Genomic DNA, 57,671 nt, shown 5'->3' with positions numbered 1-57,671 from the left:
AAAATCGAGTGTTCTGTCAGCTAAACTCTGTTGCTATCATTTTCTGGTCTATGGTATTCTTTTAGGTAAGAAATGAGGGAATCCAATATGAACGAACGACAAGGGCTAATCGTTTACGTCCATCAATTAAAACATGCGAAGTCTCTTCGGAAATATGGTCATGTTCTTTATATTTCTAGAAGACAAAAATACGTAGTGCTATATTGTAATCGTGAGGATATTGAAATGTTGACAACAAAACTACAACGCCTTCCTTTTGTGAAAGACGTTGTGGAATCTTATCGTCCATTTGTCAAAACTGAATATGAAAATGCAAAGCCGGATAAAGCAAAGGAATATGACTATAAAGTAGGTCTATAATCTTATGATAATGCAGGTATATAGTTATTTAGTCTTAATATGCCGATTAAGTATTGATAAAATAGTTTTGATTCCGAAAATATAGATGAGTGCTTTATTTCTACAACAACTGCTTTTCGGTCTAGTTGTTCTATTTGTGCTTCAAACATTTTTTGTCGCTTAGTTGGTTCCTCATCATGATAAGGGATGCCTTCGCGACAAATATATATGGGCATGAATTTACTTTCGCCAACTGGTTTGAAGGCAACGGCTAAGGAGATTACCTTTTTATCTCCTTTTGTAGATGTTAGTAAAAAGGCCTGATGAAAGCGTTCCTGATTGGTTTTAATAATTTCAAGTAGCTCGTATACATCACCATAGCCTTCTCCTAATTCTATAAATTGTTGTGGCATAATAACTGCACATCCTTTCCAATACTCATAGTATCATGCTGCGGGAGGTCAAGCACATGAAATTTGCATTAAGCTTTTTTTCTATTTTAGTACTTATTATTTCAGGGACGTTATTTTTCCAGTATCATGCATACTCATCTGATTTAGAAACCGGCATAGGGGATTTTCATTACTCGCAGGAAATAGAGATTGTTTATCGTGAAAATAGCTTAGATATTCGTCAGCATTTTAAAAATTTACCCAATCAAAAGGTAAAAATTAAATGGCCAGAAAAGGCAACAAACCCTAGTTGCTTTATTGAGAATGAAAAAAGCTGTGATCGATTATCAGATGAGGTCTCTTATTTTGCAAAAGGGGAAACAAAATCACAATCTGTGTCATACATAATTCCGATTGAGGGTGGCTTGAAAAATAAGATGCTCCTTCAAGATGTTTTTGCTACACTAATAAATGGTGAAGCGTCCTATTCAATTGTTCATATTTCTACAGATAGTAAAATTAATGGACAATGGATTACAGGTTTGCCATTAGTAGGTCAACAACAGCTATCACTTGTTAACTATACGATGTTTAGAGGCAACGGGACTGTTCATGACCTTTATTGGCAAGCAGGAAAACTCAAAGTGCAAGAACAAACGCCTGTATTATCGATTTATGCTCAACAGGCTATTCCGAATGATTTCCTAAAATCATTAGAGAATTTACAGTTTTTAAATGATGAACATATTGCGATTATTCAAGAGAAAAGTCCTGTCCCAGTTCATGATGAAAGATTGTTATTTTTACCAACACTTACAGCACAAGCTGTTGAACAGGAAGTCATTTTGTCCCAAATAAAATCGCAGTATACATTTGTAGACTCACCAGAATGGTTGCTTGAGGTTATGGCATCCTATTTAGTAAACGATCCAATTGGTGGAGACAAAGCAAAGAAAATTGTGAAGACATTAAATGATTACATGACAGATAGTCAACAGCAGGCTTGGCAGGATAAGTTGAAAAAACTTGGAGATGAACCTCTATCACCAAAAACAATGGATGAGTATTTATCACAAGTGTTAGATGCTCAAACATCTTACTTTACGTTAAATGCGGCCCAGAAAGACGGAACGTACCCATTATTGTTTGAAGATTCTCGTGATGTGTATGTAAATGATGTATTGAAGGAAGACGTTCATGTTATTCTATATGAAGGGCAAGCGTTATATACGGCAGATACATTATTACCTTATCTTGGGTATACAGTTGGAGAAGGGAAGAACGGCTATTATGTAAATAGCGAGCATCGCACATTCCGATTCCCTAAAGAGCCTGGTTTCTATGTATTTAATCAGCGAAGATATCCAACTATTTCAGAGCCAATTATTAAAATTGCTAATCAATATTATGTGGAAGAGGCTTGGTTACAACGTTTATTCTTAGTTGAATTACAAAAGAAAGAGGAACGTATTCAAGTATTAACACAAGAGCAACAATAACTTTTGCAGCGGAGGGCTTTCCTTTCGCTGCAAAAATACTTTATATGGATGAAAGTACGGTGATAGCTTATATGAGAGTTGTAGCAGGAGAGCGTAAAGGAATGCCGCTAAAGGCGATAGCTGGGAATACGACGAGGCCTACAACTGATAAGGTGAAGGAATCGATTTTTAATATTATTGGTCCTTTTTTTGATGGAGGTACTGCACTTGATTTGTTTGCAGGAAGCGGTGGTTTAGGTATTGAATCACTAAGTCGTGGGGCAGAGCGTGCTATTTTTATTGAAAAAGATGCAAAAGCCTTTCAGGTGCTGCAAGAAAATATAAAAAAATGCCGTTACGAAGAACATACTGAGCTGTTTCGCATTGATGCAAAGCGTGCTGTGAAAGCGCTATTAAAGCGTGATATTACGTTTTCATTAGTTTTTTTAGATCCGCCTTATCATCAAAAGGAATATTATGACTTAGTGCAATTACTCGTGGATAATGAAAAAATTCAACAAAATGGTATTATTTTATGTGAACATGCTAAAGAAATAACATTACCTCAAAGTTTTGGTGAGTTTGTTTTAAAAAGACAAGAAACATATGGCGGAACAATTATTTCTGTTTATCGCTGTACAGAGGAAGAGGGAGAATAAGTTGTCAGAGAAAATTGCTGTAGTTCCTGGAAGTTTTGACCCTGTGACATTTGGCCATTTAGATATTATTAAACGTGCAGCCGATGTGTTCGATATCGTCTATGTAGCCGTATTAAACAATTCAGCAAAAAATCCGCTGTTTTCTGTAGAGGAGCGTATGGCTTTAATGGCTGAAGTAACAAAAGCGATACCTAATGTTCGCATAGAAAGTTCTTCAGGTCTTCTTATAGACTATGCTAAAGAAAAAAAAGCTAAGGCCATTGTACGTGGCTTACGAGCAGTTTCAGATTTTGAATATGAAATGCAAATTACTTCTATGAACCGTTTCCTAGATGAAACAATCGAAACATTCTTCATTATGACGAAGAATCAATACTCATTCCTAAGTTCCAGTATTGTAAAAGAGGTTGCGAAATATGGAAGTGATGTCAATGAGTTAGTTCCAGATTGTGTTGTACAAGCTTTAAAGGAAAAATATGGTTTTACCCAATAGTGGTTGAAGAGGATGTCGGTACTATACGCGGAACATCCTCTTTTTTTATCGGTGAAAACTAATTATTTCAGAAAAAATAGAGCATAAATAGTTGGTACAATGATTATGCTAAGGAGGCGAAATTTTAGATAAGGTCTCACAGAAAGTTTGGCGGATTTAGCAATCACAAAAATTTGTAAATGAATACTTATACTTTGCATCGTTAACAAAATGACGACTAGTAAAGAGGTATACGGGAAATCAGGGAAGGCCGTGACAGTCATTTTAAGACCATTTGTCACTTCTAGGATTGCGGCTAAGGACAGTTCAATCGTATAAGGTAGCTTCGGTATTAATTGATCTAAGCCCTGTTGCACGATAGTCTGAATGGTTGTGAAAAAGATAATGGTTGTACCCACTAATAAAATGGTTGGGGCAGTTTCTTTAATACTTTCTGAAAAGGGAGCTGTGTACAGTGTAGTATTGTGTACAGTAATGGTTGGTGAATCCGTTTTGCGGTATAAAAAGTAACCAGTTACTAAGCAACAAATATTAAACATATGTAGTAAACATAAAAACAACCATCCAAACGTATTACTGTGTAGTAAATCAAGGCTTACAAACCCTAACACGAATAATGGACTTGGTGCATGACAAACGGCAAGTAGAAAATTTGCTTCCTTAGGATGTAATTGTCCACTGTTTTTTAAATAAACAATAGTGGTCGCTCCAGTAGGATAGCCTCCAAGTGCGCTAATAATGTAGGCTTGTACGTATAAAGAAGCTCTTTTTGTTTTGGTACGCATAGGGGCTGTTAAACGCAGGAGCCATTGTGTTAACACCAAATACGGCAGTAAATACGGAAATAGCGCCTCCATGAAAAGAGATAAGCCTAAATCAGTACCACTATGAGCGGTTTGTGGGAATAACAAGAGTAAGAGAATTAGAATTACGCAGAGCGCTATTTGAATTGTAGCAAACATATGATCATCTCGTTTCAACTTTTTGTCATTCACATAGGCAAATGCTAAAATTAATATATGTGTGAAAGGCAAAAACATGAACGTATGGTTTTTGCAAGCGTCCTAGGAGGTGTATTCAAGTGAAGAGAAAAATTGGCATTTATGCGGTGTTAATAGTCGTGATTTGTTCTATGATGTTATACCGACTAGACGCGTATATTATGAAACCTGGTAGTGCCTATGATGTCAGTAAATTTGTTACGGTCGATAGCAAAGAGGCAGATAGTTTAGGGTCTATGAGTTTGATGACGGTCGCCATGCAGCAAGCCACACCGTTTTCATATTTATGGGCTAAAACTCAAAAGTATCAAAAGCTCATGGATATTGAACAAGTCCGAAATCCATTAGAGGATGATGAGGAATATAATGTTCGACAGTTAAAATTAATGTCAGATTCTCAATTTAATGCTAAATATGTAGCTTTCCAAAGTGCGGGATTAGAGACAAAAGTTCATTTTAATGGTGTCTTTATCTTAAATGTATTGGATGGTGGTGCTTCAGATGGCATCTTAAAAGCCGGGGATGAAATAATTGAAGTAGATGGGCAAAAAATAACTAATCAGCAAATGCTTGTTGAGCTTTTACAGCCTAAACAGCTCGGGGATCAAGTATCGATTCAATTTTTACGTAATGAAGAACAGCAGAAGGCAACCATTACATTGAAAGAAATACCAAATGCACAGGAGCATAGAGCCGGTTTAGGGATTTCTTATACAGAAAGCAAATCGATAGAAACCAATCCACAGGTGACAATGAAGACAGAGGATATTGGTGGTCCTTCTGCAGGATTAATGTTTACACTTGAAATATTAGATCAACTTCTGGATGAGGATTTAACGAAAGGGTATGCCATCGCAGGTACAGGAGAAATGCTAGTTGATGGATCTGTTGGCCGAATTGGCGGAATTGACTATAAGATTATAGCGGCTGATCGTGATGACATGGAAATCTTTTTTGCCCCTGATGATGAAATTTCTCCAGAAATGAAGGCGAAGTATCCAGAGTTAGAATCCAATTATACGACTGCTGTAAAAACAGCGAAGGAGATTGGGACAAAGATGAAAATTGTACCAGTGAAAAACGTGGACGATGCCATCAATTATTTAAAGCAGCTACAACCAAAATAAAAGACGATAAAGGGATGCTAGAACCCATCTAGCATCCCTTTATGACCTTAATAACGGATTGGTGGTGTTTGATAATCTTTTGGAAGACTTGGCGCTGTAACGCCTTGCTCTATACTTAAATTGTATAGCTCTGCAGCATGAATATCGATGGCTAGCATAGCATCTTTTGCAGCAGCCACACGGCTTATTAAAGGTAATTCGATACCTTTTTTACGCTTTCCTAAATAAGCTTGGCCAGTTTCGCTCATGCCTAGTAAACGGATAAATGATGGGGCTTCAAAGCTGTGTAGCTGTTCTTTTGTAAATCCTGTATAAATATGTGTAATCATACGTTGAAGACGGGTCCAGGTATAACGTTTCGATTTTATTTTTTCCATAAAGCTATTAAAGGATGAGCTGCTTTTGGCTGCTTTCATAATCGCATTCTCAATCCCCTCAGTTACTTCTGCATAACGAGTGAGCTCAGAAGGCGTGTGTCTCATAATCGTGAACTGTAATAGTGGCCAAAATGATTCCCAGCTAGCAAATTTTTTATAATGTCTATGCCAGTCTGCTAAATAATCAAAAGATGCCTCCGGAACAACCTTTTGAACACTCTGTAAAGAACTTGTAGTTGCTAGTGCCTTACGTATTCCTGTAGCGCTTGCGATGGAGGCATCCTCTTTAAGTGCATCATGATAGCCTGCTGCAATACGAGGGATGGTAAGTGGCTGGATGTTACTGTTCAGCGTTCTCGCCGCCTCTAGATAATGAAAGCCAAGAATATTATTGGGCTGTGCAAGATCGATGTATGGAGCAGGGAACTTCTGAGTAAGCTGTTCATAGGCGTAATATAGGCTTTTAGGATAGCTAGCGCCTGTTTTAAGGCTGTCTTTAATAAGTGCGTCATACTCTGTACGATTATTGTCAATCAACTCAAACGTGTTCAAGAACGGTTGGATAGAGCCATCCTCACTACCAAAAGCAAAGGAGTCACAGCCAACAGCAGTTAATAATGAAATCGCACCCTTGGCGAAATCAGTAGCAGGAGCTGTACTATAGACATAAGGTAGCTCAATGACAATGTCTACACCACCTGCGAGTGCCATTTTTGTACGTGTCCATTTATCTACCATAGCTGGTTCACCGCGTTGTAAAAATGTTCCACTCATAACAGCGATGACAATATCTGCTTTCGCTACTTTTTTAGCCTGTGTTAAATGATAGGCATGTCCGTTGTGAAAAGGATTATATTCAACAACAATTCCAACTGCTTTCATGCTTTCCCTCCTGATTATTTATGTTTTATGGTAAGCTGTTTAGAGCAAATATACTTCTTATAGTATATAATTATAGGTAGGTTTTAAAGAGGTGACAAGAAATTATCTTGACATCTATTTTTACACATTATATAATCAACATTGTTGTCTCGAGGTGATTAAACGAATGAAATGGTCAATTCATCAATTATCTAAATACCGCCAAAACGGGATGCCAATCGATGCCTTTGTCCAACTGGACGAAGTGATGGAGCGAAACCAGGATATTCGAGCAATTTCGCCCGTTCATGTAAAAGGGCTATGTACTTTTGGTGCATCGCAAATGACATGTCAGTTAACTGTGACAGCGACGTTAACGCTACCATGTGCTCGCACGTGGGAGGATGTTGAGTTTCCTATCGATGTTGAGACAGTTGAAATTTTCAGCTGGATTGACGAAGATCAACGAGGAGACGATGACGGAGACATTCACTATATTAACGGTGAAGTCATCGACATGAAACCAGTTCTTGAGGAGCTAGTGCTGCTCGAGGTACCTATGCAATTATTCAAGGAAAATACCGAAGGACAAGTGCAAGGCGGTAAAAGCTGGTCTTATGCAACAGATGAAGACGTAGAGCTACACAAAAAAGCTGACGAACAAAAAGTGGATCCAAGACTAGCTGCTTTAGCTAAGTATTTTGATCAAACAGACGAATAGACGATCTGTAAGGAGGTGCCATCAATGGCTGTACCATTTAGAAGAACTTCTAAAACTGCAAAAAGAAAGCGTCGTACGCATTTCAAATTATCTGTACCTGGTATGGTAACTTGCCCTAACTGTGGTGAGGCTAAATTATCACACCGTGTTTGCAAAGCTTGCGGACAATACAAAGGTAAAGAAGTAGTAAGCAAATAATACAGTGTTTGCTCACTTAAAAGGCTAGTAGAGAGACCATGGCTCTTTACTAGCCTTTTTTGATGGCTTAAAAACAGAATATTGCGTTGATTGTGAAGTTTAATATAATAGTGAAATAATTGTATGATACAATTTGTTCATGGAAACAAAGGGGGAAATAGTATGAGTTATACGATCGACAATCATGATGGTGTTATGACTTTTACGATTAATCGAGAGGAGAAGCGTAATGCTGTCAATGATGAGGTTATGAATGGCCTTCAGGAAGTCATTACGTATATTCGAAAGCATGAGGATGTGCGTTTTTTAGTAGTGACAGGTGCTGGAGATAAATCATTTTGCTCTGGAGGGGATTTATCTGAGTTTCATTCGCTGGAGACGGAGGATGAGGCATTTGGTATGTTAAGTAAGATGGGGAAAATATTATATGACCTTGCGACACTCCCGGTGCCCACTATAGCGCTTATAAATGGTACCGCAGTTGGTGGTGGTTGTGAGATTGCCACTGCTTGTGATTTTCGTTTAGTGGCAAGCCATGCGAAATGTGGTTTTATTCAAGGAACCTTAGCCATTACGAGTGGTTGGGGTGGTGGTACATATCTTTTTGAAAGAGGTTTACGTCATGACCGTGCATTAAAAATGCTTGTGGATGCGAAGCCATATCCTGCGCAGCTGCTCTATGAAATTGGATGGGCAATGCGAGTTTTTGAAGGCTCAAAAGAAGAGGCGTTAAATGATTTTATTGAACATATGCGAAAAATTCATCCTTCTGTTCATAAAGCTTATAAGGAAATCGAGCTTCGTAAATGGCGAGAACGAAATATGTATGAGAGGGTGATGGAGGAGGTTCGTACGTGTGCAAAATTGTGGGAAAGCGAAGCACATCATCTGGCTGTTAATAATTTCTTAACAAAGAAGAATAATAAGTGATGTATAAAGACAGTGGTGAAAGAAAAACATAATCACTGTCTTTTTTCATGCAATGATTCTATTTTGCTTGCTACCGCATATAGTAGTAAAAAATGCGAGGGTGATAGATTATGGAATTGAAAAAAAGAAAAGATCAATGGACAAAGGAAGACGATGAAAGACTAGCAGAAATTGTCTTGCATAATGTGCAAAATGGCAAAACGCAGTTGGAGGCTTTTGAAATGGCGGCTGTGGAACTGGGTCGCACAAAGCAGGCGTGTGGCTTCCGTTGGAATAAAACTTTACGTGGACAATATAGTCAGTCATTATTAGCTGTACGAAATCAACCCCAACAATCTATGCGAAGTCACTTGAAATTGGCATTGACAAGTTTTGACGAATTAACAGATGCTTATCAAACCCTTGAAATGAGACATCGTGAGTTGCAAAATGAACATGAGAAATTAGTGAAGTGGCTGCAGCAAGGTTATTCGTTAATGAAAGATTAAACTTCAGTAACTATGAAGAGCATACAATATTTATCTTTCCTAGAGATAAAACCCTTTCTGAATATCGTCAATAAACAGCCAATCTTGTATAATAGAAGAACCTGCTTAGGGGTGCCTTAGAATTTATTCTGAGGCACCTTATTCTTATAGCTTCATAATGTGGAGAGGAAAGGATGTAAAATGAAATGATCAAGGTAGCAGTTATTGGTGCTGGAGCGGTTGGACAATTAACAGCAAGCTTTTTAGCGGAGTCGGGAATGTCAGTATCGTTAGTGACAAGAAAACAGGAGCAGGTAGAAGAGCTAACTACCAATGAATTAACACGAATGAATGTTGATGGAACTAAAACTGTACAAAAAATTGCTTCTACAACAAATTTAACTGCATTACCACCTCAAGATTTAATTGTGATTGCTGTTAAATATGTTCATTTACAAAATCTCTATGACCAATTAGCATCACTATCAACTGAAATACCTTTGCTCTTTATGCAAAATGGCTTAGCTCATTTTGAGGAGGCACGAAGTTTACCTCAAAAAAATATCGCGTTTTGCTCCGTTTCTTTTGGTGCGCAATTGCGGAATCAAACAACGGTTCAGCATAGAGGGATTGGTCCTTGTAAAATAGCTATCGAACGAGGGGAACAGCCTGTTTTTCTAAAGTTATTACAATTACAAAATCCATTGTTTCCTGTTGAAATGGTCGATAATGCGGAGAAGATGCTGTTTGAAAAAGCAATATTCAATAGCTTAATCAATCCATTAACTTATGTATTACAAATGAAGAACGGAGAACTTGTGACTAATACAGGAGCGTATGCCCTTTTGAAGAATATTTATCAGGAGTTAACGATTGCGTTCGAAGATATTGAGCGCACTATAACTTTTGGAGATGTGGTAGACTTATGTAGGCAAACAGCCGAAAATACATCTTCCATGCTTGCGGATCGTATGCAGGGAAGAAAAAGTGAGATTGAAACAATTGTTGGTGCCATTTTGGATAAAGCTTTAACAAATGGTCATCATTTGCCTACTTTGCGTACTTTATATCTCCAAGTACTTGCGATAGAGGAGAGCGGTGAACAAAGTTGAAAGACCTTTTACATATTATTGTTAGTATCGTTATTTTTTGCCCAATTGTTCTTTTTATTATCGTCTATTTAATTAGCCGGAAAGTTAAAATACGTGGCACGCATGCATTTGGTGCGGCCTCTGATGTGACAACCTTCTGTTTGTTCTTTTCAGTCCCCTTAGGTATTGGGGTACTGTGGCAAGTAAATGTAGGGGGACTTTTAGTCATCCTTGCAATAATGATGGCTATGATTTTTACATATATTGAATGGCGGACAAAAAAAGAAATAGAAGTGAAGCCTTTATTAAAGAAAATTTGGCGTTTTTTATTTTTATTACTGAGCATCGGTTATGTTGTGATCTGCATAATCGGTGTCATTCAGTCCCTTGTAGACTATTTACAGGTTGCCTAAGCATTTTCTTTTCATGTTGGAGCTATAAGGGTTAAAATAATAGCATTATAAAGTAGATATAAAAAATCATTCTTTATGGATGGGAAACTGATTAAACGTCATAAAGCCTAGTGCTAGAAGAATAGTTCAATAATATTGCACAGTGCTATGTACATGGTGGGGGAAATGCAATATGGGCTAAAAACATTTACAGCATCATGTGCATAATATGTGGGGGAATCAATTTCTCGTTATAAGTAAAATAATGATTGAGTGAGTAGAGGAGCTTATGTTAAATGAAACTGGAGTCTATCCAAGTACCTATAAAAAATAATGTGCTAGCCGATTACTGGTCGCCAAATACTGCCATTCATCAGTTTTTTGAATACGATTTTAATGATCAGGCTTTTGAGGAAAGAGCGAAGCATTTAGCACAACATGCCAGAGATCAAAAAGAGCTGACAGCCATCATCCGTCAATTTATGGAGCCACTAGGGCTATCACAAAAAGCGAATGAACATTTACAACAACTAGAACAAGGAGCTATGGTCATAATCGGTGGCCAACAAGCAGGTATCTTAACTGGCCCTCTTTACTCCGTTCATAAAGCGATTTCAGTCATTGTGTTAGCAAAAGAGCAAAGTGCGAAGCTTCAAAAATCTGTCGTACCTGTTTTTTGGATAGCTGGAGAAGATCATGATTTGGAAGAAATTAATCATACTTATACGGTGCATGGTGAGTTATTAAAAAAACGTGCATACAGTGAGCGCTCTAGACGTAAAACAATGGCCTCGGCAACAATGCTCAATAAAGAGTCGATGACACAATTTATTAATACCATTGTTAGAGACATAGGGGAAACCGAGTATACAGAGGCGCTTATTAAACAATTAGTAGATGTGCTAAACGAAAGTGAGACATTTACTGATTTCTTTGCGCGCTTAATGAACCAATTATTTAAAGATGAAGGGTTACTGTTCATTGATGCAGCGGATTATAATTTCCGTCAATATGAAAGTAACAATTTTGCACACATCATTCAGCATAGTGAAGAAATTGCTAGAGTTGTAACAGAAAAGGAAGAGCTGCTAGAGCAAACGGGCTACGGTAAACCTATTTTAGCGACAAGAGAGGCAGCTAATCTATTCTATGTAGAGGATGGAGAACGTCATCTTTTGGAAAGAAAAAATGATCTATTTATTAATTTAGCGGCAAACCTTAAGTTTACTCGTGAAGAGCTACTAGAGATTGCCGAGAAATATCCAGAGCGTTTGAGTAATAACGTAGTGTCACGTCCGTTAATGCAGGAAATGACGTTCCCTGTACTGGCATTCGTCGGTGGCCCTGGTGAATTAGCTTATTGGGCAACATTAAAAAGTGCATTTTCTGTATTAGACCTACAAATGCCTATTTTTGCCCCTCGCCTTCATATGACGATTGTGACGCGTCATGTAGAGCAATTATTGTGTGAACATCAATTGACTGTTACAGATGTTTGGAATGGCAAAGCTTTAGAAATGAAAGAGCGTTTTATTGATGATGTGCAGGATAGTGAGGCTAAACGTCAAATTCAGGCTATGGAGCAGTTGTTAGCAGAAAAGTACAGTGAGCTTGCATCGTATTTAGAGGAACAGCATTTAACTTTAGATAAAATCCTTGTGAAAAATCAAGAAAATCATGCAAAACAATTTGACTATCTTCAGCAAAAAATCGAGCAAACTGTACTCGACAAGCATGAAACTACTATCCGCAAATTTACGACGCTACAAAATGAGTTGTATCCAAACGAAGGTTTCCAGGAAAGAACTTATAATCCATACCAATATTTTAATGAGTTTGGACCTATGTTGATTGCTGAAATGTTAAAGCAAAACTATAGTATTGGCAAACACCACTATTTACTTTATTTATAAACCTATGCGCCAGGTTCTTTATACCTAGGTGATTTTTTGATACAATATGGATTTGATGAATTTTGTCTATAAAAATAGTATTTAGAGAGCTATCCTCCTAAGGATAGCTCTTTCTTTATGTCATTTAGCATATATCAAAAATTTCCATCAAGGTCTAATTGCACATTAAGAGATAAAATGTCAAGTTTTTTTTAAAAAAAGTGGAGGAAAGTGGGGGGATGTGGTACATTATTTAATAAAGTGGGGTGAGTAGTATGTTCATGGGAGAATATCAACACTCCGTTGATGCGAAAGGGCGATTAATCGTGCCGGCAAAATTTCGTGAAGCTTTAGGCGAAGCGTTTGTTGTCACAAGAGGTCTCGATAACTGTCTATTTGGCTATCCTATGAATGAATGGCGAAAACTCGAAGAAAAGTTAAAAGATTTACCGATGACCAAAAAGGATACACGTGCATTTGCAAGGTTTTTCTTTTCTGGCGCAACAGAGGTAGAAATAGACAAGCAGGGGCGAATTAATATTCCAGCTACTCTTATGCAACATGCACATCTTGTAAAGGAATGTGTAGTGTTGGGGGTTTCAAATCGAATTGAGATTTGGGCTAAGGATGCATGGGAAGCTTACTTCAGCGAGTCTGAACAATCTTTTAATGAAATTGCAGAAAATATGATTGGCTTTGATTTTTAACTTTTGATAAGCATGTCCATTCAAAGATGACATGAGGTTAAGGCCTGAAAGGAGCGAGTGGTATGTTCGATCATACAACCGTGTTATTAAAAGAAACTGTTGATGGGTTGAACATCGATCCTGATGGTGTATATGTGGACTGTACGTTAGGTGGTGCAGGCCATAGTGAATATTTAGTGCAACAATTATCTGATAAAGGCCGTTTAATTTGTTTCGATCAAGATATGACGGCTATCGAAAATGCGAAAATTCGATTAGCGCCTTATATTGAGCGCGTCACATTTATTCATTCGAATTTCCGGTATTTAAAAGAAGAATTATTAGCTCATGGTTTTGAACAAGTGGATGGTATTTTATATGACTTAGGCGTATCTTCACCTCAGTTAGATACCCCTGAGCGAGGCTTTAGCTATCACCATGATGCACCACTTGATATGCGCATGGATCAAACGGCAACACTTACAGCTTTTGAAGTTGTCAATCAATGGGCATATGAAGATTTAGTACGTATTTTTTTCCGTTATGGAGAAGAAAAGTTTTCAAAGCAAGTTGCTCGTAAAATTGAAGAGGCTCGTAAGTCAGCACCAATTGAAACAACTGGACAACTTGTAGAGCTTATTAAAGAGGGTATTCCAGCAGCGGCACGCCGAAAAGGTGGGCATCCAGCAAAGCGCATTTTCCAAGCAATAAGAATTGCTGTCAATGACGAGTTAGGCGCGGCAGAGGATTCATTAGTCGATGCGATAGATATGATAAACGTAGGTGGACGCATTAGTGTCATTACGTTCCATTCATTGGAGGACCGCCTATGCAAGACAATCTTTAAGGAAGCGTCATCATTACCGGAATTACCACCAAATTTACCAGTAATTCCAGATGACATGAAGCCAACTTTAAAGCTTATTTCACGAAAGCCAATTCTTCCTTCAGATGAAGAATTAGAAGTGAATAATCGGGCTCGTTCAGCAAAGCTTAGAGTGGTGGAGAAAATTAACGACAAAGGGCGTGAGTAAATGGCAGCCGTACGTGTAAGGCAACAGCACCAACATCAACAAGTGCAACAACCGATAACACCACCTAGTCCACAACCCACTATCATACGTCGTAAAAAAACGAACCAGAAGTTTGAGAAGACAATGCTAATTGTTTTAGTTAGCATTATTGCTGTATTAGGAGTCCTAGTATTAAATAAACAAGCAGCTATTCAAACGACAAGCATGGACATTCAAAAGATCGAATCAGAAGCAGATGAGATTGCAAAACAGAATGTTGACTTAACGGTTCGTGTAAGTGAACTTTCTACATACGATAACATATGGAAAAAAGCGAAAGAACTCGGTTTAACTCAAAATGAGAAAAATGTAAAGGTAGTGCCGGGAGAATGAAAAAAAAGAGATTTCGATTCCAATGGGGAGCCTTTCTATTAATGATTTTTTATGGAGGGCTCTTTTTTCTATTATTCACAAGAATGGTGAACATTCAGGCGACAGGGCAAGTAGAAGGACAGGAGCTTGCAGCAAGAGCAGCTGCTAAGTATGGTAAGGAAAGTGTTATCACAGCAAACCGAGGAAAGATTTATGACCAAAACGGTCAAGTGATTGCAGAAGATACGTTAAGTTATCGCCTAGTTGCAGTCGTAAGTGAGGCAGCTACTACAGATCCAAAGAAACCTAGGCATGTGGTAGATGCTGAAAAAACGGCTCAAGTTTTAGCGAAGTATATTCCAGCAATGCAAGGAAAAGAAGATGAAGTTCTTAAAAAACTAAATAACCGTTATAGAAGCGATGGTGAACCATTATATCAAGTGGAATTTGGGAGTTCCGGACGCGGTATTAGTCACGAGGTTATGAGTAAAATTAAGGAAGAAAAATTACCGGGAATTCTATTTGTTAGTGATTTAAAACGTTATTACCCAAATGGTGTCTTTGCCTCCCATTTAATTGGCTATGCACTGAAAAAGGATAATGCGGACGGAACTGTTACTACAAAAGGAGAAATGGGCCTAGAGTATACGTATGACAAAGAACTGACAGGTGTTAACGGTAAAATGAAATACGAAACAGATGCTTTCAGTTATTTATTACCGAACAGCGAGAAGATGGTGACACCTGCTAAAGATGGGGACGACATTTATTTAACGCTCGATAAAACCATCCAAAGCTTTTTAGAGGAAGCAATGACAAAGGTTGAACAGGAATATAATCCTGAGTCCATGACGGCTGTTGTAGCAGATCCGAAGACTGGGAAAATATTAGCGATGTCTCAGCGTCCTACATTTAACCCAGAAACACGTGATAGTCAAAATATGAAATGGCTGAACGAGGTAATTGAAGAAACGATTGAGCCTGGTTCAACGATGAAAACATTTACACTAGCTTCAGCTATTGATACAAATACATGGCAACCAAACACATTCTACCAATCAGGTTCTTATACTATACTTGACCGTACTATCCGAGATCATAATCAGGTCGGTTGGGGCCCTATCACCTATTTAGAAGGATTCCAACGATCTTCGAATACAGCCATGGCAAACTTATTAAAATTAATTGGTGAAGATGTCTTTATTGAGTATTTAGATCGCTTTGGCTTTGGGCATAAAACCGGAATTGATTTACCGAATGAAGCGGCAGGTACAATATTATCAAAATATCCAATTCAACGAGTAACGACAACATATGGGCAAGGGTCAACCGTAACACCTATCCAAATGATCCAAGCCATGACTGCTATTGCGAATGATGGTAAGATGATGCAGCCTTATGTGATTGACCGTATCGTTGATTCATCAACAGGGAAGGTTATTCAAAACCATGAACCTGTTGAAAAAGGACAACCAATCAAAGCAGATACAGCGAAACAAGTACGAGAAATCCTTGCCTCTACACTGACATCTGAATTTGGTACTGCGAAGGATTTTATACTAGAGGATTATGAGGTTGCAGGGAAGACAGGGACAGCACAAATTCCGAGAGCAGATGGTACATATGCTTGGGGTGCTAACCAATTCCTCTATTCATTTTTAGGAATGGCTCCTGTCGATGATCCTCAGCTCATCATGTATGTCTCAGTGAAAAAACCTAAGTTAAATAATGAGCTTGGATCAGTCCCGGTATCTAAAGTGTTTAATCCTGTTATGTTAAATAGCTTAAAGCACCTTAATATTAATCCAGGTGATGTACAGTATGTGGACAAGGTAGATGTGAAGGATTATACAGGCCAAAGTGCTGAGGCGATTGAAGTAGAGCTAGAAAATGATGGATTACAGCCTGTTATTGTTGGAAGCGGGGGTAAAATCATAGATCAATATCCGAAAGATACTAAACAACTAGTTAAAGGTAGTTATGTATTTTTGAAGACGGATGGAGATATCATATTGCCAGACTTTACGAATTGGTCATTGAGAAATTTACTTGTTTTCAAATCTATGACAGGGGTAGAGATGGAGATTTTCGGTGAAGGCTTTGTAGCGAGTCAAAGTGTGTCTCCAGGGACTACTATAACGGATAATTCACCGATTGTTGTTAAGCTCAAAACACCTGCTGAAAGCTTTGTACAAGATGTCGAGGCAGCTTCTGAGGGTGAAATTGAACAAGTAGAAGATGAATAATACTGAATAGAAGTCCACTTTATTTCATACGTTGTAAAAAACAAGGTGTGATGTCGAATGAAGTGGATTTCTATCCATTCTAAAAAGCGTTTACGTATTTTATATGTGTTGTTTATGTGTGCTGCAGTGGCGATAGTGATTAGGCTTTTCTTTTTGCAAGTGTTGGATCAAAAGGAACTGACAACGAAGGCAGAAGAGAACTGGGACCGAGAAATACCATTTGCTAATGAACGAGGGCATATTACTGATCGAGATGGTGAGAGTATTGTAACCAATAAGCTAGCACCAACATTATATTTTATGCCTTCCCAGAGTAAAGATATTGAAGGAGCGGCTGAAAAAATTGCGCAAGTTCTAGGAGTGGACAAAGGGAAACTTTTAGAGAAGATGAAGAAAAAAGCCTATTTAGTAAAGCTAGCGCCTGAGGGGAAAAATATCCCCTATGAAAAAGCAGTGGAATTACAGGGCTTACAAATTGAAGGACTATATAGTGGTGTCGACTACTCAAGAGACTATCCATATGGGACACTTTTATCTCGATTTTTAGGCTTTACAGGGTATGATGCACAAGGCTTAGCTGGTATCGAATATGAATATGATAAGTTTTTGCAGGCTAATTCATCTGCAATTCGCCTCTTTACCGATGCAAAGGGCAATAATTTACCGAATGTCGCGAGTGCTTGGAAGGCTGGCGAGGATGGGGCAACTATCGAGCTAACGATCGACGTTGATGTCCAACAGGTCGTTGAACGTGAATTGTCACAGGCTATGGAGCGCTATGAAGCGGACCAAGCATTGGCGATTGCTATGAATCCAAATAATGGTGAAATTTTAGCGTTAGCCTCTTATCCAACTTTCAATCCGGCTGAATATCAATTAGTTGAGCCTGCGATTTATAATCGGAATTTACCTGTGTGGATGACGTACGAGCCAGGTTCTACTTTTAAAATTATTACGCTAAGTGCTGCATTGGAAGAAAATTTAGTGGATTTAGAGCATGATACTTTTTATGATCCAGGGTATACGATGGTCGCTGGAGCAAGACTTCGTTGTTGGAAGCGTGAAGGGCATGGACATGAAACCTTTTTAGAAGTTGTGGAGAATTCCTGTAACCCAGGCTTTATTGAATTAGGGCAGCGGTTAGGTAATGAGCGACTATTGCAATATATTAAAGATTTTGGCTTTGGTCAAAAGACTGGTTCCAATATTGCTGGTGAAGCTTCAGGAATATTATTCTCTAAGGAAGCCTTCGGACCTGTTGAACAGGCAACAACCTCATTTGGGCAAGGGGTAGCGGTAACTCCCATTCAGCAAGTTCAAGCGGTAGCAGCAGCAATAAATGGAGGCAAGCTTTATACGCCTTATGTTGTGAAAAAAGTATTTAATCCTAATACCGGGGAAGTCATACAGGAAACTAAGCCTGTTGTCAAAAATCAGGTGATTCGTGAGGAGACTTCTGCAAAGGTTCGGGGCGCATTGGAGTCTGTTGTAGCGAATGGCTCAGGTCGACAAGCCTTCCGGGATGGTTTACGAATTGGCGGTAAAACCGGAACAGCACAAAAGGTTGAAAACGGCCGTTACAAAAGTGGAGAATATATCGTATCATTTATTGGCTTTGCACCTGCTGACAATCCACAAATTGTCGTCTATGTAGCAGTCGACAACCCTAAAAAGACGACGCAGTTTGGTGGCGTTGTCGCAGCTCCTATTGTTGGGCAAATTATTGAGGATGTTGCACCGTTTATAGGTATTGAAAAATCGAAGGAACAGCTTGAAAAGGATTATCGGTATGGAGATCCAATTACTGTGAAGGTACCGAATTTCATCGGGCAAACAAAGGATGATATTGCCAAGCAGTTTTATCCATTCCGTATAGAATGGCATGGAGAAGGGACTAAAATTGGTAACCAGTTACCTGAAGTGGATAGTGTTATCAAACAAGATGGTACCATTCATTTATATTTGGAGAACTGAACTAACTTTACCTTTAAAAAATGGGAAAGAACCACTATTATTATGAAGGGTAGTAATAAATAAATGAAAGTTTATGCTTTTTTCCTAACGAAGAAAGTGAAACAAGATTTAAAGGAGATTTTTCAATGAAACTCGCAACAACACTTACCATTTTAGCTCTTGCTTTTATAGTAACAGTTATCCTGGCACCAATTAGTATTCCACTTCTTCGACGCCTAAAGTTTGGGCAAAGTATTCGTGAAGAGGGACCGAAATCACATATGAAAAAAGCTGGTACACCAACAATGGGCGGTATAATTTTCTTAATTTCTATCGTCCTAACAACTGTTGGTGTAGGAAGCTTTTTAGATTTATTAACGACACAGACCGTAGTACTTTTACTAGTATTAGCAGGATTTGGCTTAATAGGTTTACTGGATGATGGTTTGAAGGTTGTATTTAAAAGGAATTTGGGGTTAACCTCTCTTCAAAAATTAATTGGTCAAATAGTTATCGCCATCCTTGCATATTTTCTACTGCATGTTGGATCGTTTGATACAACACTTGCTATTCCATTTACAAATTGGACAGTTGATCTTGGTGTCTTCTATGTTGCCTTTTTAATTTTTTGGTTAGTAGGCTTCTCCAATGCGGTGAATTTAACAGATGGTTTAGATGGACTAGTGGCAGGAACTGCATCGATTGCTTTTGCGGCATTTGGCGTTATTGCACTTTTCCAAAGCCAAGCTGATATTGCTTTATTTGCCTTTGCTGTTACAGGAGCATTATTAGGGTTTTTATTATTTAATGCGAATCCAGCAAAAGTATTTATGGGTGATACGGGTTCATTAGCATTAGGTGGGGCGTTAGCCATGGTATCGGTATTAGTAAAAGAAGAGTTTTTACTTTTACTAGTTGGCTTGGTATTTGTCATCGAAACATTATCCGTTATTTTACAGGTAGGTAGCTTTAAACTGCGTAAAAAGCGTATTTTTAAGATGAGTCCAATCCATCACCATTTTGAATTATCAGGTTGGTCAGAGTGGAAAGTAGTGCTTGTCTTCTGGTCAACTGCCCTAGCAGTAGCATTGATTGCAGTCTTATCGGAGGCGTTTTAATGAAAAACTATACAGATTTACAACATAAAAAAGTACTTGTGTTAGGCCTAGCAAAAAGTGGTGTGGCCGCTGCAGAAATTTTACATGAGCTCGGCGCCTTTGTCACAGTCAATGATTCCAAACCATTTGATGAAAGCCCGGATGCTCAGGGGCTATTACAAAAGGGGATTACCGTGATTTGTGGTCGTCACCCTGAGGATTTACTGGATGAAGGTTTTGAATTAGTCGTTAAAAACCCAGGTATTCCTTATAGTAATCGCATTGTAGCGGATGCTCTCCATCGCGATATTCCGGTGTGGACGGAGATTGAACTTGCTTATTTAATCAGTGATGCACCATTTATAGGTATTACAGGCTCGAATGGGAAAACAACGACGACTACTTTAATATTCGATATGTTGAACAACGGAAGTAAGAATCCTTTGATTGCAGGGAATATCGGTACAGTTGCTTGTGGCGTCGCTAAAGAAGCTAATGAAGATGACATTATTGTAACAGAGCTGTCATCGTTCCAATTGATGGGGACAAAAACATTTAAGCCAAAAATTTCTATTCTAACAAACCTTTATGATGCCCATCTTGACTATCATGGAACATTTGATAATTATGCGGAAGCAAAGTTTGCTGTGACGTGTAATCAGGATGAAAGTGATTACTTTATTTATAATGCTGATCAACCAATTGTAGTTGAATATGCAGCGCAATCGAATGCGCAAAAAATTCCATTCAGTTCAAATGGACGTACTGTCGACGGAATCAGCGCAGATGATACAACGATATATTGGCAAGGGGAGCCTTATATGGACCGGGCGAATATCGCGCTGCCTGGTAAGCATAATTTAGAGAACATCCTAGCAGCAGTGGCAGCCTGTATTTTAGTTGGCTGTGACAAAGGGAAAATGGAAGAGGTTTTAGCAACATTTGGCGGAGTGAGACACCGTACTCAATTCGTACGCGAATGGAATGGTCGGAAGATTTATAATGACTCCAAAGCTACTAACTGTTTAGCAACAAAAAGTGCTTTAGACGCATTCCAAGCGCCAGTTATTTTGCTAGCAGGTGGTTTAGATCGAGGACACTCTTTTGAGGAGCTTCGATCTAGTATGAATCATGTGAAAGGCGTCGTCGCATTCGGAGAAACTGGACTACGTTTTGTTGAATTTGCAAAATCATGCGGTGTCCAACAAACAGTTATCGCTCAAAATGTGGAAGACGCTGTACACTATGCAGCACCGATGTCAGCAGAGGGAGATATTATTTTATTATCTCCAGCATGTGCAAGCTGGGATCAATATGACAGCTTTGAAATACGCGGAGATGTTTTTATTGATGCTGTAATGAAGCTGTAATGAGCCTGTAACTATTTTAGAATATACTTGACTTTGGAAGGATGGCATTACTGAGAGGGAAAGAAAGTTACTTATTGCTCGTCACAACTTTGATGCTATCAGTAATCGGCATTATTTTCGTCTATTCTGCGGGGACTTATTGGAGTGCCATTCATTATAGTGGAAAAATGCCGTTTTATATGAAGCAAAGCGTATACTTTGTGGTAGCCATAATTGTATTTTTAATCACAATTCGATTAAATATTTTGAGAGAGCAGTCCTTTTGGAAAATGGCCTATATATTTTCGTTAATTTTACTTGTTCTAGTGTTAATACCTGGTATTGGGCTAGTGCGAAATGGTTCGCAAAGCTGGATAGGGGTTGGTCCATTGACAATCCAGCCAGCGGAGCTAACGAAAATAACTGTCATTGTTTACCTGAGTCATATTTTAGCGCAGCATAAAACAGGGACTCCCGTTGTTAATTGGCGCCATGCTTTAATCCTATTAATCCCTGTTGCTTTGATTATGTTGCAGCCTGACTTCGGTTCAGTATTTATTCTTGTTGTGGCTGTATTTTTATTGTTTTTTGTCGCTGGGTACCCGTTAAAACTATATGCCATGATTATGCTGGTTGGTATAGCGGGACTAGTAGGGTTAATTGCAACTGCACCATATCGACTAAAGCGAATAGAAGCATTCCTCGATCCATGGGCTGATCCCTTGGTAAGTGGGTTCCAAGCAGTGCAATCACTAATGGCGATTGGTCCTGCCGGAATTTTTGGTCATGGTTTTGGACAAAGTCGGCAAAAGTTTCTATATTTGCCTGAGCCACAAAATGACTTTATTTACGCTATTATTTTGGAAGAAGTCGGCTTGATTGGTGGTCTCTTTATTTTAGCACTATTCGTACTGACAATTTATGCGGGCTATAGATTTGCTGTACAGGCTAAAAGCCGAACATCCTATTATGCGATTATAGGGCTAGTCACAATGCTGATGGTGCAAGCGTTTCTTAATATAGCTGTAGTAATAGGTTTAGTACCTGTAACCGGCGTTACATTGCCTTTTATTAGCTATGGAGGAACATCTTTAGTCACAATGTGGTTAATAATAGGTATTATTTATCAATTAGCGAAATAAATATAAAGGAGGAGTACTTTTTGGAGAAAGTAATTGATATAGAAGATCGTATACCTACGCTAAAAAAGCGACGAAAAAAGCGTACAAATCGTAAATTTATCGTGCTAATATTACTTTTCTTTATTGTGTTAGCAGTACTCCTTTATTTTCAATCTCCTTACAGTAACATCAATAAAATAACAGTCAATGGTGCGAAGCTGGTAGATCATGAACATTATGTGGAGACAAGTACCCTTGCGCTAGGTAAATCAATGTGGGGGTTCAAAATAGAAGACGTGGAGAATCTTCTGTTAAAGGATAAATGGGTAAAAGAAGCACATGTTAAACGTAACTGGCTTCGAGGCGTAACGATAGATGTGAAAGAATGGAAAAAAGTTGCGTATTTGGCTGGGGATGGAACCTATTATCCGTTGCTTGAAAATGGTGAACGTTTTGAGCAAAAGGGCAATGATACTCCAATTGATGCACCTGTTTTTATTGGTATTACTGGTGAAAAAACAATTAAAAAACTAGTTGCACAGTTAGCACAATTAAAACCAGAAGTATTAGCTTTAATTTCTCAGGTTAACACGAATAGTAATGATACAAATCCGAACGCAGTAAAGCTTTATATGAATGATGGCTATGAGGTACGAGCTATTATTCAGACGCTTGCGGATAAGTTAAATTATTACCCCTCTATTGTTGCACAAATTGCAAATTTAGAAAAAGGTGTGATTGATTTAGAGGTCGGTTCCTATTATCGTCCTTTTAATGAGGAGTACAACAAAATAAGCATCGACATGGAAGCTAATGAAGATGGGGAAATGGTTGACCAGGAAGTGACAGAAGATGAACAACAAGAAGAATAGCAAAGGGAGTTTTTTTTCTAGAAAACAATTTGAATTATTGATTGTTTGTGTGACAACAGGGTTTATTATTGGCTATTCATATAATCAGGCAAAAGATAACCGCGAAGCAGGTACAATTAATTCAGAGCTTTTTGAGCAAGAAGATTCGTATCGTGAGGAATTGATCACTCAGCAAGAACGCAATAAAGAGTTAACGGAAGAGTTAAATAGCCTACAGGAGCAAATTCGGAAGTATGAGAAATCATTTGCCTCTGATGAGAAGGACTATAAGAAGCTTGTTGAACAAGCGGAGGATTTACGGCTCTTACTTGGTGAGTTGAAGAGTGATGGAAAAGGAATACGGATTACTCTCCAAGATGGTGATTATGATCCAAAATCTTTGAATCCGAATGATTATATCGTTCATGAAAGCCACGTTTTTAAATTGTTGAATGAATTGAAAATTTCGGGTGCCCAAGCCATTGCTATTAATGGGCAACGTGTCTTGGCCAATTCCTATATCCGATGTAATGGTCCAGTCATAACTATTGATGGTACACAGCATCCCGCTCCTTTTGTAATAGAAGCTGTAGGAGATTCTGATACTTTAATGGCTTCTTTAAATTTAAATGGCGGTGTCGTTGATCAATTACTAAATGACAATATTGTGGTGTCTTTAGAAGAACATCAAAAACTTACAATGCCAAGAGTAAAAGTAGAAAGTTAAGGACAAGTCCTAGTTCATGTTTAAAGTCTAATTTCAGCCTCCATAGAAGTTTTACATTGACTTCTGAGAGAGGCATACGATACGTCTAGGAGGGGCTATTTTGCGAAGAAATATGTACACCCGAATAACGATCGTGCTATTTATTATCGGTTTGATGATAGCGGTACAATACAATACCATACAAAAACCAGCAGAGCGAGATACACGAGATATTTGGGCAATAAGAGAGGAATTAGCACAAGAAAAGCAAAGGCATTCCGCATTACTGGCAGAAATTCGCTCACTTCATGAAGTAGTGGATCGCTATGAGCAATCTGAAAAGGTAAATCAGCAAGCAGCTTTACATGAAACATTGAATCGTTTAAAGCAACAGGCTGGACTAACAGAAGTGATAGGGCCTGGTGTCATACTTCGGATTGAACCAGCACCTGAATTAATGGAGATGGGCTATGACATTAAAGAAATATCGCCCGATTTATTAACTCAATTATTAAATACGCTGTTTAAAAACGATGCAACAAGTGTTTCAATAGATGGCAATCGTGTTGTTCAAACAACAGCCATTCGGGACATAAATGGGAAGACAACGGTGAATAGTGTACCATTGTCGTCACCTAAATTTGATATATATGTTGGGACAAGCGACTATAAAGCAGCTCAAAAAATGTATAATTCGCTTCAAGCCTCGACGTTTATAGATTCATTTTATTTAGATAATTATAATTTAGTAATTGAAGAGCCAATAGATCAATTACAAATTCCAGCATTTGATCAGCCATTGACAAATGATTACTTAGCAGAGGTAAAAAAAGGAGATTAATTTATGTGGCTACCATTTTTAGGTTTGATATTTGGACTTGCCCTTGGCTTGTTAACAAATATACAAATCCCCTCTATGTATGAAAATTATCTGTCAATAGCAGTTTTAGCAGCTTTAGATACATTATTTGGTGGTATCCGTGCTCAATTACAGCAAGTGTACGACGATAAAGTTTTTGTATCAGGATTCTTTTTTAATATAGTTCTCGCAGCAGGGTTAGCGTTTATAGGTGTGAATTTAGGGATAGATTTGTATTTAGCAGCCATTTTCGCTTTTGGAGTACGTTTATTCCAAAATATCGCAATAATTAGGCGTATATTACTAACTCGCTTAGATGAGAAACGTCACAAGAAAGAAAAAACTTCCATAGATTAAGAGAAAAATTGACCAAAATACTCGATTTGCTTAGACATTATGCCAAATTTACAATAGAATGAAAATAAGAGCATTTTTCAAGGAGGTGCAGCGAATTGAATCAGCAAGATTTATACATTTCACTTGATATTGGATCCTCCTCTATCAAGGTATTAATAGGTGAAATGAGTGACGGACAATTACATGTAATTGGCGTCGGAAATGTAAAATCGAATGGGGTTCGAAAAGGAGCAATTGTTGACATCGATGCAACAGTTCAATCTATTCGAAAAGCGGTAGAACAAGCCGAACGAATGACAGGTTATCAAATTCACGAAGTCGTTCTAGGCGTTCCTGCTAACCAAACGATGTTACAGCTAGTTAAAGGTGTTGTCGCTGTAAATAGTGAAAACAGAGAAATTACAGATGATGATTTAGACAGAGTGGTAGAATCTGCACAAGTCATGTCAATACCTCCTGAACGTGAATTAGTTAACATCATTCCAAGACAGTTTATTGTGGACAATCTTGATGAAATTAAAGATCCTCGTGGTATGATTGGCATCCGTCTAGAAATGGATGCAACAATGATAACGACATCCAAAACGCTTTTACACAATGTTCTTCGCTGTGTTGAGCGTGCAGGTTTAAGTATACGAGAAATATATTTGCAACCATTAGCATCAGGCTACTTTGCATTAACTGAAGATGAGAAAAACCAAGGAACTGCCTTTGTAGACATAGGAGGCGGCTCTACTACAATTGCGGTATTTGAAGAGGGATTGTTAACGCATACAGGCGTCCTACCAGTTGGTGGTGATCATATAACGAAAGATATTTCCATCGTTTTAAAGACACCAACAGAACAGGCTGAAAATATCAAACACCAATTTGGACATGCCTTTTATGATGATGCATCTGACGATGAAATCTTTGAAGTACCGATTGTAGGAACAGATTCTACTGATCAATATAGCCAACGCTATATCTCAGAAATTATTGGCGCTCGCCTAGAAGAATTACTAGAATTAGTGATTGACGAGTTAGCACGTCTAGGTGTTAGAGATTTACCTGGTGGCGTTGTTTTAACTGGTGGTGTTGCTAAACTTGAAGGTATTGCCCAGTTAGCACGTCAAATTCTTCAAACGCGTGTAAGAATTTATACACCCGATTATATTGGCGTTAGAGAGCCTTCATTTGCAACGGCAGTTGGACTTATTCGTTACGCCTATTTAGAAGATGATTTTTACGGTAAAAGTACGAATACGCAACCTGTTGAATATGCAGCTGTAGGAGCTCAAGCAGCTATGCCTAAAAAGCAAGAGTATTCTGCACCTTCAGAACCAAAAGAAAGCGTAATCGGGAGAGCAAAAAAATTATTTGATAAGTTTTTTGATTAACTAGAATGCGTAATGATTGATACAGAGTCGAGTTACCGTGGGAGGAAAAAGAGATGTTAGAATTTGATACAAATGTAGATGAACTTGCAGTAATAAAGGTCATAGGTGTTGGTGGCGGCGGTAACAACGCTGTCAATCGAATGATAGAACATGGTGTACAAGGTGTTGACTTTATCGCAGTTAACACAGATTCACAAGCACTGAATTTATCAAAGGCGGAGGTTAGGCTTCAAATTGGTGCTAAACTGACGCGTGGATTAGGTGCAGGTGCTAATCCAGAAGTAGGAAAAAAAGCGGCTGAAGAAAGTCGTGAGCAATTAGAAGAGGTTCTACGTGGCGCAGACATGGTTTTCGTCACTGCCGGTATGGGTGGAGGAACTGGTACTGGTGCAGCACCAGTAATTGCACAAATTGCTCGTGAGTTAGGAGCACTAACAGTAGGTGTTGTGACACGTCCATTTACATTTGAAGGACGTAAACGTCAAACACAGGCTATCGGCGGAATTGGTGGTATGAAAGAAGCCGTGGATACACTAATTGTTATCCCGAACGACAAGCTATTACAAATTGTCGATAAATCAACACCAATGTTAGAAGCTTTCAGAGAAGCGGATAACGTACTTCGTCAAGGTGTCCAAGGTATTTCTGATTTAATCGCAACACCTGGTCTTATTAACTTAGACTTTGCAGACGTGAAAACAATTATGTCAAACAAAGGCTCAGCATTAATGGGTATCGGTATTGCTACTGGTGAAAACCGTGCTTCAGAAGCTGCAAAGAAAGCCATTTCGAGCCCTTTACTAGAATCGTCTATCGATGGTGCTAAAGGTGTTCTTATGAATATTACAGGTGGCTCTAACCTTAGCTTATTTGAAGTGCAAGAAGCCGCAGATATCGTAGCTTCTGCATCTGATGAAGAAGTAAATATGATTTTCGGTTCTGTTATTAATGAAAATCTAAAAGATGAAATCATTGTGACAGTTATCGCAACAGGCTTCTCGGAAGAAGCTTTACAACAACAACGTCATACAGTAAAACCGTCACTTAATATGAATAGACAATCTGCTCCACAACAACAAGCACCAATTCGTGAACAACGACAAGAAATGCATGTTCAACAAGAGCAGCCACGTCAAAATCAGCAAAATTATGCACAGGATGACATGCTTGAGGTCCCAGCATTTTTACGTAATCGCAAAAATCGTGGTTAATTGAAATAAAACAACTTCTAAAAAGCTCGTATTTTACATATGTAAAATACGAGCTTTTTATATTTGTTGTCGAGATGTTCATTTGTGTAAGGAAACCATGTATTTTGTCAAAACATTTTAAGGAAATGATGCGATTGTTTGACAATATTTGTGGGTGTAACGTGCTAACTTTGTAAGTAGGAGGCGGCTGTTATGTATGGAGAATGGCTGGTGCTCATTAATACGCTTTTCAATCTAGCGATACTCACGTTTACGGCAAGAGTAACAGGGGTTTTGGTCAAGAATTCAAGATTATTAATGAGTTCGTTTTGTAGTAGTTTAGTAGCTGTAATTGGCGGTCAAATGCTGTGGACTACGGTTCTTAGTTTTATATTACTCATAGGTATAGCTTTTCGCTTTAAGATTCGAAGCTTCCAAAAGCAAGGACCGATCGTTTTAACAGCAACGATCGTTATCGGTGGATTGTTAACAGCACTACAACCTTTTTTAAACAAACTTTCTGCCACCCATTTTATAATGATTTGTTTTGTACTCGCAGTTTTAAATCTCGTTGCATTCTATAAGCAATGGGGGTTTGTGAAGCTAGAGCGTTTAAGTGGACAATTTGTATTTGAAACAACTTTAAAAATCTTTGGTGCACTAATACCACTTTCAGCTTTTGTGGATACAGGTAACCAAGCAATTGAGCCGCTTTCAGGTAAGCCCGTTCATTTCGTCTCATATACAGCTTTAAGTCCACATTTACCTGCGGATTTCCGCAAATCATTAATAGAATGGCAAGAAACAGATCCGTACAATGTATCTATGTTTTCAGAAGATTATCAGCGTTATATACGATTTATTCATATCAATACTGTACAGCAACAAACTGTTGTATTAGGTTTTCGCTTTGATGAATGGCTTATAAAGGGGGAGCCTTCGCAGGTGAAATCGAATGAATATATCGTTTTAACAAAAAAGGCTAAAAATTTTCCACATAGCACAGCAGCAATTTTACATTTTTCAGCGCTTTCAAATAACTCATAGAGGGGGAGAACTATTGCTTCTTAGGCTACTTGCTAGCTTGAAAAAATTTTGGAGTAAGTTTCGTAGTCGTGAAACGTACTATATAGGGGGAAATGATTCATTGCCAGTGCCACTAAGTCGAGAAGAAGAAGTTACAGTCATTGCATCCTTTATGAAAGGTGATTTACGTGCTAGAGACACACTAATTGAACGTAATTTACGTCTTGTTGTTTATATTGCTAGACGTTTTGACAATACGGGGACACCAATCGAAGATTTAATCAGCATTGGTTCTATCGGGTTAATAAAGGCGATTGAAACGTTCAATACAGATAAAAATATTAAGCTTGCAACTTACGCATCACGATGCATTGAAAATGAAATTTTAATGCACTTACGAAAAACTAGTCGTATGAAGGGTGAAGTGTCATTAGATGAACCATTAAACTCTGATGCAGATGGAAATGAATTATTACTATCAGATATTTTAGGTACAGAAGAGCACATTATTCTTGATAATGTGGAGAAAAAAATTGAACGTCAGCATATGTTCCATGCCATTAATTTATTGGGTGCACGTGAACGATATATTATGGAATGCCGTTTTGGTCTCAATGGGAAGGTGGAAATGACGCAAAAAGAAGTGGCAGATCATTTAGGGATATCACAATCCTATATTTCCCGCTTGGAAAAGAAAATTATTCAGGATTTACGTGAAAATTTAAATCAACCAATTTCTTAGAAAGGGAAAATTAACCTACCTAAAATTGGTCATAGCTTTTGTGCATATTCTTGTTTCTCTCGGACAAACTGATGTCACGGTTTAGTCAGAGAATAACATCCGGAGGAATCGAATATGCGAACAAAAGTAGATCTTTGCGGCTTAGATACATCGACTTTGCCAATTTTAAAGCACGAGGAAATGAAGGAACTCTTCATTCGTTTACAAGCTGGTGAAACTGAAATCAGAGAAGAGCTTGTCATGTGCAATTTAAGGTTAGTGCTAAGTATTGTTGGTAGATTTGCCTATAGAGGTGAACAGGCAGATGATTTATTTCAAGTAGGCTGTATTGGCCTCATGAAAGCCATTGATCATTTTGATTTAAAGCATAATGTGAGATTTTCAACATATGCTGTCCCGATGATCATTGGTGAAATTCGTCGCCATCTGCGTGATCATCATGCATTACGGGTATCTCGTTCTTTAAGAGATATTGCGTATAAGGCAATGCAAGCAAAAGAACAGTGGATAACCGAAAATTTGCGCGAACCAACGATTGAAGAAATTGCTGACATGATCGAGATGAAAAAAGAAGATGTTTTATTTGCTTTAGATGCAATTCAAGACCCTATGTCATTACAAGAGCCCATATATTCAGATGGAGGGGACGCTGTCTATATGATGGACCAATTACGTGATGATGATGTATCAGAAGATCAATGGGTTGCCTATGTGTCGGTAAAGGAAAGCTTACAAAAACTAGATGAACGTCAGCAAATGATCGTGGCAAAACGTTTTTATTACGGTGAAACACAAACTGAGATTGCTAAAGAATTAGGGATTTCACAAGCACAAATTTCACGTCTTGAAAAAAATGCAATTGAAACAATGCAAAAAGATTACAAATAAAAAATGCGCATCGAATTATTCGGTGCGCATTTTATCTTCATTCAATGAACAATTGATACATAAATATAAAGAGACAGCAAAGTTTGATAATAGAGAAAAATAATTTAGATGAAAGAGTAATGGATAGAGGAGGTTTTTCATTGCGGTTCTCATTATTACAACAAAAAGAAGTAATTGAAGCAGGAAATGGGCGATTTATAGGATTTGTGGTAGATGCAGAGGTATCGAAAGAAACGGGCTATGTAACAGCATTTTTAATTGCCGAGCCCCGAAAATATCTTGGTTTTTTTAAAGGAGAAGAATCTGTAAGAAAAGTGTATATGAAAGATGTGCTTGTCGTTGGCAAGGATGTCATTTTGGTAAAGGCACTTTCCTAAAAGGCTGACATAGGTCAGGCTATTCATTGATAAATCAAGCATGGCTTGTTACAATAAGAGAAACTAATGTTGTAAAGTTGGGAAAAACAGTGACAAAAATTTTAGCAAATTTAAACAAACTAAATGATTTAATAGCAGCAGCAGAAACAAGAGTCAATCGTGAAGCCAATAATGTTCAAATAATAGCTGTGACGAAAGAGGTTTCTGTAGAAAGAACCCAAGAAGCAATCGAAGCTGGATTGACTCATTTAGGAGAAAACCGACCTGAAGGTTTAAATCGTAAACTATCTGCGATTCAAGCCCATGTCAATTGGCATTATATCGGGTCCCTACAAACACGTAAAGTAAAACAAGTGATTAACAGCATTGATTATTTACATTCATTAGATCGTTTGAGTTTGGCAGAAGAAATTGAAAAAAGAGCAGTAAAGCCTGTAAAATGTTTTATACAAGTAAATGTTTCAGGGGAAGAATCAAAACATGGTTTAAGCATGGAAGCAGTTTTACCTTTTGTAGAATCATTGAAAGGTTTTACAAAAGTCGAAGTTGTCGGTTTAATGACAATGGCACCAAACACAGAAGACGAAACACTTATTCGTTCTGTATTTAAGCAATTAAAACAATGTCAACAGCAAATAGCCGAGCAAGGATTCGCACACGCACCTTGTACCGAGTTATCAATGGGCATGTCTAATGACTTTGAAATTGCGGTAGAGGAAGGGGCTACTTTTGTTCGAGTCGGAACGGCTCTTGTTGGAAATGAAAGAGGGGAACAGGATGAGCATGAAAAATAAAATTAAAAACTTCTTTTACCTTGAAGAAGAATTAGAAGAAGAAATCACGCAAGCTCCTATTCAGCAGCAACAACCCGTACAACAACAACAGCAACCGATTCATTCAGTAAAGCCTAAAAAAACAATTAAAGAACGTAAGGCATCGATCCATGAAATTGTGCCGCAAAGTACAGCTACTCCGAATAATATTGTCAGCTTACAAGCTGCAATGAGTTCCAAAGGAGCAAAAGTTGTCTTAATAGAGCCTAGAGTCTATGCAGAAGCACAAGATATCGCGGAACACTTAAAAAATAAACGTGCAGCTATCGTTAATTTACAACGTATTGAGCGAGAGCAAGGTAAACGCATTATTGATTTTTTAAGTGGCACAGTTTATGCCCTTGCAGGGGATATACAACGTATCGGGAAAGATATTTTCCTTTGCACTCCAGACAGCGTAGAAGTGACTGGTGAAATTACGAACTTTATTTTAGACGATAATTAATAGCGAGGATTGTAGTTTATATGACTTTTTTTATAATACTTGGTTATGTATCATTAGCATTTAGGATTTATTCATTTATGCTAATTGCATATATCTTAATGTCTTGGGTGCCTGCCGCTCAAAATTCAGCCATTGGACGAATGCTTGAAAAAGTGTGTGAGCCTTATTTGGGGATATTCCGAAAGTTTATCCCACCGCTTGGTATGATTGATATTTCACCAATTGTGGCAATCTTTATGCTGAATTTTATTGAAAGAGGACTTGTGATAGTCATTCAGAAATTATTTCTTATGTTCGTATAAATATAAAATCCTCACGTTTTAGTGGGGGTTTTTTATTTATATTGAAAATAGAGGAAAAGCAGATGTCGCGAATTTTAAAGTGGCTATTCGAGTGAACTCGAAAAATTTTTAATGCCATGATGTCAAAGTACCAATGATTGGGAATACTATGTTCATCCAATCAATGAAGCAAATAGGAACGATGAAAGAGGAGACAATGAGATGGAGCACTTGATTCAGCATTTTCGGAAAGATGAGCAACCTTTTATTGAACAGGTAATAAGCTGGCAGCGGGAGGTAGAGGATCGCTATGCACCTAAGCTGACTGATTTTCTTGATCCAAGACAGCGCTTTATAGTGACATCTATTATTGGACAGGATGACTCAATGAATACATTATGTGCGGGGTTATTTAATGAGGCGGAGAGACAACGTATGCTCATTTATCCAGCCTACTATGAGCCTACAGATAAAGACTTTCAACTGACAGCTTTTACACTTCAGTATCCCGTTAAATTTGTACAATTACGCCATCCAGATGTTTTAGGAGCCTTGTTATCATTAGGGTTAAATCGAAGTAAGTTCGGTGATATTCGCGTGAGTGAGCATCAAATCCAATTTGTCGTGGCAAAAGAAGTGGCAGAATATGTCCGTTTACATTTAACGGGTATTGGTAAAGTAAAGGTACATGTTGAATCTCTTAAAGAACAGGAGCCTCTTCTTATTAATGAAGATGAATGGCTGGAGGAATCTCACACGGTTACCTCCATGCGATTAGATGTTATTATGGCAACCGTTTTGAAAGTGTCTCGTCAAAAAGCACAAGCTTTAATTACTGGTAAAAAAGTGCGGGTCAATTGGACAGAGCGTGATGCCGTTGCTTTTGAATTACAAGAAGGGGATATTTTATCGATAAGAGGGAGCGGTCGTATGAAAATAATTATGACAGAAGGCCGTACAAAAAAAGATAAAATCCGTCTACAAGTCGGTCGATTGGCCCAAAAAAGCTAAAAGAAAAGTAAATTTCATTAATTTATACTGCTAAGTTGTCGGAAGAATTGTATAATAGGAAATACGAATGTACACGAAAAGGAGAGAAGGATAGTATGCCATTATCACCTATTGATATACATAATAAGGAGTTTACAAAAGCTTTCAGAGGATATGCTGAAGATGAAGTAAATGAATTTTTAGATCAAATCATTAAAGACTATGAAATTTTGCTGCGTGAAAAAAAAGAGGTTGATAAGCAACTAGAAATGGCCTTAGAACAAGCGAGGTATTTTAGCTCTTTAGAAGAAACTTTACAAAAGTCTATTGTGGTTGCACAAGAAGCTGCAGATGAAGTACGTAGAAATTCTCAAAAAGAGGCAAAGCTTATTGTCAAAGAAGCCGAGAAAAATGCTGATCGAATCGTTAATGATGCTTTAACGAAAGCACGTAAGGTTACAATTGAAATTGATGAGCTTAAAAAACAATCTAAGGTGTTCCGTAATCGTTTCAAAATGCTTGTTGAAGCCCAGCTTGATTTATTAAATGCAGACGATTGGGATCATTTGCTTCAGTATGATATCGATTTAACAGAAATTCAAGCTTCTGTAGATGAAGCGCAAGAAGCAGAAGATATGTAACACTCCTTTCCATGGAGAGGATCAAATTTAAATGAAACTTGACGCGATTGTTTGAATTTCATATACTTTGTAATAGTAATTATTTTGTACAGACATATGCATAGAAGCAGAGACGAAGACAGTATTTGTTAGGCGTGGTGAAGCGATTTGGGGATAGTGGAAGCCCAAACAAGCAACTAACAATGAACATCACTTCTGAGCTAAATAACTGAAAAAAGTAAGTTATTTCGTGATGCACGACGTTAATGTGCTTGAAAGAGGTAGTGCAACCTATTGGATTGTGCTACAAGTAGGGTGGTACCGCGAGTAGAAGCTTCTCGTCCCTTAGTGGATGAGGGCTTTTTTTATTTGTCCGCGAATCGTTTCAGAAAAGTTAGCCCATAACTGTCGTATGAGAAGAGTGTCGATATGCTTGATGTAAAATAAAGGAGGATTTTTTTATGGTGGAATACAAAGATACTTTATTAATGCCCAAAACGGATTTCCCAATGCGTGGGAATTTACCAGCAAATGAACCAAAAATGCAAGATAAATGGAATGAGATGGATATTAACAAATTACAGATGGAGCGTACAGAAGGTCGTCCTGAATATGTTCTTCATGATGGCCCTCCATATGCAAATGGTGATATTCATATTGGACATGCATTGAATAAAGTATTAAAGGACATGATTACACGTCATCGTTCAATGACTGGTTACCATGTTAATTATATTCCTGGCTGGGATACGCATGGTCTACCTATCGAACAAGCATTGACAAATAAAGGTGTCAAACGTAAAGAAATGTCAGTAGCAGCTTTCCGTCAACTTTGTGAAGAATATGCATATGAGCAAATTGACAATCAACGAAATCAATTCCGTCGTTTAGGGATTCGTGGTAATTGGGAAAATCCTTATATTACTTTGAAACCTGAGTTTGAAGCTCGTCAAATTGAAGTATTCGGAAAGATGGCGGAAAAAGGCTATATTTATAAAGGGTTAAAACCAGTATATTGGTCACCGTCTTCTGAATCTGCTCTTGCTGAAGCAGAAATTGAATATCAAGATATTAAATCGCCTTCTATTTATGTAAGCTTTGCTATTAAAGATGCAAAAGGTGTTGTACCAGCTGATGCTAAATTTATTATTTGGACAACAACTCCTTGGACATTACCAGCAAACTTAGGGATTTCTTTAAATCCTGAGTTCGTTTATGTTGTCGTTGCAGTAGCAAATAAAAAATTCATCATTGCAAAAGATTTATTAGAAACTGTGGCAACGGCTCTTGAATGGGAAGCATATGAAGTTGTTCAAGAAGTGAAGGGTGAAGCATTAGATCGTATTGTCGCTCAGCATCCTTTCTATGATCGTGATTCACTTGTAATGGTAGGCGAACATGTTACTGCTGACGCAGGTACTGGCTGTGTTCACACAGCTCCTGGACACGGGGAAGACGATTATCATATTAGTAAGCAATATGGCTTAGACATTCTTAGCCCACTTGATAATAGTGGCTGCTATACGGATGAAGCACCTGGGTTTGAGGGCGTCTTTTATAATGATGCCAATAAGCTAGTGACAGAAAAGCTAAAGGAAGTAGATGCATTAGAAAGTCTTGGTTTCATTTCGCACTCATACCCACATGATTGGCGTACAAAAAAACCAGTTATTTATCGTGCCACTCCGCAATGGTTTGCGTCTGTTGAAGCGTTCCGTGGAGAGCTATTAGAGGCTGTTAAAGCAACTGCATTTACACCAGCTTGGGGAGAAACACGTCTTTACAATATGATTCGTGACCGTGGAGATTGGGTAATTTCTCGTCAGCGTGCTTGGGGTGTGCCAATTCCAATTTTCTACGCTGAAAATGGTGAACCAATTATTACACCTGAAACAATTAGCCATATCTCAGCACTATTCCGTGAACATGGCTCAAATATTTGGTTCCAAAAAACAGCAAAAGAGTTGTTACCAGAAGGCTTTACACATCCGGGTAGCCCGAACGGTGAATTTACAAAAGAAAATGATATTATGGACGTATGGTTCGACTCAGGTTCTTCACACCAAGGTGTACTTGTAGAACGTGGCATGAAATACCCTGCTGATCTATATTTAGAAGGCTCTGACCAACACCGTGGATGGTTTAACTCTTCTCTTATTACATCAGTAGCTATTAACGGCTTTGCACCATATAAAGGCCTGTTAACGCATGGTTTCGTTCTTGATGGTGATGGTCGTAAAATGAGTAAATCATTAGGGAATGTCATCATTCCACAAAAGGTAATGGATCAATATGGAGCAGATATTCTTCGTCTATGGGTTGCTTCTGTAGACTATACTGCTGACGTCCGAATTTCTATGGATATGTTGAAGCAAGTATCAGAAGTATATCGTAAAATTCGTAACACGTTCCGTTTCCTACACGGCAATATTGCTGATTTCGATCCAACAAAAGATCGTGTAGCCTACGCAGATCTTCGTGAAATGGATCAATATGTGTATATGCGTTTACAGGATGTTCTAAAAACTGTACGAGCTGCATATGATCGTTATGATTTCGCTGCTGTTTATCATGTTGTGAATAATTTTGTAGCAGTAGAGTTATCTTCATTCTATTTAGATATAGCAAAAGATGTCGTTTACATCGAAGGTTCCGACAATAAAGATCGACGAGCAATGCAAACAGTTATTTATGATACATTAATGACTTTAGTAAAAATTATGACACCAATCATCCCTCATACTACAGATGAAATGTGGTCATACTTACATGCTCAAGGTATCGTAGAGGAAGCTTCTGTTCAATTAACGGACTTCCCAGTGGAAGATGTACAAGCTAATTTTGAAAATCTTCGTGCAAAATGGGAAAAAATCATTGATGTACGTGATGATGTTTTAAAAGCATTGGAAGAAGCTCGTAATGCTAAAACGATTGGTAAGTCTCTTGAAGCAAAAGTAACAGTATATGCAAAAGAAGATATCGTAGCATTATTGAACGATGCAAACATTGATTTTGCACAACTATCTATTGTTTCTGCTTTTGAGGTAGCTACAATTGAAGAAGCACCAGCAGATGCTTTGGTACTTGAACATGTATCCATTGTTGTTGAAAAGGCTACAGGTGAGAAGTGTGAACGTTGCTGGTCTATTACGGAAACAGTTGGTGCGAATGAGGCACATCCGACAGTTTGTGCTCGCTGTGCAGAAGTAGTAGAAAAATATTACGCGTAAGTGGAATCAGTGATTAATAAGAATCTGCATTCTATGTAGCTTATAAGCAAGTCTCCTTTAGGGGGCTTGCTTTTTTCATGTGGTTTTTGCAGATTCTCGAAAAACTACATCTTATTTAAACAAAATTTCTTTCGTATTGCGGTAGTCTGTTGGCGATATTCCAACATATTTTTTAAAGGTTAGACTGTAATAATTCGGTGTATTGAACCCACAGGTAGAGGAAATTTTATCAACCGTATAATCAAACTTTCGTAAAAAGGGTAAAGTTTTGATAATACGTGTAAAGGCAACATAGTCAACAAAATTACGTCCCGTTTCTTTTTTAAATAGCCTGCTAAAATGTGTTGGGCTAAAGCTAATATATTTCGCAACTTCACTTATAGAAAGCTGTTCGTCAAAATGCTCCTCTATAAATTGAATGGCTTTTTGAAGCTGTTGATGCTTCGTTAAATCCTCGTAATACCGTATATGAATGTTATCAATAGGCGGTTTTCTTCGAGCTTTTCGTGCCTGAGTATAGGATTCCTTCACTTGCATAGCATCCTGAAATACTCCCCCAACCCCCATGAAAAGGTGGATACAATGGTCCTTTTTTAGTGTCTCGATGACCTCTAATAAAGATGCTTTGCCCTCTGACCAATGCTTGAATGAGTTGTGGTCTTGAGGAATTCGCAAAAGAAGAAGTAAATAGCGTTCAAAATGTAAAAAGGACAACGGCGCTTTATCTGCAAATTTCTGCTGAATAACCGTTGTGATAATGCTGCATGCATCTTGTGGATGAGCTCTCTCTTCATTTACATCAATATAGCCTTGTATTAAGAACACCATATTAGGAATACAGTTAGTCGATAAAAAGGATGCAGATTGTATGATTTCCTGTTCATTATCAATCTCACCGCGTATCAGACGTTTTAAAAAAGCTTCTCGGAAAGGAGAAGTTTGATGTTGGGAAATTTGTTGTGTCAGTTCGAGCATGGTAAGTGTGCTACCCTTTTTTTCCTGATAGGAAATGTGTAACTTTTTTACAATACGTAAAAATTTTGATTTTTGTAATGGTTTGATGAGAAGTGCAGGTAAAACTAATTCAATTGCTATACCAGTCGAGTAGGTAAGGTGTTCTGTAACAATTGGGACAATTATACTATTAGGATAATTTCTTTGTAGTCGTTTAATCTTCACCCAATCAAATAACCGATTGACTTCATAGACAATAAGGGTGTCATCTTCTGGTTTTGGCTCTTTACACTCCATTAAAGCGTTTGGTAAAACTTCTTCTAACCAATCTCTCATTTGTTGCTTTTCCAATGAGCTTTCCATAAACCATACCACCTTTAAAATGCTACCAACCCCCCAAGAATAAAAATGATAGAAATATTTTAACTTAAAATAGCATTTTTTTGTACTAATACAGCAATATTTTATATCTATATTGAAGCTGAAATAGAATAAAATAATTGTAGCGAATAATAATTTGAAATTTCAGATAATTATTTACTAACACAAATAAAGGGGGAGTTGGCTATGGCAGAATTAGGGAGTCATGATTATGAATACGTGGAGGCAGGCACCATTGATGTAAAGGATCTTCCACCTCTAGATGCGGAGACAAATAAAATTATGAAAGATGAATTTACAACGGGTTTAGGCTTATCGGTATTTTATTTTATATTAATTTTTAGTATCCCTGTTATGAATTGGTTTGCACCAGCATTTGCCTTTAAGAAAATGTGGGGTGGCATGACGGTAACCTGGTTTGTGACAACGGTTGTCATGATGGCGATGGCATTTATTATCGCTTATGTGCATACTGCCATGTACGAAAAACGCCTGAAAAAATATGATTTAGCCAATAAGTAGTTGAAACAAGGGGGATGAATTGAATGATGGAAGCTCTTTTAGAACCAAAGATGTTAATGACCATTGCATTAATGGGAACGATTGTATACATTACGTATTTAACAAAAAGAAATGCAACAGCATCGGATTTCTTTGTAGGAGGAAGAAGCTTTGGCTGGTTTACAAATGGTTCTGCAATTGGTGGGGATTATTTAAGTGCAGCCACATTCCTCGGTATTGCGGGTTTAACATTTCAACTCGGATATGACGGGGCTTATTATGCATTTTGTTTCTCAATTGGTTTAACCTTATTAGCTATATTTGTAGCAGGACCTTTAAGACGATTTGGTGCATTTACGGTAGCGGATTTTTTGGGCTATCGTTTTCATAGTAAACGAGCACGACTAGTAGCGGTTGCGGTAGTATTAGCAATTTCAGGCTTTTATGCAGCTCCGCAGCTATTAGGTGCTGCTCAAATTTTAAGTATGTTTTTCGGCACTTCCTATGAATTTGGCATTATCTTTACATGTGTTGTCATGATTTTTTATGTAGGGATTGGTGGAATGAAAGGAACAACCATTAACCAAGCTTTGGAGCTGTGGATTCGTCTTGGCGCTTTTATTGTGATGCTAGTAGCAGCGGTATACAGTGGCTTGCATTACGATAAAATTCTTGCAGCTATTAATTCCTTTAGTGGTCCTATTACGGGCACATCCCCCTATGCTTTAGATGGCAATGATGTTAATTTTGATGGTGCCGCATGGACAGGGACAGGCTTTTATTTCCCAACATTTTGGCAAACAATAAGCATGACGATTGGTTTAGCTTTAGGAACAATTGGACTTCCTCATATTTTATTGCGTTTTTATACGAATCCAAGTGCTAAAGCAGCTCGAAAATCCGCACTGATGGCTATTGGGATTGCTAGTACATTCTTTTTATTAGCGGTTTATTTGGGTGTTGTTGGTCGGTCAATTTTCATCTCGGGAACAGCGAGTGAAGAGGTTATGCGTGATCTTGTATTGGGCGGAAACAACATGGTGATACCGACTACAGCGCTAGCTCTAGGTGGTAAATGGTTGCTTGGCTTAGTTATAGCGGGGGCATTTGCAGCTATATTCTCCAATCTTTCAGGGCTCTTTATTACAAGCTCTGGGGCACTCGCTCATGATTTGTATGCTAACATTATGAAAAAGGACATTACGCAAAAACAGCGTGTCATTGCTGGAAAAGTAGCTATCGTCCTATTGGGTATTTTATATGGAGCACTTGGGCTTCTTGTTAAGGATGCATCTATCGGTCATTTAGTGGCACTCGCCTTTACAGTCGCAGCAAGTACATTTACGCCAATATTTATTTTAGGGATTTGGTGGAGAGGCATGACAGAAAAAGGAGCCATTGCGGGATTACTTATTGGACTTGGTGTGTCCATGTGGATGATTTTTTTACCAGGAACTTTACCGAGTTTCTTACAGTTTAAAATTCCAGGGATTGTGACGGTTCCTGTCGGTTTCTTATCAGTGATTATTGTGTCACTATTAGATCGAAAGGTACCTGCTGATGTCAATGATTTTATGAAGCGGGTCCATTCAAAAGAATCTGAAACAGTATAAAGCAAGAAGTTTGGCTATTTCTATTGCTCAAAAAGTGATAGAGATAGCTTTTTTGTATTTTCAAGAGATTTTGAATCCGCCATATTTTGATGTGATATTAGTTATTGTGAATGGTGCTGATATGGTAGAATAGGTTAGATGTTGAGCGAACGGAGGAATGTTTGTGTATAAATATTATGGATTGGCTGCCTTTGTCGTCTTATTGGACCAATGGACAAAGTGGTTGATTGTGAAAAATATGGAGTATGGTGAACGTATTGCTGTATTAGACCCATGGTTTGGCATTTTGTCTCATCGTAACAGAGGTGCAGCATGGGGGATGCTAGAAGGGCAAATGTGGTTGTTTAGTATCGTAACTGTTGCCGTTATCTGTGCCATTGTCTATTTTTATCATAGAGAGGCAAAAGGGAAGCCAATTTTTCAAGTGGGCTTAATGCTATTACTTGGTGGAGCAATAGGAAACTTTATCGATCGTATATTTAGAGGAGAAGTGGTCGATTTTGTAGATGTTTTAATTCCAATTATTAAGTATGATTTCCCAATTTTTAATGTGGCAGATGCTGCATTGACGATTGCTGTTGTTATACTAATGATTGGCTTAATTATGGAAGATAAAAAAGAGAAGAAACAGGTGAAACAATGACGCAAGTAACATATACAATCGAAGAACAACAGCAAGGAGAGCGCATTGATAAAGCACTTTCAAGCTTACAATCTGAATGGTCGCGCACGCAGATTGGGAACTGGGTTAGTGACGGAAATATCAAAGTAAATGGCGATGCTGTGAAACCAAAATATAAGGTAAAAGTGGGGGACGTTATTGCTATTGATGTACCAGAAGCAGAACCGCTTGATGTAATCGCAGAAAATCTAGCACTTGATATTGTGTATGAGGATGCTGATGTTCTTGTTGTGAACAAACCAAAGGGTATGGTCGTTCATCCAGCACCAGGGCATTTGACAGGCACGCTTGTAAATGGGTTAATGTATCAATGTAAAGATTTATCGGGGATCAATGGAATTATGCGTCCAGGTATAGTCCACCGTATTGATAAAGATACATCCGGCTTATTAATGGTTGCCAAAAACGATGTAGCTCATGAATCATTAGTGGATCAGCTAGTCAATAAAACTGTTACTCGTAAATATATTGCTCTTGTACATGGGCATATTGCACATGATAAAGGGACTATTGATGCGCCAATCGGTCGTGATCAGAAGGACCGTCAAAAGCAAGCTATTGTTGATAATGGTAAACATGCAGTAACTCATTTCCATGTGGTAGAGCGCTTTGGTGATTATACGCTTGTAGAGTGTCGTCTAGAAACAGGGCGAACACATCAAATTCGTGTGCATATGAATTATATCGGCTTCCCGCTTGTTGGAGATCCAAAGTATGGACAGAAAAAGACAATTGATTTTGGTGGACAAGTTCTTCATGCAGCAACGCTAGGCTTCAATCATCCTTCTTCAGGTGAATACTTAGAGTTTGAAACACCACTTCCTGCTGATTATGAGCAATTATTAAATGAATTACGAAATAAGCATTGACGTATACGCAAAGAAAGTCTATACTAACGACAGTGAATGAACAACCTAACTAAATATTCACCTTTAATAGCAGTCCAGAGAGGCTGAGAAGGGTCATGTGATAGTGTTGCAAAAAAATTTGTGCTGCAAATTTTTCAACATGCTTTTTTAACACGTATACAACCCTCTCAGGCTATTCGCCTCGAGAGGTTTTTTTATGGACATATGGCCACATTAGATGGTAGAGAGGAGGAAACGAATTTGGCTCAAAATGAATTGTTAGATGGACCTTCAATGGCACGAGCATTAACACGTATTGCTCATGAAATTATTGAACGTAACAAAGGAATTGATGAATGTATTTTAGTTGGCATTAAAACACGAGGTGCCTTTCTAGCCAAACGCTTGGCACAGCGAATTGAAAAGATCGAAGGTAAACCGATTCGTACGGGCGAGCTTGATATTACACTTTACCGCGATGATTTAACAATGAAGCATGAAAATGAACAAGCACATGTTGAGCAAGTTGACATTGAGCATGAAGTGAAAAATCAAAAAATTATTTTAGTCGATGATGTTCTTTATACAGGACGAACAGTTCGCGCAGCACTAGACGCTGTCATGGATTTAGGAAGACCTGGACAAATTCAACTAGCTGTTCTAGTTGATAGAGGTCATCGAGAGCTACCAATCAGAGCAGATTACGTTGGGAAAAATGTTCCGACTTCTGGCTCTGAGCGCATCATTGTCAATTTACAAGATGTGGATGGAGAAGATTGCGTTATTATTTATAAAGAAGACGAACAATAAAGTGAGGAAACAAAATGTCAAATGCAGTATTAGATATTAAGGATAAACCAACCCCACTTCAGCTAGTGACATTAAGCTTCCAGCATATGTTTGCGATGTTTGGTTCAACAATCTTAGTGCCACAGTTAGTAGGTCTTAGCCCTGCAATTGCCCTTTTAACAAGTGGGATTGCAACAATATCCTTCCTATTAATTACAAAATTTCAGGTACCGGCTTACTTAGGCTCCTCCTTTGCCTTTATTGCTCCCATATTATTGGCGGCAGGCGGTTTGAACGAGGATGGCTCCAGTGTAAACCCAGGAAATGCCATGATTGGCGCAATGGCTGTCGGAATCACCTACGGAATCGTATCCTTAATCATTTGGAAAAGTGGTTATAAGTGGATAATGAAAATTTTACCACCGATTGTAGTTGGACCAGTAATCATGGTTATTGGACTAGGCCTATCGGGGACGGCCGTGAATATGGCGATGAATGTCAATGGGGAGTATAGCTTTTTACACTTCTCAGCAGCTTTAGTCACAGTGTTTACAGCGATTATCTTCACGATTTTCTTTAAAGGAATTTTAAGTACAATGCCAATTTTGATGGGCTTAATCGTAGGCTATGTTTACTCCATGATTGTCGACATTGTAGATTATACACCGATTGCCAACGCAAAATTCTTTGCTATGCCAGACTTCTTGCTACCCGGTGTGCATTATGAATTTGAAATCACAACAAAAATTTTACTTGTCATGGTACCAATCGTGATTGTAACGATATCTGAGCATATTGGTCATCAGCTTGTATTAGGGAAAGTAGTTAACCGTGATTACATTAAGGAACCTGGTTTACACCGCTCCCTACTAGGTGATGGACTTGGCACATTCGTAAGTGCGCTAATCGGTGGTCCCCCTAAGACAACTTACGGTGAAAATATTGGGGTTCTAGCAATTACTCGTGTTTATAGTGTGTACGTTATCGCAGGTGCTGCAATAGTAGCCATCTTACTATCATTCTTCGGGAAAGCAATGGCAGTGATTGCAACTATTCCAACCGCAGTATTAGGTGGGGTGTCCATCTTACTCTTCGGTATTATCGCAGCTAGTGGTTTACGAATGCTAGTAGATAATCATATTGATTTCGGGAATAGTCGTAATCTAGTAATTGCTTCAGTGATTTTAGTCATCGGGATTGGCGGGGCGAAGTTCGTCATTTCAGAATCATTGAGTATTGAAGGAATGGCACTAGCCGCTATCATCGGTGTGCTATTGAATGCCATATTACCAGGTAAGAAAGAAGCCGAAAAACCTGTACCATACAATCAAAATGAAAATTCATAGTAGTACCTTTTAATGAATTGTCCAGAGAGGCAAAAAAAGGGACGTTGTGGATAGACTAAAGTAAGGATGATTCCCTGCTGTAGTTTGTCACGCCTCCTTATGCCTCGTTGATGACATCAACGGGGCTTTTACTTTATGAAAAGAACGTCATACATAGACGTTCATGACACACAACCTTATGGGGGTCACATGATGAAGAACTTATTATCGATGGAACATTTAACAACAGAAGAGATTAACCACATCCTAGATCTTGCGCAAGCGTTTGAAAATGGTGAAACATCATCGTTATCTCGGACTTACAACGTTGCCAACTTATTTTTCGAACCAAGTACACGGACAAAATCAAGCTTCGAAATGGCTGAGCATAAAATTGGCTGTCATATCATCCCTTTCGACGCTGGATTTTCGAGTGTGACTAAAGGGGAGACATTGTACGATACAGTCAAAACTTTAGAAATGATTGGTTTAGATGCAGTCATTATTCGAGCGGCAGAAGATGAATATTATAATGAGCTACTAAATGGTATTAATGTAGCTATCATCAATGCAGGAGACGGCGCAGGTCAGCATCCATCCCAATCATTATTGGATCTATATACGATAAAAAAAGAGTTTGGTTATTTTGAAGGGTTGAATATTACGATTGTTGGGGATATTTCGCATAGTCGAGTCGCAAAATCAAATGCCCATGCATTACAACGTTTAGGGGCAAATGTTCACTTCCTTTGTCCAGAAGAATGGTCAGGAGGATTTGAAGCCCATCATTCTTGGGATGATTTAATCGAAATTAGCGATGTCATTATGCTATTACGTGTGCAACATGAACGTCATAAAGTAAATAAAAGCTTTTCGAAAGAAGGCTACCATCAAGAATACGGCTTAACAATTGAACGAGAAAAGCAAATGAAAGAATCAGCTATTATTATGCATCCAGCTCCAGTGAATCGTGATGTAGAAATTGCTACTGAGCTTGTAGAGTGTGGACGTTCTCGAATTTTCGAGCAGGTACGAAATGGAGTCTACACACGGATGGCCATTGTGGAAACCATTTTAAGGGGGAGAGAATAACATGACAAAAGTACTTCAAAATGTGCAAATGTTAAATGAACAAGGTGAGCTGCAAATAGTCAATATCGCCATGGCAGAAGGAATAATTACAGCAATTGGCCAAGATGTAACGGTAGTAGGTGCAGAGGTCATTGAGGGTAAAGGCTTTATTGTAGCACCAGGCTTTGTCGATGTGCATACACATTTACGAGAGCCAGGCTTTGAACATAAAGAAACAATCGCAACAGGGTCTGCCTCAGCAGCAAAAGGTGGCTTTACGACAATTTGCGCCATGCCAAACACAAAGCCGGTACCAGACTCAGTGGAAAACATGCAGCTTATTAATGGGCTGATCAAAGAAAGTGCTGTTATTCGAGTACTCCCATACGGCTCGCTAACAAAGGATATTTCTGGGGAAGTTCGAACAAATGTGGAGGAGTTAAAGGCGCATGGAGCTGTAGCGTTCTCCGATGATGGCGTAGGAATTCAGCTTGCTTCAACCATGTACGAGCAAATGAAGGATGCTGCCCAGCACGATATGGTAGTGGTAGCGCATTGCGAGGACAATTCATTAATTTATGATGGGGTTATGCATGAAGGAAAGCGTAATAAGGAGCTTAATCTTCCAGGAATCCCTTCCATTTGCGAATCCGTTCAAATTGCACGAGATGTACTGCTTGCTGAGGCTGCAGGGGCACGCTACCATGTTTGTCACGTATCAACAAAAGAATCTGTTCGTGCGGTAAGAGATGCAAAGGCAGCCGGAATTCGTGTAACAGCTGAGGTTTGTCCACATCATTTATTACTAGAAGAAATGGATATTCCATCCGATGATGCGAACTGGAAAATGAATCCACCATTGCGTGGGGCTGATGACAAAGATTCGCTACATGCCGCACTACTTGATGGGACTATCGATTGTATCGCGACAGATCATGCGCCACATACAGTGGAAGAAAAATGCTGTGGTATGGTGGGGGCACCATTTGGCATTGTAGGTTTCGAAACAGCCTTCCCACTACTCTATACACAATTTGTTGAAACAGGGAAATGGACTTTAAAACAATTAATCGACTGGATGTCCGTGAAAGCAGCTGAAATTTTTGATCTACCATATGGCACATTAGCAGTTGGTGCTTCAGCGGATATGATTTTAATAGATATCCAAAAAGAACAAACAATTGATGCGGAAGGCTTTGTGTCAAAAGGACGTAATACACCATTTAACGGTTGGGTTGCAAAAGGTTGGCCGGTCCTAACCATTTTTGAAGGAAATATCGTATATCAGGAGGCAGAGTAATGAAAAAACGTTTACTAGTTTTAGAGGATGGCACAGTATTTACAGGTACAGCATTTGGGAGTGATCGTGCTTCACAAGGTGAGGTTGTATTTACGACAGGTATGACAGGATATCAAGAAACAATTTCAGACCCTTCATTCTACGGTCAAATTGTTACATTGACGTATCCAATGGTAGGAAACTACGGCATTAACCGAGATGATTTTGAATCCATTACGCCAGCTATACGTGGATTTGTTGTACGCGAACTAGCTAAAACGCCTTCTAACTTCCGTTGCGATTTAACATTAGATGACTATTTAACATCGAAAGATATCCCCGGTATTGAGGGAATTGATACGCGTAAATTAACACGTATTATTCGTAGTAAAGGATCAGTAAAGGCGATTTTGACAGCAGCCAATGAAGAAGTAAATGTGAGTGAGGTTATCGCGCATTTGCAAACGACACCTGCTATAACACACCATGTACGTGAAGTATCGCCAAAAGCTGCCTATCCATCACCTGGACGAGGTAAACGAGTGGTCTTAATTGACTACGGTATGAAACACGGCATTCTTCGTGAATTAAATAAACGAGATTGTGATGTACTAGTCGTTCCTTACAATACGTCAGCTGAAGAAATTTTAGCTTGGCATCCAGATGGCATCATGCTATCAAACGGACCAGGAAATCCAGAAGATGTCCAAGAAGGTATCGAAACAGTACGTAACTTAATCGGAAAAGTGCCCATGTTCGGTATTTGCTTAGGTCATCAAATCTTTTCGTTAGCAAGTGGAGCGAAAGCCTTTAAACTACCATTTGGACACCGTGGTGGCAATCATCCAGTAAAAGATTTACGCACAGGTCGTACAGATTTAACATCTCAAAATCACGGCTACGCTATCGATATCGAATCATTACAAGATACTGATTTAGAATTAACGCATATTGCTTTAAATGACGGTACATGTGAGGGCGTACGTCATAAAAAATATCCGATTTTCACAGTACAATACCACCCAGAAGCATCACCAGGTCCAGAAGATTCAAACCACTTATTTGATGAATTTATCGAAATGATGGAAGTAGAAGCAGGGAAGGGGAAACAACATGCCTAAACGTACAGATATTGAAACAATTTTAGTAATCGGCTCAGGCCCTATCGTCATCGGACAAGCGGCAGAATTTGACTACGCAGGAACACAAGCTTGTCTGTCATTAAAAGAAGAGGGCTACCGTGTTATCTTAATTAACTCAAACCCTGCCACAATTATGACTGATACAGAAATTGCGGATAAAGTTTATATCGAACCGATTTCTCTTGATTTTGTCTCTCGCATTTTACGTAAAGAACGCCCAGATGCTATTTTGCCAACGCTTGGTGGTCAAACTGGTCTTAATATGGCGATTGAATTAGATCAATCAGGCATCTTAGATGAGCTTGGTATAGAAATTCTCGGAACAAAACTAGATGCTATTCATAAAGCAGAGGACCGAGATTTATTCCGTAACTTAATGTACGAATTGGGTGCTCCAGTACCTGAGTCTGATATTATCCATTCCATAGATGAAGCGAAAAAATTTGTAGTCAAAATTGGTTATCCTGTTATTGTTCGTCCAGCCTTTACGCTAGGTGGTACAGGAGGCGGTATTTGCTACAATGATCAGGATTTAGAGGAAATCGTAACATCGGGCCTTAAATATTCACCCGTAACACAATGCTTACTAGAAAAATCAATTGCAGGCTATAAAGAGATCGAATACGAAGTAATGCGCGATGCTGTAGATAATGCCATCGTAGTATGTAACATGGAAAATGTTGACCCAGTAGGAATTCATACAGGGGATTCGATTGTAGTAGCACCGACTCAAACACTATCAGATCGTGAAAATCAAATGCTACGTAATATTTCATTAGATATTATCCGAGCGTTAAAAATCGAAGGTGGCTGTAACGTACAGCTAGCACTAGATCCATATAGCTTCAACTACTATGTAATTGAAGTAAATCCACGTGTATCACGTTCTTCAGCGTTAGCCTCTAAAGCAACAGGCTATCCAATTGCCAAGCTAGCAGCAAAAATTGCAGTGGGTTTAACATTAGATGAAATTAAAAACCCTGTAACAGGTTCAACATATGCTTGCTTTGAGCCTGCTCTAGACTATATTGTCGCTAAAATCCCACGCTGGCCATTCGATAAATTCGAATCAGCTAAACGTAATCTCGGCACGCAAATGAAGGCTACTGGTGAAGTGATGGCGCTAGGCCGTACTTTCGAGGAAGCGATGTTAAAAGCAGTTCGTTCACTTGAAACAGGTCAAGTTCACTTAGAGCTCAAGCATGCTGATGACAACTCTGATTCTTGGATTGAAAAACGTATCCGCAAGGCTGGAGATGAGCGTTTATTCTTCATAGGGGAAGCATTACGCCGTGGTGTGACAATTGAACAAATCCATGAATGGTCAGCCATTGACTTATTCTTCTTAAATAAATTTAAAAACATTGTAGATATGGAACAAACGCTAGTTGACCATAAAGATGATCAAGAAGTGCTACGTACGGCAAAACGTTTAGGCTTTGCCGATAAGAAAATTGCTGAGCTTTGGAACACGACAGAAGAAGCAATCTACGCATATCGTAAAGAACATGGAATAATTCCTGTCTATAAAATGGTTGATACATGTGCAGCAGAGTTTGAATCTGAAACACCTTACTTCTACGGCACATACGAGGAAGAAAACGAATCGATTAAGTCAGAAAAACCGTCTGTAATAGTACTAGGTTCAGGACCAATCCGCATCGGGCAAGGGGTAGAATTCGACTATGCTACTGTCCATTCAGTTTGGGCCATTCAAGAGGCTGGCTATGAAGCGATCATTATCAACTCAAATCCAGAAACAGTGTCTACGGACTTCTCGATTTCTGATAAATTATACTTCGAGCCATTAACAATCGAGGATGTTATGCATATTATCGACTTAGAACAACCAATCGGAGTTGTTGTACAATTCGGTGGTCAAACAGCGATTAATCTTGCTGATAAGTTAGCTGCAAATGGTGTGAAAATCTTAGGAACTTCTCTAGAGGATATCGACCGTGCAGAAAACCGCGATAAATTCGAACAAGCTTTACGAGACTTAGATATTCCACAGCCACAGGGTGAAACAGCAGTTTCTACAGTGGAAGCACTTGCCATTGGTGAGCGTCTAGGCTTCCCAGTTCTTGTTCGTCCTTCCTATGTGCTAGGAGGACGTGCAATGGAAATTGTTTACAATCAAGAAGAGTTAAAGCACTACATGGAGAACGCAGTGGAAGCATCTCCCGATCATCCGGTTTTAGTGGACCGTTATCTAACAGGTCAGGAAATTGAAGTAGATGCTATCTGTGATGGTGAAAATGTATTAATCCCAGGAATTATGGAACATATTGAGCGCGCAGGGGTACACTCTGGTGACTCTATATCAGTCTATCCCCCACAGAAATTAACACAGCATCAAAAGGATACATTAGTAGACTATACAACACGTCTTGCACAAGGTCTTGGAATCGTTGGCTTAATGAACATTCAATATGTAATTTCTAAAGGTGAGGTATATGTCATTGAGGTGAACCCACGTTCATCACGTACAGTACCATTCTTAAGTAAAATTACAAATATTCCTATGGCTAATATTGCAACGAAAGCAATTCTAGGGAAATCAATTGTCGAGCAGGGTTATCCAACAGGGTTAGCGCCTGAACAAAAAGGTGTATTTGTAAAAGTTCCGGTGTTCTCATTTGCCAAATTACGCCGTGTAGATATAACATTAGGCCCTGAAATGAAATCTACTGGGGAAGTAATGGGCAAAGATGCGACTTTAGAAAAAGCACTTTATAAAGGTTTAGTTGCAGCAGGAATGGAAATTCGCACAGAAGGAACAGTATTGTTTACAGTATCTGATAAGGATAAAGAAGAAGCAATCGCATTAGCGAAACGTTTCTCAACAGTAGGCTATCGCATTGTAGCGACTGAAGGAACAGCAAAAGCATTTGAAGAAGCTGGAGTGCGCACAGATGTCGTTGGCAAGATTGGTGCGAAGGGACAAACTCTGATCGATCTGATCCAAAATGGTGAAGCTCAGCTTGTTGTTAATACATTAACAAAAGGTAAGCAACCAGCTCGAGATGGTTTCCGAATCCGTCGTGAATCTGTAGAAAATGGCGTACCTTGTCTCACATCATTAGATACAGCAGAAGCAATGGTACGTGTCATCGAATCTATGACATTTACAGCAGAGGAAATGCCAAAAGCGGAGGTAGTACACTAATATGATACGTCAAGAGAAAATGACGGTCGTCTCTCAAAAGCAAATTGCGACAAACATTTTCGAACTGACACTTCATGGTCAACTGGTTCAGGATATGACTCCTGGCCAGTTTGTCCATGTAAAGGTGTCGGATTCATTGGAGCCGCTTTTACGTCGACCGATTAGTATTGCAAATATAGATAAAGACAACAATGAATTTACAATGATCTACCGTGCTGAGGGTCGTGGTACAAAAGTGTTAGCGACAAATCGTGAAGGTCAACAGGTCAATGTCCTTGGACCAATTGGCAATGGTTTCCCAGTAGACGCAGTAAAAGAGGGAGGAACAGCCCTGCTAGTGGGTGGAGGAATCGGAGTACCTCCACTACACGAGCTTTCCAAGCAATTACACGCACGTGGTGTAAAAACAATACATGTGCTTGGCTTTCAAACGGAAGATGTATGCTTCTACGAGGAAGAATTCAGTGCCCTTGGAGAAACGCACTATGTAACGGTTGACGGCTCTAAAGGGATAAAAGGCTTTGTGACAAATGTGTTAGAGTCTCGAGCACCTGAATTTGATGTCTTTTATTCTTGCGGTCCTCTCCCAATGTTAAAAGCACTTGAAGGCTTCTATCCAGAAAAAGAAGGTTATTTATCATTTGAAGAGCGTATGGGCTGCGGTATTGGTGGTTGTTTTGCATGTGTCTGCAAAACAACCGATCAAGTAGCAAAAGATTATGTCAAAGTATGCTCGGATGGTCCAGTTTTCCCGAAAGGTACGGTGGCATTATGAGTCGTTTAAACATTCAATTACCAGGTTTAGATTTAAAAAACCCTATTATGCCAGCTTCCGGCTGCTTTGGCTTTGGACGTGAATATGCACAGCTTTACGATCTATCTAAGCTAGGGGCAATCATGATAAAAGCAACAACAGTTGAAACTCGTGCAGGTAATCCAACGCCGCGTGTGGCTGAAACAGCAGCAGGGATGTTAAATGCAATTGGCCTACAAAATCCAGGCATTGAAAAAGTGATGAATGAGGAATTAAAATTTTTAGAGGGCTATGATGTGCCAATCATCGCTAATGTGGCCGGGACGGAGACTGCGGATTATGTAGAAGTAGCAAGACGTATTTCGGCAGCACCTAATGTTAAAGCATTAGAGCTGAATATTTCATGTCCAAATGTTAAATGTGGTGGCATTCAATTTGGGACAGACCCTGCCACAGCGCGAGAGCTTGTGAAGGCGGTTAAAGCTGTATCTACTGTTCCTGTCTATGTGAAGCTATCACCCAATGTAACGAATATCGTAGACATTGCTTTGGCTGTGGAAGCGGGTGGCGCAGATGGTATAACGATGATTAACACATTAATAGGTATGCGTTTAGATGAACGGACAGGAAAACCAGTTATCGCGAATGGCACAGGTGGCCTATCGGGCCCTGCTGTAAAGCCCGTAGCGATCCGTATGGTTTATGAAGTATACAAGGCAGTCAATATTCCGATAATTGGCATGGGAGGTGTGACAGAAGCACAGGATGTCATTGATTTTATGTCGGCAGGTGCTTCGGCTGTAGCAGTAGGCACAGCAAATTTTGTAGACCACTTCGTTTGCCCAAATATAATTGATGAATTACCAGCAAAACTTGACGCACTTGGAGTAGAACATCTAACAGATATTATTGGAAGGAGCCATCGTTAATGAATACTAAACCTATACTAGCATTAGATTTTCCGGGAGAAAAAGAAGTATTCGATTTCTTAAAGCACTTCCATGAGCCTCTTTTCGTGAAAATTGGTATGGAATTATATATGCAAGAAGGCCCTGATATTGTTCGCAAAGTAAAAGAATTAGGTCATGATATTTTTCTTGATTTAAAACTGCATGATATCCCGAATACAGTAGGCTCTGCTATGAAGGGCTTAGCAAAACTAGGCGTAAATCTAGTGAATGTCCATGCGGCAGGTGGTCGTCCAATGATGGAGGCTGCCCTAGAAGGTCTAGAAGCCGGAACAACTGCTGGGAAGGAACGTCCAGCATTAATCGCCGTAACACAATTAACTTCCACAACAGAGGAGCAAATGCAGGCGGAGCAAAAAATTACTTTATCCTTACAGGAGTCTGTTCTACATTATGCGCGTCTAACAAAACAAGCTGGCTTACAAGGTGTGGTTTGTTCAGTTCACGAGGCGAAGGCAATAGCTGAAGTGTGTGGTGATGATTTTCTTCGTGTAACACCTGGGATTCGTTTAGCAGGTGGCGCTGCACACGATCAAAAACGTATTGCCACACCGGATGGGGCAAAGCGTGATGGTTCGTCACTCATCGTTGTTGGGCGTGCTGTAACAGGTGCACAGGATCCAGTAGAGGCATATAAAATCGTAAATGAATTATGGGAGGCATAAATAATGACATTACAAAATGAAATTGCACACGCTATGCTAAAGGTGGGTGCTGTAGAATTAAATCCAACTGAATTATTTACATGGGCATCTGGTATTCAATCACCTATATACTGTGATACACGTTTAACAATCTCGGACCCTAGTATTCGTAAACAACTTGCAAATGGCTTAGCAGCTGTAATTAAAGAAAATTTCGGTGCGGCGGAAATAGTAGCAGGTACAGCAACAGCAGGTATCCCACATGCAGCATGGGTAAGTGATATTTTAGAATTACCAATGGTTTATGTACGCTCTAAAGCGAAAGAACATGGCCGTGGCAATCAAATTGAAGGAAAATACGCAGCAGGTCAAAAAGTAGTTGTAGTAGAGGATATCGTCTCAACAGGTGGTTCTTCGATCACGGCAGTTGAAGCATTACGTGCAGCAGGCTGTGAAGTACTAGGAGTTGTTTGTGTCTACACATATAATCTCCCACGAGCTGAACAAGCATTTGATGAAGCAGGCATCCAATATGTCTCATTAACTAACTTCGATTATCTGATTGAAGCAGCAAATGAATCAGGTGCGATTAAAGAAGATGATATCCCATTCTTAAAAGAGTGGCATGCGAAATTAAAGGCTGGAGAGCTATAAAGAAAAGCTGTTCTATAGGTTATTTGACCTGTAGAACAGCTTTTTTCTTCCTATTTAAATAGGGAAAGGGTATTTAAAATTGAATACTAAAACCATTAAAACGATGTATACCTGTCCCAAAACGTACTAGATTATTCTCTCGAAGTGTAATAACTGCCTTTTTCACCTCTAGTAAGATAGAAGGTTCAAGACCTAATGTATGATGTGAACCAAAAATTTTAGTAAGAGAAGATAAGTTAGCTATCTTCTCTAAAGATTGGACTAAATCCTCAGGGCTAGTAGTTGGAAAGAATGCATAAATAGGAGCTTGATCATATAGTAAGTCCCCTGTAAACAAATAACCATATTTATGATCCAAAAGCGCAATATGGCCAGGAGAGTGCCCTGGCGTGTGAAGAATAGATAATTTTCGGTTCCCTATATTTATAACATCGCCATCTTCTAATACACTTGAAGGCTGTCCCTGAAATGGCTTGTAGTGAGAGGGATTAAATGTTTTGGGTGTGGGTAACGTAATATTACGTCCAACATCCGTTCTAATCTGTTCGATAGATAATTTAGGGATACCATGGATTAGCCAATCAACTTCCTCTTTATGAACATAAATGTCATCAAACGCCCCATGACTACCAATATGATCCCAATGGACATGTGTTGTAATCACAGTAATAGGCAGAGAGGTTAATTGTTTACTAATCCTTTGAATATGATCGATTCCAAGACCTGTATCAATGAGAACAGCGCGGTTTTCCCCAAGCAATAAAAAAGAATGCACTTTTTCCCAATGACCATATTCACTTATAGCATACGTTTCATTATTGATTTCTTCTACTGTAAACCATGCATCATTAATTTTTGCCATCACAGACAACCTTTCCTTATGATGAAATTAAAAAATAATATAATAAAACTTTGTCATTGGAAATTTTAACATAAAAACATGTAATTTCCTTTAAAAATATTCTAAATAGTATTTTTATATTGAATATTATATAAAAATTTGTCAATTCGGAATAATTAAGAAGTATGGTAGATAGCCAACCATTAAAAGCTTTAAATTGTTTTCTCAAAGTAATTTGAAATATTAGCACTTCAACGCCCGAAATTATTCATTGAAAGTAAAAATGTGTGAAATATAACTTTACCCTAAAAGTTAACTTTTAATTTTTTGCTATGAATTACTTGTTTCTTTGAGATTAAAAGCATTTTCTTTGTGAATATAAATATATGGCATGAATTATTTTGTTATATTTAAATAATTTTTATTTATAAAAATTATAACTTTGTAAAGGTAAAGTAAAATATTTTTTACAACCAAAATATATAAAAATTATTTTTAAAACGGAGATGTCTGGTGGAAATTTATAAGCTGTATTGAAAAAATTTGAAAAAGGGACTTGCGTTTATACATGTTTTCTAGCTAAAATAATAGCACAGTTTAATTTTCAGATAATTCTATTAGTGAATGACGAGTTAAAGGCGAAAAATTTATTAAAATCACATTTGCCAAAATAAAAAGGAGAGGAGAAGAGAGAAAAACTAAATATAATTCTGATATAAAGTATCGTTTGTATTTTCAGAATATTGAATTATAGAGGAGAGATTGTTTGAATACAGCAAAAGACTTACTCACAATAACAAATTTGACTACAAGTTTTCGCATAAAGGATACATACCACGCTGCTGTAGATGATGTCTCGCTTTCACTTCAAAAAAATGAGGTATTAGCAATAGTCGGAGAATCCGGTTGTGGTAAAAGTACGTTAGCGACTACAATTGTAGGTTTGCACAACGAAGTAAATACAAAGGTTACTGGTGATATTTTTTATAATAATCAAAATCTAGCTAAATTGAATGACCAACAATTTAATAACTTACGTGGTAATGATATAGGATTTATTTTTCAGGACCCACTTTCAGCACTTAACCCTTTAATGAGAATTAGCGAACAAATTGAAGAGGGGTTAATCTATCATACAAAGCTTTCAAAACAACAGCGAAGTGAAAGAGTATTAGAATTACTAAATCAAGTTGGGATTGCAAACCCAGAACGTGTGGCTAGACAATTTCCTCATCAATTATCCGGGGGAATGCGTCAACGTGTCATGATTGCAATCGCCTTATCATGTAAGCCTGCTATTTTAATTGCTGATGAACCAACAACAGCTTTAGATGTTACAATTCAGGCCCAAATTCTGGACCTGTTAAAAGCATTACAGACGGAGACGGAGACAGGCATTATTCTCATTACGCATGATTTAGGTGTTGTAGCAGAGATGGCTGACCGAGTTGTAGTTATGTACGCAGGTGAAGTCGTAGAAGAGGCGCCCGTTCAGGAGTTATTCAATAATCCAAGGCACCCTTACACTCGTTCACTATTAAATTCAATTCCACAAACACATAGCGAAAATGAAAGACTCGAGGTTATTCAAGGAATGGTACCATCCTTAATTAATTTACCTCGAGAAGGTTGTCGTTTTTCAGGACGTATTCCGTGGATTGATACATCGTCACACGAAGCAAAACCACAATTACATGAAATTGCACCAGGACATTTTGTGAGATGTACCTGCTGGAAACACTTTCATTTTGAAGGTGAAGAAGGGGGCGGGACTGTATGAGCTTTATGCAAATTAAAGATTTAAGTGTTCACTATCCAATACGTGGTGGATTTTTTAATACCGTTGTTGATCGAGTATATGCAGTGGATGGCGTAACAATGGAGTTCGAAAAGGGCAAGACATATGGGTTAGTCGGAGAATCAGGATCAGGTAAATCAACAACAGGAAAAGCGATCATTGGCTTAGAAAAAATCACCTCAGGTCAAATTTATTATGAGGGTGAAAATGTGACAAATCAGCAGAGAAAAAGGGATTCTGCCTATAACAGAGACATACAAATGATTTTCCAAGACTCTCATTCTAGTATGAACCCTAGAAAACGCGTTCTCGATATACTAGCCGAGCCTATTCGTAATTTTATGAAGCTTAGTGACCAAGAGGAACGCAAGCGCATTAAAGAGTTGCTTGCTATTGTTGGGATGTCAGAAGATGTTTTACTAAAGTATCCTCATGAATTTTCAGGTGGTCAAAAGCAACGCCTGGGCATTGCGCGAGCGGTTGCTTGTAACCCTAAAATGATTATTGCCGATGAACCTGTTTCAGCGCTTGATTTATCTGTACAGGCACAAGTGTTGAATTTTATGAAAGATATTCAAAATGAGTATGGTCTAACGTACTTATTCATTTCCCATGATTTAGGCGTTGTTAAACATATGTGCGATCACATTTCTATTATGTATAAAGGACGCTTTGTGGAAACTGGCACAAGACATGATATTTATAAAAATCCGCAGCATATATATACGAACCGACTTTTATCAGCCATTCCAAATATCGAACCAGAGACTAGGAATGAACGTAAATTAGTTCGACAACAAGTAGAAGGAAATTATCAACAAGAGCAACATAAATACTATGATGAGCATGGTAAAGTCTATCCACTGAAATCCATTTCAGACACACATATGGTTGCAATGTCAGGAGGAATGTGAAATGTGGAAAACAATAGCTAGAAGAGTAATTTTAATGATTCCTCAAATGTTTGTATTAAGCTTAATTATTTTTATTTTAGCAAAACAAATGCCAGGGGATCCTTTTACAGGGTTAATTACCCCAGAAACAGACCCTGCACGTATAGAAGAACTTAGAATTCAAGCGGGTTATTATGATCCATGGTATGTACAATATTATCATTGGGTGATCAATGCCTTTCAGGGTGATTTTGGACAAAGCTATACATATAAACTTGCAGTGTCCTCATTGATTGGCGAGCGTGCATTAAACACATTTTGGCTTGCCCTACTTAG

At 38.5% G+C, this 57,671-nt stretch carries 58 protein-coding genes and 1 other annotated feature (1 of these 59 only partly in view); of the genes, 53 read left to right on the top strand and 5 right to left on the bottom strand.

Features of this window, described 5'->3' with window-relative positions:
* The first annotated feature begins 87 nt into the window (after positions 1-87).
* Positions 88-360 (top strand): YlbG family protein, encoded by a 273-nt coding sequence (locus AC07YC_RS03395; protein WP_036123750.1) that lies wholly within the window; start codon positions 88-90, stop codon positions 358-360.
* Positions 361-362: 2 nt separating this feature from the next.
* On the opposite strand, the gene AC07YC_RS03390 is transcribed toward AC07YC_RS03395, so the two are convergent.
* Complete coding sequence (locus AC07YC_RS03390; protein WP_494918352.1) at positions 363-752, bottom strand: DUF7147 family protein; 390 nt, start codon at positions 750-752, stop codon at positions 363-365.
* A 56-nt stretch (positions 753-808) separates the two neighbouring features.
* Between AC07YC_RS03390 and AC07YC_RS03385 the strand changes: the two genes are divergently transcribed.
* From AC07YC_RS03385 to coaD, 3 genes are all read left to right on the top strand, one after another.
* On the top strand, positions 809-2,230 hold the full coding sequence (locus tag AC07YC_RS03385; protein ID WP_494918351.1) for an RNA polymerase II: 1,422 nt from the start codon (positions 809-811) through the stop codon (positions 2,228-2,230).
* Positions 2,231-2,301: 71 nt separating this feature from the next.
* Positions 2,302-2,868, top strand: coding sequence for a 16S rRNA (guanine(966)-N(2))-methyltransferase RsmD (gene rsmD / locus AC07YC_RS03380; RefSeq protein WP_036127671.1), 567 nt, complete (start codon positions 2,302-2,304; stop codon positions 2,866-2,868).
* Between the two features lies 1 nt (position 2,869).
* The gene (coaD, locus tag AC07YC_RS03375; protein WP_036123757.1) at positions 2,870-3,361 is read left to right on the top strand and encodes a pantetheine-phosphate adenylyltransferase; all 492 of its coding nucleotides are present in this window, start codon (positions 2,870-2,872) and stop codon (positions 3,359-3,361) included.
* A 62-nt stretch (positions 3,362-3,423) separates the two neighbouring features.
* Here the strand turns inward: coaD and AC07YC_RS03370 are convergent, their stop codons facing one another.
* Positions 3,424-4,323, bottom strand: a complete 900-nt coding sequence (locus AC07YC_RS03370) for a hypothetical protein (RefSeq protein WP_230584838.1) — start codon at positions 4,321-4,323, stop codon at positions 3,424-3,426.
* A 119-nt stretch (positions 4,324-4,442) separates the two neighbouring features.
* Here AC07YC_RS03370 and AC07YC_RS03365 point away from each other — a divergent pair, with 119 nt between their 5' ends.
* Positions 4,443-5,489, top strand: a complete 1,047-nt coding sequence (locus AC07YC_RS03365; protein ID WP_494918350.1) for a SepM family pheromone-processing serine protease — start codon at positions 4,443-4,445, stop codon at positions 5,487-5,489.
* Positions 5,490-5,536: 47 nt separating this feature from the next.
* Here AC07YC_RS03365 and AC07YC_RS03360 read toward each other — a convergent pair whose 3' ends face one another.
* Positions 5,537-6,748, bottom strand: coding sequence for a nucleotidyltransferase (locus tag AC07YC_RS03360; RefSeq protein WP_391538871.1), 1,212 nt, complete (start codon positions 6,746-6,748; stop codon positions 5,537-5,539).
* A gap of 166 nt (positions 6,749-6,914) precedes the next feature.
* Here AC07YC_RS03360 and AC07YC_RS03355 point away from each other — a divergent pair, with 166 nt between their 5' ends.
* The 31 genes from AC07YC_RS03355 to ileS all read left to right on the top strand — a co-directional run bounded on the left by AC07YC_RS03355 (position 6,915) and on the right by ileS (position 37,029).
* Positions 6,915-7,448 (top strand): YceD family protein, encoded by a 534-nt coding sequence (locus AC07YC_RS03355; RefSeq protein WP_336634417.1) that lies wholly within the window; start codon positions 6,915-6,917, stop codon positions 7,446-7,448.
* Positions 7,449-7,472: 24 nt separating this feature from the next.
* The gene (gene rpmF / locus AC07YC_RS03350) at positions 7,473-7,646 is read left to right on the top strand and encodes a 50S ribosomal protein L32 (protein WP_004224819.1); all 174 of its coding nucleotides are present in this window, start codon (positions 7,473-7,475) and stop codon (positions 7,644-7,646) included.
* A 162-nt stretch (positions 7,647-7,808) separates the two neighbouring features.
* On the top strand, positions 7,809-8,576 hold the full coding sequence (locus AC07YC_RS03345) for an enoyl-CoA hydratase/isomerase family protein (RefSeq protein WP_336634416.1): 768 nt from the start codon (positions 7,809-7,811) through the stop codon (positions 8,574-8,576).
* Between the two features lie 110 nt (positions 8,577-8,686).
* Positions 8,687-9,064 carry a transcriptional regulator gene (locus tag AC07YC_RS03340; protein WP_036123766.1) on the top strand — a complete coding sequence of 126 codons (378 nt, stop codon included), beginning with the start codon at positions 8,687-8,689 and terminating at the stop codon, positions 9,062-9,064.
* Positions 9,065-9,249: 185 nt separating this feature from the next.
* On the top strand, positions 9,250-10,155 hold the full coding sequence (locus tag AC07YC_RS03335; RefSeq protein ID WP_336634415.1) for a ketopantoate reductase family protein: 906 nt from the start codon (positions 9,250-9,252) through the stop codon (positions 10,153-10,155).
* Complete coding sequence (locus AC07YC_RS03330; RefSeq protein ID WP_494918348.1) at positions 10,152-10,547, top strand: DUF3397 domain-containing protein; 396 nt, start codon at positions 10,152-10,154, stop codon at positions 10,545-10,547. Before AC07YC_RS03335 ends, AC07YC_RS03330 begins: the two co-directional genes overlap by 4 nt.
* Before the next feature lie 275 nt (positions 10,548-10,822).
* Positions 10,823-12,439: a bacillithiol biosynthesis cysteine-adding enzyme BshC gene (bshC, locus tag AC07YC_RS03325; protein WP_036123770.1), complete on the top strand. Its 1,617-nt coding sequence runs from the start codon at positions 10,823-10,825 to the stop codon at positions 12,437-12,439.
* A gap of 254 nt (positions 12,440-12,693) precedes the next feature.
* Complete coding sequence (mraZ, locus tag AC07YC_RS03320; RefSeq protein ID WP_008173894.1) at positions 12,694-13,125, top strand: division/cell wall cluster transcriptional repressor MraZ; 432 nt, start codon at positions 12,694-12,696, stop codon at positions 13,123-13,125.
* Between the two features lie 62 nt (positions 13,126-13,187).
* Positions 13,188-14,138, top strand: coding sequence for a 16S rRNA (cytosine(1402)-N(4))-methyltransferase RsmH (gene rsmH / locus AC07YC_RS03315; RefSeq protein WP_036123772.1), 951 nt, complete (start codon positions 13,188-13,190; stop codon positions 14,136-14,138).
* Entirely contained in the window at positions 14,139-14,510 is a 372-nt protein-coding gene (ftsL2, locus tag AC07YC_RS03310) for a cell division protein FtsL (RefSeq protein ID WP_008173890.1), read from the top strand.
* The gene (locus AC07YC_RS03305) at positions 14,507-16,735 is read left to right on the top strand and encodes a penicillin-binding protein (RefSeq protein ID WP_494918347.1); all 2,229 of its coding nucleotides are present in this window, start codon (positions 14,507-14,509) and stop codon (positions 16,733-16,735) included. Before ftsL2 ends, AC07YC_RS03305 begins: the two co-directional genes overlap by 4 nt.
* A gap of 57 nt (positions 16,736-16,792) precedes the next feature.
* Complete coding sequence (locus tag AC07YC_RS03300) at positions 16,793-18,709, top strand: stage V sporulation protein D (RefSeq protein ID WP_494918346.1); 1,917 nt, start codon at positions 16,793-16,795, stop codon at positions 18,707-18,709.
* Positions 18,710-18,834: 125 nt separating this feature from the next.
* A complete protein-coding gene (mraY, locus tag AC07YC_RS03295; RefSeq protein WP_036123778.1) occupies positions 18,835-19,806 on the top strand; it encodes a phospho-N-acetylmuramoyl-pentapeptide-transferase in 972 nt (323 codons plus the stop codon).
* Positions 19,806-21,155, top strand: a complete 1,350-nt coding sequence (gene murD / locus AC07YC_RS03290) for a UDP-N-acetylmuramoyl-L-alanine--D-glutamate ligase (protein WP_494918345.1) — start codon at positions 19,806-19,808, stop codon at positions 21,153-21,155. Before mraY ends, murD begins: the two co-directional genes overlap by 1 nt.
* A gap of 41 nt (positions 21,156-21,196) precedes the next feature.
* A complete protein-coding gene (ftsW, locus tag AC07YC_RS03285; protein ID WP_336634409.1) occupies positions 21,197-22,276 on the top strand; it encodes a putative lipid II flippase FtsW in 1,080 nt (359 codons plus the stop codon).
* A gap of 20 nt (positions 22,277-22,296) precedes the next feature.
* On the top strand, positions 22,297-23,127 hold the full coding sequence (locus tag AC07YC_RS03280; RefSeq protein ID WP_336634408.1) for a cell division protein FtsQ/DivIB: 831 nt from the start codon (positions 22,297-22,299) through the stop codon (positions 23,125-23,127).
* Complete coding sequence (locus AC07YC_RS03275; RefSeq protein WP_336634407.1) at positions 23,108-23,833, top strand: DUF881 domain-containing protein; 726 nt, start codon at positions 23,108-23,110, stop codon at positions 23,831-23,833. The genes AC07YC_RS03280 and AC07YC_RS03275 overlap by 20 nt, the downstream gene beginning before the upstream one ends.
* A 100-nt stretch (positions 23,834-23,933) precedes the next feature.
* Positions 23,934-24,653, top strand: coding sequence for a DUF881 domain-containing protein (locus AC07YC_RS03270; RefSeq protein ID WP_036123785.1), 720 nt, complete (start codon positions 23,934-23,936; stop codon positions 24,651-24,653).
* Positions 24,654-24,656: 3 nt separating this feature from the next.
* Complete coding sequence (locus AC07YC_RS03265; protein WP_008173872.1) at positions 24,657-25,028, top strand: small basic family protein; 372 nt, start codon at positions 24,657-24,659, stop codon at positions 25,026-25,028.
* Between the two features lie 95 nt (positions 25,029-25,123).
* Positions 25,124-26,407, top strand: a complete 1,284-nt coding sequence (ftsA, locus tag AC07YC_RS03260) for a cell division protein FtsA (RefSeq protein ID WP_336634405.1) — start codon at positions 25,124-25,126, stop codon at positions 26,405-26,407.
* A 53-nt stretch (positions 26,408-26,460) separates the two neighbouring features.
* Positions 26,461-27,618 carry a cell division protein FtsZ gene (gene ftsZ / locus AC07YC_RS03255; RefSeq protein WP_494918344.1) on the top strand — a complete coding sequence of 386 codons (1,158 nt, stop codon included), beginning with the start codon at positions 26,461-26,463 and terminating at the stop codon, positions 27,616-27,618.
* Positions 27,619-27,810: 192 nt separating this feature from the next.
* Positions 27,811-28,644, top strand: a complete 834-nt coding sequence (locus tag AC07YC_RS03250) for a sigma-E processing peptidase SpoIIGA (protein ID WP_494918343.1) — start codon at positions 27,811-27,813, stop codon at positions 28,642-28,644.
* Positions 28,645-28,657: 13 nt separating this feature from the next.
* Positions 28,658-29,365, top strand: a complete 708-nt coding sequence (sigE, locus tag AC07YC_RS03245) for an RNA polymerase sporulation sigma factor SigE (protein ID WP_025113851.1) — start codon at positions 28,658-28,660, stop codon at positions 29,363-29,365.
* A gap of 114 nt (positions 29,366-29,479) precedes the next feature.
* Complete coding sequence (sigG, locus tag AC07YC_RS03240) at positions 29,480-30,253, top strand: RNA polymerase sporulation sigma factor SigG (RefSeq protein WP_025113852.1); 774 nt, start codon at positions 29,480-29,482, stop codon at positions 30,251-30,253.
* A 140-nt stretch (positions 30,254-30,393) separates the two neighbouring features.
* Positions 30,394-30,630: a PRC-barrel domain-containing protein gene (locus AC07YC_RS03235; protein ID WP_025113853.1), complete on the top strand. Its 237-nt coding sequence runs from the start codon at positions 30,394-30,396 to the stop codon at positions 30,628-30,630.
* A gap of 89 nt (positions 30,631-30,719) precedes the next feature.
* A complete protein-coding gene (locus tag AC07YC_RS03230; protein WP_164908764.1) occupies positions 30,720-31,424 on the top strand; it encodes a YggS family pyridoxal phosphate-dependent enzyme in 705 nt (234 codons plus the stop codon).
* Positions 31,408-31,908, top strand: a complete 501-nt coding sequence (locus AC07YC_RS03225; protein ID WP_336634402.1) for a cell division protein SepF — start codon at positions 31,408-31,410, stop codon at positions 31,906-31,908. The genes AC07YC_RS03230 and AC07YC_RS03225 overlap by 17 nt, the downstream gene beginning before the upstream one ends.
* A 20-nt stretch (positions 31,909-31,928) precedes the next feature.
* On the top strand, positions 31,929-32,210 hold the full coding sequence (locus AC07YC_RS03220; RefSeq protein ID WP_008173852.1) for a YggT family protein: 282 nt from the start codon (positions 31,929-31,931) through the stop codon (positions 32,208-32,210).
* Positions 32,211-32,411: 201 nt separating this feature from the next.
* Positions 32,412-33,200 (top strand): YlmH family RNA-binding protein, encoded by a 789-nt coding sequence (locus tag AC07YC_RS03215; protein ID WP_336634401.1) that lies wholly within the window; start codon positions 32,412-32,414, stop codon positions 33,198-33,200.
* A 95-nt stretch (positions 33,201-33,295) separates the two neighbouring features.
* Positions 33,296-33,820, top strand: a complete 525-nt coding sequence (locus tag AC07YC_RS03210; RefSeq protein WP_402789519.1) for a DivIVA domain-containing protein — start codon at positions 33,296-33,298, stop codon at positions 33,818-33,820.
* Between the two features lie 100 nt (positions 33,821-33,920).
* Positions 33,921-34,148: a binding site (T-box leader), on the top strand.
* 112 nt (positions 34,149-34,260) lie between these two features.
* Entirely contained in the window at positions 34,261-37,029 is a 2,769-nt protein-coding gene (gene ileS / locus AC07YC_RS03205; protein WP_336634400.1) for an isoleucine--tRNA ligase, read from the top strand.
* A gap of 111 nt (positions 37,030-37,140) precedes the next feature.
* Here ileS and AC07YC_RS03200 read toward each other — a convergent pair whose 3' ends face one another.
* Positions 37,141-38,346 (bottom strand): AraC family transcriptional regulator, encoded by a 1,206-nt coding sequence (locus AC07YC_RS03200; RefSeq protein ID WP_494918342.1) that lies wholly within the window; start codon positions 38,344-38,346, stop codon positions 37,141-37,143.
* Between the two features lie 204 nt (positions 38,347-38,550).
* Between AC07YC_RS03200 and AC07YC_RS03195 the strand changes: the two genes are divergently transcribed.
* The 14 genes from AC07YC_RS03195 to pyrE all read left to right on the top strand — a co-directional run bounded on the left by AC07YC_RS03195 (position 38,551) and on the right by pyrE (position 53,803).
* A complete protein-coding gene (locus tag AC07YC_RS03195) occupies positions 38,551-38,886 on the top strand; it encodes a hypothetical protein (protein WP_494918341.1) in 336 nt (111 codons plus the stop codon).
* Between the two features lie 23 nt (positions 38,887-38,909).
* On the top strand, positions 38,910-40,478 hold the full coding sequence (locus tag AC07YC_RS03190; protein WP_036147375.1) for a sodium/solute symporter: 1,569 nt from the start codon (positions 38,910-38,912) through the stop codon (positions 40,476-40,478).
* A gap of 163 nt (positions 40,479-40,641) precedes the next feature.
* The gene (gene lspA / locus AC07YC_RS03185; RefSeq protein WP_025113863.1) at positions 40,642-41,121 is read left to right on the top strand and encodes a signal peptidase II; all 480 of its coding nucleotides are present in this window, start codon (positions 40,642-40,644) and stop codon (positions 41,119-41,121) included.
* The gene (locus AC07YC_RS03180; protein WP_494918339.1) at positions 41,118-42,029 is read left to right on the top strand and encodes an RluA family pseudouridine synthase; all 912 of its coding nucleotides are present in this window, start codon (positions 41,118-41,120) and stop codon (positions 42,027-42,029) included. The genes lspA and AC07YC_RS03180 overlap by 4 nt, the downstream gene beginning before the upstream one ends.
* A gap of 240 nt (positions 42,030-42,269) precedes the next feature.
* Positions 42,270-42,818 (top strand): bifunctional pyr operon transcriptional regulator/uracil phosphoribosyltransferase PyrR, encoded by a 549-nt coding sequence (pyrR, locus tag AC07YC_RS03175; protein ID WP_025113865.1) that lies wholly within the window; start codon positions 42,270-42,272, stop codon positions 42,816-42,818.
* 14 nt (positions 42,819-42,832) lie between these two features.
* Positions 42,833-44,143 carry a uracil-xanthine permease family protein gene (locus tag AC07YC_RS03170; RefSeq protein ID WP_494918338.1) on the top strand — a complete coding sequence of 437 codons (1,311 nt, stop codon included), beginning with the start codon at positions 42,833-42,835 and terminating at the stop codon, positions 44,141-44,143.
* A gap of 192 nt (positions 44,144-44,335) precedes the next feature.
* Positions 44,336-45,214 (top strand): aspartate carbamoyltransferase catalytic subunit, encoded by an 879-nt coding sequence (locus tag AC07YC_RS03165; protein ID WP_336634452.1) that lies wholly within the window; start codon positions 44,336-44,338, stop codon positions 45,212-45,214.
* Between the two features lies 1 nt (position 45,215).
* A complete protein-coding gene (gene pyrC / locus AC07YC_RS03160) occupies positions 45,216-46,493 on the top strand; it encodes a dihydroorotase (RefSeq protein ID WP_494918337.1) in 1,278 nt (425 codons plus the stop codon).
* Positions 46,493-47,593: a carbamoyl phosphate synthase small subunit gene (locus AC07YC_RS03155; protein ID WP_336634395.1), complete on the top strand. Its 1,101-nt coding sequence runs from the start codon at positions 46,493-46,495 to the stop codon at positions 47,591-47,593. The genes pyrC and AC07YC_RS03155 overlap by 1 nt, the downstream gene beginning before the upstream one ends.
* Positions 47,586-50,783 (top strand): carbamoyl-phosphate synthase large subunit, encoded by a 3,198-nt coding sequence (gene carB, locus AC07YC_RS03150; protein ID WP_336634394.1) that lies wholly within the window; start codon positions 47,586-47,588, stop codon positions 50,781-50,783. Before AC07YC_RS03155 ends, carB begins: the two co-directional genes overlap by 8 nt.
* Position 50,784: 1 nt before the next feature.
* Entirely contained in the window at positions 50,785-51,558 is a 774-nt protein-coding gene (locus tag AC07YC_RS03145) for a dihydroorotate dehydrogenase electron transfer subunit (RefSeq protein ID WP_494918336.1), read from the top strand.
* A complete protein-coding gene (locus AC07YC_RS03140) occupies positions 51,555-52,466 on the top strand; it encodes a dihydroorotate dehydrogenase (RefSeq protein WP_336634392.1) in 912 nt (303 codons plus the stop codon). Before AC07YC_RS03145 ends, AC07YC_RS03140 begins: the two co-directional genes overlap by 4 nt.
* Complete coding sequence (pyrF, locus tag AC07YC_RS03135) at positions 52,466-53,170, top strand: orotidine-5'-phosphate decarboxylase (RefSeq protein ID WP_494918335.1); 705 nt, start codon at positions 52,466-52,468, stop codon at positions 53,168-53,170. The genes AC07YC_RS03140 and pyrF overlap by 1 nt, the downstream gene beginning before the upstream one ends.
* Before the next feature lie 3 nt (positions 53,171-53,173).
* The gene (gene pyrE / locus AC07YC_RS03130) at positions 53,174-53,803 is read left to right on the top strand and encodes an orotate phosphoribosyltransferase (RefSeq protein ID WP_494918333.1); all 630 of its coding nucleotides are present in this window, start codon (positions 53,174-53,176) and stop codon (positions 53,801-53,803) included.
* A 73-nt stretch (positions 53,804-53,876) separates the two neighbouring features.
* On the opposite strand, the gene AC07YC_RS03125 is transcribed toward pyrE, so the two are convergent.
* A complete protein-coding gene (locus AC07YC_RS03125; RefSeq protein WP_494918332.1) occupies positions 53,877-54,665 on the bottom strand; it encodes an MBL fold metallo-hydrolase in 789 nt (262 codons plus the stop codon).
* A gap of 745 nt (positions 54,666-55,410) precedes the next feature.
* Between AC07YC_RS03125 and AC07YC_RS03120 the strand changes: the two genes are divergently transcribed.
* The 3 genes in view from AC07YC_RS03120 to opp4B are tightly spaced (at most 1 nt apart) and all read left to right on the top strand, a layout consistent with a single transcriptional unit that may run on beyond the window.
* Positions 55,411-56,424 (top strand): ABC transporter ATP-binding protein, encoded by a 1,014-nt coding sequence (locus AC07YC_RS03120; RefSeq protein ID WP_241601906.1) that lies wholly within the window; start codon positions 55,411-55,413, stop codon positions 56,422-56,424.
* Positions 56,421-57,356: an ATP-binding cassette domain-containing protein gene (locus tag AC07YC_RS03115; protein ID WP_036226359.1), complete on the top strand. Its 936-nt coding sequence runs from the start codon at positions 56,421-56,423 to the stop codon at positions 57,354-57,356. The genes AC07YC_RS03120 and AC07YC_RS03115 overlap by 4 nt, the downstream gene beginning before the upstream one ends.
* A gap of 1 nt (position 57,357) precedes the next feature.
* Positions 57,358-57,671: the start of an oligopeptide ABC transporter permease gene (opp4B, locus tag AC07YC_RS03110; RefSeq protein ID WP_008173810.1), read on the top strand. 649 nt of this gene lie beyond the right edge of the window; 314 of the gene's 963 nt are visible here — the first part of the coding sequence; its start codon is at positions 57,358-57,360; its stop codon lies off the right edge, out of view.

Source organism: Lysinibacillus sp. GW247-5R2A, from assembly GCF_059424475.1.
This window is presented reverse-complemented; position numbering and strand designations above follow the sequence as displayed.

What these genes read in the sequence shown, in the direction of transcription:
- AC07YC_RS03395 (WP_036123750.1), top strand. Translation starts at nt 88, where the DNA reads ATGAACGAACGACAAGGGCTAATCGTTTACGTCCATCAATTAAAACAT.
- AC07YC_RS03390 (WP_494918352.1), bottom strand. Translation starts at nt 752, where the DNA reads ATGCCACAACAATTTATAGAATTAGGAGAAGGCTATGGTGATGTATAC.
- AC07YC_RS03385 (WP_494918351.1), top strand. Translation starts at nt 809, where the DNA reads ATGAAATTTGCATTAAGCTTTTTTTCTATTTTAGTACTTATTATTTCA.
- rsmD (WP_036127671.1), top strand. Translation starts at nt 2,302, where the DNA reads ATGAGAGTTGTAGCAGGAGAGCGTAAAGGAATGCCGCTAAAGGCGATA.
- AC07YC_RS03370 (WP_230584838.1), bottom strand. Translation starts at nt 4,323, where the DNA reads ATGTTTGCTACAATTCAAATAGCGCTCTGCGTAATTCTAATTCTCTTA.
- AC07YC_RS03360 (WP_391538871.1), bottom strand. Translation starts at nt 6,748, where the DNA reads ATGAAAGCAGTTGGAATTGTTGTTGAATATAATCCTTTTCACAACGGA.
- AC07YC_RS03355 (WP_336634417.1), top strand. Translation starts at nt 6,915, where the DNA reads ATGAAATGGTCAATTCATCAATTATCTAAATACCGCCAAAACGGGATG.
- rpmF (WP_004224819.1), top strand. Translation starts at nt 7,473, where the DNA reads ATGGCTGTACCATTTAGAAGAACTTCTAAAACTGCAAAAAGAAAGCGT.
- AC07YC_RS03345 (WP_336634416.1), top strand. Translation starts at nt 7,809, where the DNA reads ATGAGTTATACGATCGACAATCATGATGGTGTTATGACTTTTACGATT.
- AC07YC_RS03340 (WP_036123766.1), top strand. Translation starts at nt 8,687, where the DNA reads ATGGAATTGAAAAAAAGAAAAGATCAATGGACAAAGGAAGACGATGAA.
- AC07YC_RS03335 (WP_336634415.1), top strand. Translation starts at nt 9,250, where the DNA reads ATGATCAAGGTAGCAGTTATTGGTGCTGGAGCGGTTGGACAATTAACA.
- bshC (WP_036123770.1), top strand. Translation starts at nt 10,823, where the DNA reads ATGAAACTGGAGTCTATCCAAGTACCTATAAAAAATAATGTGCTAGCC.
- mraZ (WP_008173894.1), top strand. Translation starts at nt 12,694, where the DNA reads ATGTTCATGGGAGAATATCAACACTCCGTTGATGCGAAAGGGCGATTA.
- rsmH (WP_036123772.1), top strand. Translation starts at nt 13,188, where the DNA reads ATGTTCGATCATACAACCGTGTTATTAAAAGAAACTGTTGATGGGTTG.
- ftsL2 (WP_008173890.1), top strand. Translation starts at nt 14,139, where the DNA reads ATGGCAGCCGTACGTGTAAGGCAACAGCACCAACATCAACAAGTGCAA.
- AC07YC_RS03305 (WP_494918347.1), top strand. Translation starts at nt 14,507, where the DNA reads ATGAAAAAAAAGAGATTTCGATTCCAATGGGGAGCCTTTCTATTAATG.
- AC07YC_RS03300 (WP_494918346.1), top strand. Translation starts at nt 16,793, where the DNA reads ATGAAGTGGATTTCTATCCATTCTAAAAAGCGTTTACGTATTTTATAT.
- mraY (WP_036123778.1), top strand. Translation starts at nt 18,835, where the DNA reads ATGAAACTCGCAACAACACTTACCATTTTAGCTCTTGCTTTTATAGTA.
- murD (WP_494918345.1), top strand. Translation starts at nt 19,806, where the DNA reads ATGAAAAACTATACAGATTTACAACATAAAAAAGTACTTGTGTTAGGC.
- ftsW (WP_336634409.1), top strand. Translation starts at nt 21,197, where the DNA reads ATGGCATTACTGAGAGGGAAAGAAAGTTACTTATTGCTCGTCACAACT.
- AC07YC_RS03275 (WP_336634407.1), top strand. Translation starts at nt 23,108, where the DNA reads ATGAACAACAAGAAGAATAGCAAAGGGAGTTTTTTTTCTAGAAAACAA.
- AC07YC_RS03265 (WP_008173872.1), top strand. Translation starts at nt 24,657, where the DNA reads ATGTGGCTACCATTTTTAGGTTTGATATTTGGACTTGCCCTTGGCTTG.
- ftsZ (WP_494918344.1), top strand. Translation starts at nt 26,461, where the DNA reads ATGTTAGAATTTGATACAAATGTAGATGAACTTGCAGTAATAAAGGTC.
- AC07YC_RS03250 (WP_494918343.1), top strand. Translation starts at nt 27,811, where the DNA reads ATGTATGGAGAATGGCTGGTGCTCATTAATACGCTTTTCAATCTAGCG.
- sigG (WP_025113852.1), top strand. Translation starts at nt 29,480, where the DNA reads ATGCGAACAAAAGTAGATCTTTGCGGCTTAGATACATCGACTTTGCCA.
- AC07YC_RS03225 (WP_336634402.1), top strand. Translation starts at nt 31,408, where the DNA reads ATGAGCATGAAAAATAAAATTAAAAACTTCTTTTACCTTGAAGAAGAA.
- AC07YC_RS03220 (WP_008173852.1), top strand. Translation starts at nt 31,929, where the DNA reads ATGACTTTTTTTATAATACTTGGTTATGTATCATTAGCATTTAGGATT.
- AC07YC_RS03215 (WP_336634401.1), top strand. Translation starts at nt 32,412, where the DNA reads ATGGAGCACTTGATTCAGCATTTTCGGAAAGATGAGCAACCTTTTATT.
- AC07YC_RS03210 (WP_402789519.1), top strand. Translation starts at nt 33,296, where the DNA reads ATGCCATTATCACCTATTGATATACATAATAAGGAGTTTACAAAAGCT.
- ileS (WP_336634400.1), top strand. Translation starts at nt 34,261, where the DNA reads ATGGTGGAATACAAAGATACTTTATTAATGCCCAAAACGGATTTCCCA.
- AC07YC_RS03200 (WP_494918342.1), bottom strand. Translation starts at nt 38,346, where the DNA reads ATGGAAAGCTCATTGGAAAAGCAACAAATGAGAGATTGGTTAGAAGAA.
- AC07YC_RS03195 (WP_494918341.1), top strand. Translation starts at nt 38,551, where the DNA reads ATGGCAGAATTAGGGAGTCATGATTATGAATACGTGGAGGCAGGCACC.
- AC07YC_RS03190 (WP_036147375.1), top strand. Translation starts at nt 38,910, where the DNA reads ATGATGGAAGCTCTTTTAGAACCAAAGATGTTAATGACCATTGCATTA.
- AC07YC_RS03180 (WP_494918339.1), top strand. Translation starts at nt 41,118, where the DNA reads ATGACGCAAGTAACATATACAATCGAAGAACAACAGCAAGGAGAGCGC.
- AC07YC_RS03170 (WP_494918338.1), top strand. Translation starts at nt 42,833, where the DNA reads ATGTCAAATGCAGTATTAGATATTAAGGATAAACCAACCCCACTTCAG.
- AC07YC_RS03165 (WP_336634452.1), top strand. Translation starts at nt 44,336, where the DNA reads ATGAAGAACTTATTATCGATGGAACATTTAACAACAGAAGAGATTAAC.
- pyrC (WP_494918337.1), top strand. Translation starts at nt 45,216, where the DNA reads ATGACAAAAGTACTTCAAAATGTGCAAATGTTAAATGAACAAGGTGAG.
- AC07YC_RS03155 (WP_336634395.1), top strand. Translation starts at nt 46,493, where the DNA reads ATGAAAAAACGTTTACTAGTTTTAGAGGATGGCACAGTATTTACAGGT.
- carB (WP_336634394.1), top strand. Translation starts at nt 47,586, where the DNA reads ATGCCTAAACGTACAGATATTGAAACAATTTTAGTAATCGGCTCAGGC.
- AC07YC_RS03145 (WP_494918336.1), top strand. Translation starts at nt 50,785, where the DNA reads ATGATACGTCAAGAGAAAATGACGGTCGTCTCTCAAAAGCAAATTGCG.
- AC07YC_RS03140 (WP_336634392.1), top strand. Translation starts at nt 51,555, where the DNA reads ATGAGTCGTTTAAACATTCAATTACCAGGTTTAGATTTAAAAAACCCT.
- pyrF (WP_494918335.1), top strand. Translation starts at nt 52,466, where the DNA reads ATGAATACTAAACCTATACTAGCATTAGATTTTCCGGGAGAAAAAGAA.
- pyrE (WP_494918333.1), top strand. Translation starts at nt 53,174, where the DNA reads ATGACATTACAAAATGAAATTGCACACGCTATGCTAAAGGTGGGTGCT.
- AC07YC_RS03125 (WP_494918332.1), bottom strand. Translation starts at nt 54,665, where the DNA reads ATGGCAAAAATTAATGATGCATGGTTTACAGTAGAAGAAATCAATAAT.
- AC07YC_RS03115 (WP_036226359.1), top strand. Translation starts at nt 56,421, where the DNA reads ATGAGCTTTATGCAAATTAAAGATTTAAGTGTTCACTATCCAATACGT.